Origin of the sequence: uncultured Devosia sp. (assembly GCF_964244875.1) — a bacterium.
Classification (GTDB): domain Bacteria; phylum Pseudomonadota; class Alphaproteobacteria; order Rhizobiales; family Devosiaceae; genus Devosia.
The window spans coordinates 1-57,671 of record NZ_CAXTKA010000001.1 but is presented as its reverse complement, the minus strand read 5'-3'; the positions used below and the strand labels follow the sequence as shown (position 1 = coordinate 57,671).

Below are 57,671 nucleotides of genomic sequence, written 5' to 3'. Positions count from 1 at the left end.
AGAGCTCGTCACCGTCGATCTCGAACCAGCCGGGAAACGGCGACATAGTCCGCGTCCGTTTGGCGGCAACGGCTATTTCACTGCCCGAGCGATCGAACAGGGCTGCCTTCGTGACCGAAGTCCCAATGTCGAGCCCGATGACATATGCCGGCATGCAAATTTGTCCTATTGATAACACAAGTAGTCATGTATGGCTTTGCCGGTCAATATGGGCACGCGTGTTCTAAAGGCAGCTCAAACCGGTCTTCCCGCCGCCCTCATTTCTACCACCGGGTTCCGCAGTTCAGTCGATCCTTAAGGACACCTCATCGGGCGCCGCGTTATTGCCGGCTGCAATCAAAGCTTCGGCAGCGACAGTCTTGGGCGCCAGCCTGGCTTTTCCCAAACGCCGCATGTTGGCATTGGCCGTCTATTCCGGCTCGCCCCAGTGTTCCAGCAGCTCCGCTTTTCTTCGCCGGGGACTACACGACCTGCGAACGCGTCTTGCTGCGTGCAAGGACGGTAGCCAGCGCGCGTACCTGGAGTTGGAGGCAGTCCTCAAGGCGGGCCCGCTCCTCGACCGTCCGCCGGGCGGCGGCGCGCATCGGCGCAAGGCTTTGCCTGGTTTGGAGCGCGTCGCGCAGCGTCTGTGTCAGCGCTTGCGTATCAAAGAACGGCACGAGCAGGCCGTTGCGCCCATGGGTAATGTATTCGGTGACCGGCGCAGTCGCCGATCCCACGATCAGGGCGCCCGACGCCATGGCTTCCAGCATCGACCAGGACAGCACGAACGGATAGGTCAGGTACACATGCGCCGCCGAGACCTGAAACAGGCGGATCAGTTCGGCGTGCGGCAGGGTGCCCAGAAAATGGATGCGGGCGGGGTCCATGCCCGTCTCGTCCATCATCACCTGGCGCCAGGTTCGCCCATCGGCGGGTGAAGGGCCGTAGCTGGTGGCTTCGCCGCCGGCGACCAGGAACACGACATGCGGATTGGTACGCGCCAGTTCGGCGGCGGCGCGCATGAACTGGGGAAAGCCACGATAGGGCTCGAGATTGCGCGCTGCATAGGTCACCACCGGGTCGCCGGCGCGCAGCGTACGCCCGTCCGGCAGAGTAAAGCCGGCGCCCGCATCGGGACGGCAGAAACCGGTATCGATGCCGTCATGAACCACGCCGATGCGGTGGCGCAGCGGCTTGGGAAAGAGGCTTTTTTGCCACTGGGTCGGGCTGATGCCGGCATCCATGTGCATCAAGGTGCTGATCTGCGCGAAATTGCGCGCCTTGAGCTTGCTCACATCGGTCAGGCGGGTCGGCGCTTCCGGATCGAAGCCGACATCGGCCCCCTTGGGCTGGTAGAAGAACTCGCAGTAATTGAGTTGCGGGGTAGCCGGGAACACATCCTTGGCAAACAGCAAGCTGCCCCAGCCGCCGTGACCGACGATCAGGTCGGGCGCGCCCTCCTGGCGGCGCAAGGCGGCCAGGACGTGGGCAACTTCGGTTCCCAGCCGCAAGTGGTAATCGGTCGCGGTGCCGTCGGGCCCTTGCTGGCCGACCTGGCGGTGGCGGATCACCCGGACACCCGGCATGGGCTGGTCGGCGCTTTCGCACAGCAACGTCACCTCTTCGCCCCGCTGAGCCAGATGAGTTGCCAGATGCACGAACTGGCCCGGCCCATGACGATGGACGAACAGAATGCGGGTCAAATAGCAGTTTCCTCTGAATGCATCACAACAAACCGAGACGTCGCAGAACAGCAATTGTTAAATTGCCGCCAATGAAGAAGTAAAATCTAAATAGCTGAAAGCGCATGTGTATAAGGTAGGTAAGTCGATATCAATTGAATAAAATTGAATATTGTTGGCTTGTCGTCGATGAAAAAGGACTGCGCATGGCCCGACTCAAGTCCAATTCGAGCAACGCCGCGCTGATTGCCAGCGGCCGGCGCATGGTGTTTCGCGGCCTCGTCTTTGCCGGTGTACTCAGCGCTTTCATCAACCTGCTGCAATTGCTGGTCCCGCTCTACATGCTGCAAGTGCATGACCGGGTGTTGAACAGCCGCAGCATGGATACGCTCGCCATGCTTACCGTTCTGGCGGTGGGCGGCATCGTGCTCTACGGCGTACTCGAATTCATCCGCAGCACCACGATGCTGACCATGGGTGCGCAGTTCGTGCGCCAGCTCAACCTGCCGCTGATCGAGGCGTCGCTGCGCGTTTCCCTGCAGGATGGTTCGAGCAAGGCCTCGCAGTCTTTGCGAGACGTTTCCGAGATGCGCAGTTTTTTTGCCTCCGGCGCGGCGGGGGCGCCGCTCGAAGCGGCATGGTCGCCGATCTTCATGCTCGCGCTGACGGCGTTGCATCCGCTCTACGGCATCGTGGCGCTGGTTTCGGCCGTGGCGATCGTATCGATGAGCGTGATCGGCGATCTGGTTTCCAAATCGCTGCTGCGCGACTCGAGCGCGGCTCAGGTGGAGGTCCTGGCTTCGGTCGGCAGCAGCCTGCGCCAGGCCGAGGCGATCGACGCCATGGGCATGCTGCCGGCGCTTGGCCGCCATTGGCAGGCCGGACAAAATCACGCCGACCACACCTTCGACATGGGCATGCGGCGCAACAAGATGATTTCGGCCGCCTCAAAATCCATTCGCTACGGCATGCAGGTGGCGGCCCTGGCCATCGGCGCCATCCTTGTGGTGCAAAGCCTGGTCACGCCCGGCACGATGATGGCGGCCTCCATCCTGATGGCGCGCACTTTGCAACCCTTCGATTCCATCATCGAGAACTGGCGGCAATGGCGCGCTGCGGCCAGTTCGTGGTCGCGCATCAAGGGGCTGCTCGATACCGACGGGGTGGAACGGGAATTCAATCCCCTGCCGGCGCCCGAGGGCGACCTGGTCGTGGAAAAGCTGGTCTATGCCGTGCCCGGCAGCGCATCGCCGCTGATCAAGGCGCTCGATTTCACGCTTTCGCCGGGCGAGGTCCTGGGCGTGATCGGCCCGTCGGCCACCGGCAAATCAACATTGACGCGGCTTCTGGTGGGCACGTTGAAGCCGACCTCGGGCGGGGCGTTTCTTGGCGGGCACAATGTGCATACCTGGGAGCGCCGCTCGTTCGGAAAGGCGGTGGGCTACCTGCCCCAAGCGGTCTCGCTGCTCGATGGCAGCATTCGCGAGAACATTTCGCGCCTCAACGACGACGACCCCGCTGCGGTGATTGCCGCAGCGCGGCAAGCCGGCGTGCATGACATGATCGGCCGCTTGCCTTTGGGCTACGATACCCAGACCGGCGATTCCCGGCTGACGCTGTCGGGCGGCCAGAAGCAGCGCATCGGCATCGCCCGTGCCATTTATGGCAAGCCGCGCCTCGTGGTGATGGACGAGCCCAACGCCAATCTCGATACCGAGGGCGAACAGGCGCTGGTGCGCACCATTGCCCGGCTCAAGGCTGACGGTGCCATCGTGGTCATCATCGCGCATCGTTCGGCCCTGCTGCAGACGGCAGACAAGCTGCTGTTGCTCAAACCTGACCATAGCTGGCAGTTCGGATCGGCCGCGGCGGTCAGCGCCATCATGGGGGCAGGCGAAGAGCGGGTGGTTCTTTTGGAGAATCGGGCATGAGCCAGATCGCATCATGGAACGCGCCGCACCGAGCCGAGGTGCCCGAATGGGTCCCCAAACTGCGCGGCAACATTATCGCTGGCGCGGTGGCAATAGCCTTGGGCTTCGGCGGATTTCTTGCCTGGGGTTACACGGTCCATCTTGATAGCGCAGCGGTGGCCAGCGGGTCGGTGGTGGTCGACACCCGCCGCAAGACCGTAAGCCACCTCGAAGGCGGCATCCTGCAAGACTTGCTGGTTCATGAAGGCCAGGTGGTGGCTGCCGGTCAGCCTCTGGCTCGGCTGGAAAACATCCGTGCCGGCAGTCAGTTGCGGCAGTTGCAGTCACAGCGGGTCGGGTTGCTGGCCCGGCTGGCGCGGCTCGATGCCGAACAGGAACAAGCAGCGTCAATCAGCTTTCCAACCGAACTGATCGAGAGCACCGATCCCTTCCTGCAGAAAATCATTCGCAATGAAATCCTGCTGTTCGAGCGTCGTAAGGAAACGCTGGCACGCACGGTCGAGGTGCAGCGCAAGCAGATCGACGTCTATGCGGCCGACGCGGCCGGCGCAGCGGCCCAGATCGTCTCCAATACGCGCCAGCAGGGATTGCTCGGGACCCAGGTGGCATCGATGCAGGCTTTGGTCGACCAGGGCTACGCGACACGGACCCAACTGGTTGAATTGCAGGGCCGGGTCAGCGTGCTGACTGGGCAAGCCGGCGAACTGGCGGGCGCCAAGGCACGGGCGGAGCAGGCAAGGGCGGGTGCTGAGCTCGAAATCTCGCGGACTGAGACCACCTGGCAAAGCGACGTGGCCGATGCCATGCAGGCGGCCCAGATCGAACTCAGTGGCCTTGACGACAACATCTCGGCCGCCGCCGACGTGCTGCGGCGGGTGGAGATCACTGCGCCCGTTGCCGGCGTGGTCACCAATATTGCGGTCACGACGCTTGGGAGCGTCGTGGTGGCGGGGCAACCGATCATGGATGTCGTGCCCGAGAACGATGAGCGCATCGTTGAAGCCCGCATCGATCCGCGCGATATCGATTCGGTGCATGTCGGCGCCAAGGTCCAGGTGCGGCTCTCCGCTTACGGCTCCCGTCAGATCGGCATGCTCGAGGGGGAACTCAGCTATGTGGCGGCCGACAAGCAAGTCGATGAGCGCACATCGCAACCCTACTATCTGGTACGCGCAACGGTGTCGGCGGAAGCGCTGGCCGCGAACCCCGACGTGACTCTCTATCCCGGAACCCCGGCAGACCTGCTGATCCTCAACAAGCCCCGCCTGGCAATCGACTATGTCCTTGCACCATTTTCAGAAAGTCTGCAGAAAGCATTTCGCGAAAATTAACGGAGTTACATGTATAATATTCGCAATTTTATCGATATTATCTAGTTAACGATCGATGAGTAAACGATTTATACTTCAAAACAATTGATTTTATTTGCGTATCTGGCCTCTCGTAGTATTCTTCGCATGTCAGCACGCCTTACCTATCGGTGCTGTCGACACGTCAATCCAAATGTTCACAACAATGGAGAACGGCTATGGCGACTTTAGAAGGCGGTGCCTTCGACGATACGCTACTGGGCAGCCGGTTTAGCGACGTCATTCTTGCACGCGGCGGAAACGACTTCGTATTGGGTGGCTCAGGTCATGACATCATCTTCGGCCAATCGGGCGAGGACATCATCTTCGGCGACAAGGGAAATGATTCCGTTTTCGGCGGCCTTGGTGACGACTATCTGGACGGGGGGCAGGGCAATGACCTGCTTGATGGATCGTTCGGCGATGACTTCCTGTTCGGCGGCAAAGGTCAGGACACCCTGCTCGGCGGCACCGGCAACGACTTCCTGTCCGGCGGTGCCGGGGGGGACATTCTGCTTGGCGGCATCGGCAACGATGTGCTGAGCGGCGGTGCAGGCGGCGACATTCTTTCCGGCGGTGCCGGGCAGGACGTCTATGTCTTTTCCGGCGGTGGCGGCAATGACGTGATCATCGATTTCCAGCCCGGTGACGACATCCTCCAGATCGAGGGTGGCATCAACGGCACGGATATCGAGACTGCGTCAGACGTCGTCTCGCACGCGATTGCGGTTGGAAACAACACGCTGATCAACCTGGGCAATGGCGATACCATCCTGCTCAAGGGCGTGAGCCTCGACGATATTCAGGACAATCCCGACGCCTTCTTCTCGATTACCTGACAAATCCAGGAAGCGCCTCTTGGGGGCGCTTCCAATTAGGGCCGCGTGGTGCTGGCCCCGGGACCTCGAGCCATGCCGATAGACGATCCCCACTTTGTTGTGCTGTGCGACCGTGTCGTTCTGGTCGTCTGGTCCCTGACTGATCCGGTGGACGGACCAAGCACGCTCACCGGCTCGTTCGGCGAGGCTGTGACGCCACTCAGTTGCCTGCGTCTTGCGCTGGAGAACGGCGGCACGCGCATCATCTGGGCCCTGGCCCGTCCCGCCGAGGACACCGCCATCATGATGGTAGCGACCGGTGGCATCGGCTCGACCGCGGTCGAATTTGATACGCGCAAGGCCACAGCCGTTGATCAAACGATCTTTGCCGGCCTCACGGGCCCGGCCCGGCTTTCGCTAGCGGCCGCCATGCTGTCAACATGGGCCAGCCTTTTTCAGCTGCAGCGGGACCCTGGTTTCCTGGGCATGCTGCACAAATTGCTGACCGCTCCTGGCGGGGCCGCGGGGCGGGTCCAGGCGATCATGGGCGTCGACACGGCCGTGGTGGTGGAAACACCGGTGCCTGAAAAATTCGGTGCCTGCAAAAGCGGCTATCTGATCTCCCAATCCCACATAAAGGCGGTTAAGCCGAAGTCGCTGTCGGTACGAGGTCCCGATCGCGAGCGCGGCATGCGGCGCTTCTTTCTCGACCATGCACCGGCATCGGGTGACTACCTCCTGGTGCTGCGTGGCGAAAACGGCCTTGTGGTGCGGGCCTGGTCGACGTCGCAGAAGCCACAATCGCCTGAGACTTGGTGGCGCAAGGGCGGGCATCGCGAACCCGGGCTGCGACAGGAAGTCATCACGCTGTTCAACACCCATTCGGACGGTGCGCTGGCGGCTTCGATCGAGTTCCAGTTGCGCTGCCCTCTCAAGCCTGTTGCGGTCGCCGGCAGCCCAGTGCTGCCCAGCGCCGGCATCGAAGTGGCGCTCGCCGGCCAGAGCGGCCTGCTCATGGGCGGCTGGTATCGCGATCCATCGGGTTTCATCGAGGGCTTCGACCTGCTGGGCGCCGACGACAAGCCGCTGTCGATCGATGACGAGCGGATCGAATTTGCCGGCAAGGTCGCGGGGCCGGAAAAGGAGGCAATACCGGCCACCGGTTTCATCGGATTTTCGACTCAGATCAAAGGGCCACTGTTGCAGCCGCGTTTTCTGATGCGGCTCAAATCAGGTGTGCGCCACCTGCTGACCCCGCCGGTGCAGCCGCTTGACTGGACCGGAGCACGGGCCGCGGCTTTGCGCTCCGTGCCGCCCCAGGCGCTGACCGACCATGTGATCGCCAACTGCCTCGCGCCGATTATCGGCGAGTTCCAGCAGGCCGCCAAGGCCAGCATCGGCACCCCCACGGTGCAGCAGATCGGCACGCCGGTGGACGATCCGCTCGTTTCGATCGTCATCCCGCTCTATAAGGTGCTCGATTTTCTGCCCTTCCAGATCGCCGCCTTCGCCTCGGACCCGCAAATCCTGTTCCGCTGCGAAATTATCTATGTGCTCGATTCACCCGAGCAGGCCGACGCCGTGGCCCATTTGCTGACGGGGCTGAACCTGGTCTATGGCTTGCCGATCACCTTGGCGGTGATGCCGCGCAATGGCGGCTTTGCCATCGCCAACAACCGGGCGGCGAGCCTGGCGCGCGGCAAGGCGCTGACCTTGCTCAACTCGGACGTCATCCCGATCAAGGCAGGCTGGGTGGGCGAACTGACCGAACGGCTCAACGACGAGTCGGTCGGCGCCGTCGGCCCCAAACTGCTGTTCGAAGACGATTCCATCCAGCATGCCGGCCTGTTCTTCGACCGCGACCATCGTGGCCGGTGGCTGAACCACCATTATTACAAAGGCATGCCGCGCCATTATCGCCCCGCCAATAGCGAGCGCTCAGTCCCGGGTGTGACGGGCGCCTGCGTCGTAATGCGTCGCGCGTTGTTCGAGGCGGTCGGCGGCTTCACCGAGGACTACGTGATCGGCGACTATGAGGACAGCGACCTCTGTCTCAAGGTTCGCGCCACCGGCCGCGACATCGTCTATGTGCCCTCGGCCGAGCTCTACCACCTCGAGCGCCGCTCGATGACGCAAAGCAGCGACTATATGCGCGGCGTCGCGTCCCAGTACAATTCCTGGCTGCACCAGCAGCGTTGGGATGCGGCGATGACTGCGCTCATGGCTGTCGACGCCAAGTCAGACGCCCAGACCCGGAGAGTTGCATGAGCGTGCACCAGCTACAGGTTCACCCCGCCAAGCCGGCTTTGCCGATGAGCGACGTACAGCTCGACTGGCTGATGCAGGCGATCCTGGGCAACCGGTTTCTGCCCGAACCGGACCCCAGGAGCGTCTTTGTCGGCGACGGAGACTATCGCGCCATCGGGGTGGAATACCTTTCGCACCTGGTACGGCTGGGTGGCCTGCTGCCACAGCATCGCGTGCTCGATATCGGCAGCGGCATCGGGCGCCTCGCCATGCCGCTCACCCAGTATCTGGCTCCGGGCGCCAGCTATCTCGGCGTCGATCCCGCCCGCGAGGGCGTTGCCTGGTCGCAGCAGCACATCACTGGCACCTATCCCAATTTCCGCTTCCGCCACCTCGACATCGCGCACGAGATCTACAATCCCGAAGGCCTTTTACGTGGCGCCTCCCTGGTGCTGCCGTTGGGCGACCGCAGCGTCGACTTCGCCTTCATGGTCTCGGTGGTGACGCATTTACCGCCCGACGAGGTTGCCGTCTATGCGCGCGAAGTGGCCCGCGTGCTGGCGCCTGGCGGACGTTTTCTCGTCACCAGCTTCATCATGGACGAGACGGGGACGGGCCCCCAGCCCAAGGACCCGCGCTGCAGTTTCGTGCGGACCCAGAACGGTCCGGATTGGTATGTCGATCCGGCCGCCCGCTTCGGTGCGGTGGCCTTCGACGATGGCTGGCTCGATCGATGCCTTGCCGAAGCCGGACTGGTTGTCCAATTGCGCAGTCTCGGGCATTGGCGCGGCACCAAGGCGTCTCACTACCAGGATATCATTGTCGCGACCAAACCAGGCGGGACCCACTGATGCGCATTCTCGTTCTGGCCCACAACCATCCCGATTTGCACCCCGGCGGAACCGAGATTTTCGCGCATGACCTGTTCCAGGCCTATAAGCGCCAGGGCGCCGATGCGCTCTTCGTGGCGGCCACCAATAACCTGCATCGCGAACAACGCCCGGGCACCAGCTTCCAGACCATCGGCCCCTCGGGCGACGAGGTCGTCGTTTGGGCGGGCCATTTCGACCGCTTCTACATGAGCCAGACCGACAGCTACGGCACCATGCAGGATATGGCCCGCCTTTTGGCCGACTATCGGCCGGACGTGCTGCATCTGCATCACCTGCTGCTCCTGGGCGCCGAACTGCCGTTCCTGGCCCGGCGCATCCTGCCAAAGGCGGAGATCGTGCTGACCCTGCACGACTACTACCCGATCTGTCATCGCGACGGGCTGATGCTGCGCAACCGCAGCAACGAGCGGTGCAGCAAGGCCTCGCCCTCAGCTTGCCACTCGTGCTTCCCCGATATCGGGGCCGATCGCTTCCTGCTCCGCGAGCGCAACCTCAAAACGCTCCTGCAGGCGGTGGACCGGTTCATCGCGCCGTCCAAATTCCTGCGTGACCGCTATGTCGAGTGGGGCCTGCCAGCCGACAAGATCACGGTGCTGGCCAATGCCCGGCCGGCGACCCTGGCAGCCCCGACGCTGCTCAACCGGGTTCGAACCACCTTCGGATACTTTGGCAATATTAGCCCTTGGAAAGGGGTGGACGTTCTGCTCGAGGCGGCCAAGAAGCTGCGTGACGGCGGCCATGATTTCGAGCTGCGCCTGCATGGCGGCATGCCGTTTCAGAGCGAGGCTTTCACTGCCAGGATCGACCGGCAGGCGACCGAACTCGAAGGCACCCTGGTGCGTACCGGTCCCTATCGCAGCGAGCGCATCCCCGCGCTGATGTCGGCGGTACATTGGGTGATCGTGCCGTCCATCTGGTGGGAAAATGCGCCGCTGGTGATCCAGGAGGCGTTCCAGCATCGCCGGCCGCTGATCGTCAGCGGCATTGGCGGCATGGCCGAGATGGTCGAGGATGGGGTAACGGGGCTGCATGCCCAACCCAATGATCCGCTCGACCTCGCCCGCGTCATGCAGCGCGCCATCGAAACGCCAGACCTGCACCGCCGCCTGGTCGAGGCCATCCCGGTCCAGCCCGATATCGACCGCTGCGCCAGCCAGCACCTAGCCCTCTTTGCCGCTGCCCAACCCGTCTACGAGGTCGCCTGATGAGCAATTCCGAAGCCGAGCGCAGCGACCAGGCCATATCCGTCGGTCCGCGCATGCAGGGGCGGGTCGATGCCATCGACGGCGGCCACGTGTTCGGCTGGGCCTGGCATGCCGATGCGCCCAGCGAGCGGCTCAACATCGAGGCTTCCTATGATGGCAAGGTCATCGCCAAGGCCATCGCGGACCGGGCGCGCGTCGATCTGCGCCGCAACGGTATCGGCGACGGCTCATACGCCTTTGACCTCCACGTCGACGGCAAGCTGGATGGTCTGCAGGAGCGTCTGACGATCAGGGCGATCACGGCCACGGGCGAAGCCATTGTGCTGCGCATACCGTCCAGCGACGAGCGCGCAGCCGAAGCCGCGGTGGCGGTGCCGCTGTCCAGGGTGCTCGAACGGCTCGATCTTTTGGTCGCGGCGCAACGGCAGTTGCAGCTCGGCCAGCGCGACACCGGCGGCACCATGAAGACGCTGGCCGAGCGAATCGATGCGCTCTGTGCCGAAGGCGGAGCCATCGAAACGGCCGTGGCGCGGGTTTCGGGCGCCCAGAACGAGGTGGCTGAGCGCGTGGGGTCGATTGAAATCTTCCTGTCCCGCTTCGATGGCACTCTGGCAGGCTTCGACAAGCGCCTTGCGGCGCTGCAGAAGGTCGGCAGCAGCGAAGTCAAACCCCTGATCATCATGCTTGCCACGATGCTGGGCTTCGTGGGCGGCGCCGTGCTCGTCCTGTTCATACGATAGCAGCTGTGACCGCCCAGATCGCTCCGCGTGAAGTCGAGGCGGCCAACCAGGTCGTGGTGGGGCTGATCGAGGCCGTGGGCCAATTGGGCGACAACGAGCTGTTTGTCAGCGGTTGGTCGCGCGAGCGACCCGCGCCGGGCGCCGCAGTCCTCGCGGTCGGCAAACGCCAGACCATCGAGGGCCGCATCTGGACCGCCTGGTCCGATCGGCCCGATGTCGGCCCCCATACCGGCTATGCTGGCGTCATCGAACTGGCCCGGCCGATTGATGCCGCCGAGCTTCACAGTGTTCGGCTGGGCGGCGCGCGGGGCTTTGCCCTTTACGAGGGCCGCAACATCCTTGACCGCCCGCAAGCCATTGCTCTCCTGCGCGCCGGCCTGCCGGCCGCACTGGTCGAGGGACAGCGCCAACGGCTCGAACAGGTGGCGACGCGATTTGATGGTACGGATACGATTTCCGGCGCGATCCAGCCGGTGCGCGTCGGGATCGACGATTGCGTGGTGCTGCCGGGCGAGACGCTGCTGGTCAGCGGCTGGTTGTTCGACCCTGAGGCTACGGTCGAGACGGTGTGGGTGGCCCGCGACAGTGCGCGGTTGCGCATCGACGTCGATTGGGTGAGCCAGGCAAGACCCGACGTGGCGGCAAGCTTTGCCGCCGAACCGCGGTTCGCCCTCTACCGGCCGGCGCATGTCGCGCACGGCTTCGCAGCGCTGGCCAGTGGTATCGCGACGATAAAGGACCTGCGTCTCACCGTCGTCACCAGGGATGGCACCGCCTTGCATGTGCCGCTCTCTGCGCGGCAGGGCGCGCCGCTGCCGCTCTTGCGCGGGTTCCTGGCACGGCTCGATCCGAACCTGCCGACCTCGCTCGACATCGCGGACCGCCAGATCGCCCCGGTGCTGGCCGCGCTTGATCCGCCCCGGTTGCAACTGTTGCGCCATACGCTCGGGCCGCCCCACCTCGACGCACCGCTCACCCTGGTCATCGGCTGCTTCGGTGATGGGGCCGATCTCCCCATGCTTCTGGCAATGCTGGCCGCCGATCCTGCGGTCCGTGCCATTCCCCTTGTCGTTGCGGGGGGTACCCGCGAACTGGCCAGCTTGGCCGGGCAGATCGAGCGGGCTGCCCAGGCCTATGGCCTCACCATCGGGCTCGCCCATGGCGACGGCATCGGCGATCATCTCGATGCGCTGACCATCGGCGCCGCCGCGGCGTCTGGCCCGCTGCTGTGTCTCCTTGCCGCCGATCGCCTGCCGCGAGGCCAGGGCTGGCTGACGGCATTGCAATCCGCCAGCCGCGCGACCCCCGATGCGGTGATCCTGCCGGCAATGCTTGATGGCAGCCTCTATGGCCCCCATGGCGGCCAGCGGGCCCGGCTCGCCAGCGATCCTGGTTGCTGCATCATCGATCGCAGCGCGTTTCTCGATGCGGCTGGATCGGCCGCCAACCGGCTCGACCGGGAGGGCAAGAACCAGGCGCTTCTGGACCACCTCGCCACAGCCGGCGTCAGTGCTCGGATAGTCGAAACGGTCGAGGTTTTGACCGTCAGCCAAACGCCGCCGGCCGCAGCGCTGGCGCGCCGTGCCGACGCCCGAGCCACCCAGCTGAAAATCCTTTCTCGGCGGTTGTCCCAATGAATATCGACGCCCGGCCGCTGCGCATCGCCACCCTGGCGCATGGTCATCCATCCCTCTCCACCGGCGGCGCCGAAATTGCGGCTCACAGCCTGCACAAAGTGTTGCGCGGCAGCCCGGGTGTCAGCGCGCTGCATGTGAGTTGCGCGCCGTCAGGTCATATTATGACACTGGCGGGCGGGGCCGACGGCAATGAACACCTGGTGGCCGATACAGCCATAGATAACTTTAGTCTCCTGCGACGCGATCCGGCCGATCCGGCAGCGCTGCTCGGCCTGTTGGAGAGCTTCCAGCCACAGGTCATCCATCTGCACCACGTTCTGGGCTTTGGCGCGGACCTCTTGCTGACCTTGCGTTTGGCGTTTCCAGCGGCCGTGATCGTCCTGACGTTGCACGAGTTTATCGCCATCTGCCATAACCAGGGACAGATGATGCGGACGGGCGGTGCCCTCTGCGAACGCGCCGCCCCGACCGATTGCAATAGCTGTTTTCCCGAAATTGAACCTGGCCGTTTCGTGCGGCGGGAAGCCTCGCTGCGGGCGTTGCTGTCGGTCGTCGACAGCTTCATCGCTCCCAGCGCCTTTCTGGCCAGGCGCTACCTCGATTGGGGATTGCCGGCCGATCGGATGATCGTTATCGAAAACGCGCTGGATTTCCCGCCTGTCAGGCAAGTCGCTGCGACCGCCAAGGCGCGGCGAGGACGATTTGCCTATTTCGGGCAAATGACACCCTTCAAGGGCATCGACATCTTGCTCGAAGCGGTGGCCGCCATTCCCGATGATGAATGGGCGGGATCGAGCCTGGTACTGCATGCAAGCAATCTCGAACGCCAGCCCGAGGCATTCCGGTTGCGCATCGGCGCGCTGATCGCCCGGGCCGGGCCGCGTGTGCGGCTCGTCGGCCCTTACAACAATGCCGACCTGCCGCGGCTTATGGCCGACATCGACTGGGTCGTCGTTCCCTCGATCTGGTGGGAGAATTCGCCGCTGGTGATCCAGGAGGCCTTCAGCAACCGCCGTCCGGTGATCGCCAGTGCAATCGGCGGCATGGCCGAAAAGGTTATCGATGGCCGCAATGGCCTGACCTTCGCAGCGGGCGATGCGGCTTCGTTGGCACGAACGCTGTTGCGCGCCGCCGACCCCAAGCTCTGGTCCAGCCTGCAGGCCGGCGTTACGCCGCCGGTCGCCGCCAATGATGTGGGGGCATGGCACCTTCGCCTCTACCACCATATGCTGGCGCGCCGCGCTCGGGCATGAGACCTGCCAGGTACGCGCCATAGGCGGATTTGCCGAGCCGGTCTATCAGGCGGCCGAGCTGGCGTTCGTCAATATAGCCCAGGTGATAGGCCACTTCTTCAGGACAGGCGATCTTGTAGCCCTGGCGCTTTTCCAGCGTGGCCACGAACTGAGCGGCATCCAGCATGCTGTCGGGCGTACCGGTATCGAGCCACGCATAGCCCCGTCCCATGAGTTCCACCGAAAGGCGCCCTCGCTCGAGATAAACGCGGTTGACGTCGGTAATCTCGAGCTCGCCGCGCGCCGACGGTTGCAGATTGGCTGCAATATCGACCACCTGCTCATCGTAGAAATAAAGGCCGGTAACCGCCCAGTTGGACTTGGGGGTGCGAGGCTTTTCTTCGATGTCCAGCGCCTTCATGCTTTCGTCGAAGTGGACGACCCCATATCGCTCCGGATCGTTGACATGGTAGGCAAAAACGCTCGCGCCGGAGCGACCGTGGGCTTGGCTGCGCAGCAGCGCGGGCAGGCCGTGGCCATAAAAGATATTGTCGCCCAGCACGAGCGCGGATGGCCCGCCGTCAACGAAACGCGCACCGATCCGATAGGCGTCAGCCAGTCCGTCGGGCCGTGGCTGTATGGCGTATTGAAGCTTGATGCCCCATTGCGTGCCGTTGCCGAGCAGGCGCCTGAAGGCCTCAAGATCCTGTGGCGTGGTGATGATCAGGATCTCGCGAATTCCGGCAAGCATAAGCGTGGTGAGCGGGTAGTAGATCATGGGCTTGTCATAGACCGGCATGAGCTGCTTGGAGACCGCGTGGGTCATTGGATAAAGTCGGCTGCCAGTACCGCCAGCCAGCACGATGCCCTTCATAGTACCGCCTCGCTAACGTTTTGATGGAGGATATTGCTGCGCCAGCCCTCGCTGACAGCGACAGATCGAACAGTGCGGCGCAGCGACGTCTGCCAATCCGGCAGGACAATGCCATAGGCCAGTGCAAGCTTGGCAGTGGCGAGAACGGCATTGGCGGGGCGGATCGCGGCAGTCGGATAGTTGGCGCTGGCTAGAGGTTGCACCTCGGCCCAGGGGCCACCAAGGCTGGCTGAATCGGCAAAGGTGCGAACGGCAAGGTCGGCCCAACTGGCCTGGCCCGTTCCGGCCATATGGAAAATGCCGCGCAGGCCGGTATCAGAGTTCGCCAGGAGCCGGCGGGCGATAGCCAGAATTGCTGCTGCGACGTCCTCTGCAGCGGTGGGGCACCCGAACTGATCGCAAACGACGCCGATGCTGGAGCGGGTGCGAGCCAGTCTCAGCATGGTCCGCACGAAATTGTTCCCGGTAGGGGAATGCAGCCAAGCGGTGCGCAAGATCACCGCGTCGTCCGTGGCTTCTGCAATGGCCATTTCGCCGGCAAGCTTGCTAGCGCCATAAACGTTCTGGGGATTGGGTGTATCGGCTTCGACATAGGGGCGTCGGGCGCTGCCGTCGAATACGTAGTCGGTCGAGAGGTGGATAAGCGGAATGCCCAGCGTGCTGGTTGCCGTGGCCAATATGCCGGGTGCTACCGCATTGACGGCATGGGCAAGCGCCGGCTCCGCCTCGGCGCGGTCGACTTCGGTGTAGGCGGCGGCTGAAACAACGATGTCAGGCGCTGCCGCAGCCAGCGCCGGGGCGATGGAGCTCGGATCGCTGAGATTGCATTCGGGCCTTGCCATGCAGACGATGGTGTGGCCCTCGCCTGGCGCAAGCGCCAGCAAGGCACTCGCCACCTGTCCGTTGCGTCCGGTGAGCGCGATGCGCATCAGGTCACCGCTCTCAGGCGTGGGCGCATCGCTTCCCGATCGGCAATAGGCAACCACCAGTGCAGGTTTTCAATGTACCAGTCGACCGTGGCCTGTAAGCCCACGGCAAAGTCTATGGTCGGCTTCCAGCCCATTTCCGAGCTCAGCTTGCCGGCATCAATGGCATAGCGTGCATCGTGGCCGGGGCGGTCGGAAACGAAGCGGATGAGGTCGCCATGCGGTGCCGCTTGAGGCCGGCGCATGTCGATTGCGTCGCAGATGGCGCGGACGATGTCGATGTTGCGCCACTCGTTGCCGCCGCCCACATTATAGCGTTCGCCCACCTGGCCGCACGAGGCAATCAGATCAAGGGCGCGGGCATGATCCTCGACATGCAGCCAGTCGCGCACGTTGGAGCCATTGCCATAGACCGGCAGTTCCTCGCCTTGCAGCGCCTTTAGGATGGTCAGCGGAATGAGCTTTTCGGGGAACTGGTAAGGGCCATAGTTGTTCGAGCAGTTCGAAATGACGATCGGCAGCCCGAAAGTTCGTCCCCAGGCATTGACCAGGTGGTCGGAAGCCGCCTTGGAGGCCGAATAGGGCGAGCTGGGATTATAGGGGGTATCTTCGCGGAACTGCCCCGAGGGGCCTAGCGATCCATAGACCTCATCCGTAGAGACGTGCAGGAAGCGGAAAGCGTCTCGTTCTGACGGGGCCAGCGCGTCAAAATAGCGCCGCGCGACATCCAGCAGGGTGAAGGTACCCACGATATTGGTCATGATGAAGTCGTGGCCGGCGATGATCGAGCGATCGACATGGCTTTCCGCGGCCAGATGCATGACCCGTTCGGGGCGGAAATCTTCAAATGCAGCGTTCATGGCGTCGCGGTCGCAGATGTCCGACTTCAAAAAATGATGTGCAGCGTGACCTTTTACCGGCTGCAAGGATGCAAGACTGCTTGCATAGGTCAGCTTGTCCACGGTGAGGACTTCGTGCCCGCGCTCAAGGACAAGGTGACGAACCACTGCCGACCCGATGAATCCTGCTCCTCCCGTGACAAGGATGCGCATCAGGCTACCCCTGTGCCCAATTGCAAGCCGGCGAACAGGTCGCGCAGGCGCGGTTGCAATTTGTCCTTGGGGGATAGTTGGTGGGCGAGCGCAACGTGTGGCCAGGCAACGCCGAGATCCTGGTCGTTCCAGGCGATACCGCCTTCATCGGCCTTGCTGTAAAAAGCCGTGACCTTGTAGCAGACGGTGGTATTGGGCTCGAGCGTGCAAAAGCCATGGGCGAAGCCGGCAGGTATACACAGCTGGTTGCCTTTTTCCGCACTGAGGGTAACAGCGATCCACTGCCCGAAGGTGCGCGACGCCGGTCGGATATCCACCGCGACATCGAAGATGCTGCCGGTCACGCAGCGCACGAGCTTGCCTTGGGCAGCCGGGGCGGTCTGGAAGTGAAGCCCTCGAACGATGCCCGCGACCAACGATAGCGACTGGTTTTCCTGGACGAAACGCACCGGGGCGACCTCGGCAGCGAACCAGTCCTCGCGGAAGATCTCGCGGAAATAGCCCCGTTCGTCCGGGTGGCCGGGCAGGCTCACCTCGACGACATCGGGCAGTCTCAACCTGTGCGCCTGCATCAATTGGCTCCTGTCAGGTTCAAACCGCGGCCGGCTCGGTCGCCACCCGGGCACGCGGTGTCTGCGATTTGATGCTGATCAATCGGCGCGTCGGCTTTGCGGGCTGGCCCAGTTGCTCGGGGAACCACCCGGCCAGGGTCGCGAGCAGTGGTTCGGTCGATTGCGCCCAGTTGAGCGCGGCGGCGCGGTTGGCGGCACCATCGGACAGTCGAGCCAGCTCGGCGCGGTCGGTGGCTAGGCGGGCGAGGGCGGCGGTGAAGCCATCGATGACGCTGCCGTCATTGTCCTGCGCAACGACAAGGCCGTCGACATTATCCTCGACCAACTCCTCGACGGCGCCGACGGCAGTGGCTAGGGGGACGCAGCCGAGGCGCTGAGCCTCCAAGATGGTCAACGGGGCGCCTTCCCAGCGCGAGGGAAGCACCACGACGTCGGCCCAGGTAAAGGCCTTGGTGAGGTCGCCAGCGGCATAAAGCGGCGGCAGGACCGGGATGCCGATTTCCTTGAAGCTGGCCTGCCAGGAAACGCCGGCATCGGCATCGAGCACGTCGCGGCCGACAATGCGCCAGTCGATCGGCAACTTCTGGCGCAGGGTTTCGCGCGCCACCGCATGCAACCTCTCGATGCCCTTTTGCGAGTCGAACCGCCCGAGGAACAGCACCCGCAACCGCTGTCCGTCCTCGGTCTGGCGACGGGCGGCAAGCGCTTTTTCACGGTCGGCGTCGGCCAGCTCGTAGCTGGGGGCATTGTTGATGTGCATCAGTTTTGCTGTGGGCACGCCCATGGCATGCATCCATTCCACCATCTCGCGCGAGCAGGCGAGGATGGTGTCGTAGACATGCTCGAAGGCGAGCGTGAGATAGGGGTGGCCGGCATGGCGGCCAAGCCCCGTACGATCCAGAACATGAACGTAGTTGAGAACTTTGACGCCCTGGCGGCGAAGGTTCCCCAGCACCGAATTGACTGAAGCCACCTGATTGTTGATGACCACGTCGAGGCCGGCCAGCATGCCCATAAGATCGGGTGCCATGGCGTTGGGATCGCTTTCCATCAACAGCTCGTGGCCGGCATAGGTGTGAGGCCCACCCCAGATGGGATAGTCGGCGGCCAGAAAGTTGATTGAAGCGAACAGGTCGTCATTTTCGCGATGACGCTCGTAGACCGGCTTGCCCAGGATGAACAGGTGCACCTCGCAGCCGCGCGCCTTGAGCACGCGGGCGATGGCGAAAGCGACCTTTTCGACGCCGCCGAAGCTCGCGATGGGCAGCAGCATGCCCACGCGTAGCTTGCGGCCCGGTCCGGGCAGGCGCGGCATGATGGCGGCTGAACTCGTCGCCTGGCGCAAAAGCTGGAAGTAGCGCGAGCGGACCGGCAGATAGGGCTGCCGCCAATTCCACTTCTGCGGCGCACGCTGGCTGCGAAAGCCCGAGTCGCGCAGGGCGCCGAGGGTGGCAAGCAGCGCATTGGTGGGGGAGAGAAGGGCAGCCTGTGTTTCCGCCAGGCTGAAAGGCGCCCGGATCACCAGTTCGACCACACCGGGCGAGGGCAGCGGGTTGCGCAGGGTCCGGGCCCAATCGTCGGTCTTGTCATCGACGCAGGCGGCCATGATGGACTGCGAGGTCATCCAGCCGGCAAGTTTGCTCTTGAGCGGTGCCTCGGCATTGACGGGATGGATGGCCACTTCGAACTTGTTGGGCGAGGTCTCGAACCGGATGGCGACGAAGTTGAATTTCTCGCTCAGCCGCTCGCCCAGCCAGAGCACGTTGTGCACCAGCTTGAGCCGGCTCAGGGCCTGCCGGTGCAGGTCCGACATGAACAGCAGAAACGGCGTGGTCCCATAAGTGTCAGGCTCGTTGCGGGCGGCCCAGAAGCGGCGGACGAATTCGTCGAGCTTGTAGGATTCATGGGGCGCCTCCGGGTCGGTGAACGCCTCCACGAGATAAGTCCCAACCCCGACATGGCCGTAGCGCGGGGCTTCCTCATGCTCGCATTCGAGCAGCGCATCGGTCTTGAACAGCGCTTTGTGTTTGGTGCGGATATAGGTGAGGATGGTGTCGCGGGTGCGGTTGCTGTCGCGCAGCATGGACTCGGCGCGCTGGCGGTATTCGAAGCCGAAATAGGGGTGGTTGGCGCCCTTGAATCCCTTGCCCAGGGCTTGCAGCCAGAAATCCCAGTCCTCGAAACCGGCCTTCATAGTCTCGTCGAACCGCACGCCCGCGTCCAGCAGCCGCCGGGAAACCAGGCTCCCCGCTTCGCAGATATTGTCGAATGTCAGGTGCAGCAGCTTGGAATATTGAGTGGTGTAGTTCCCGTTCCAGGCAATACCGAACTTGTCGATATTGGGATAGACCCAGTCGATTTCGGGCCGCTCCGCGAGAAAGCTCATTAGTGCGGCAAGCGCCGTGGGCGTGATACGGTTGTCGGCATCGAGCAGATAGATAGCTTCGAACCCTGGAAAATGGGTCAGCGCGTATTCGATGCCATGATTGCGGGCCGAACTCAGGCCGCCATTGGTCTTGCGCACATAATGCACGTTCGGATGCGCCAGCGCGTAGGCACGACCGATATCGGCGGTTTCGGGAAACGGGCAACCGTCGTCGACGATGACCGTTGCAATCTCGAACGGCGCTTTTTGGGCCAGCACGGCCTCGACAGCTTCGGCGAGCAATCCAGGATGCTTGAAAACGGGGATGACCACTACGACGCGGGGACCAGTCTTGGCTGCAGGCGCTTGAAGCAGGGTATCGAGCATTTCCGGTCTCACGCTTGCACCATGACGCTGAAGTCCTTGAGGCGGGCCCGCGCGAAGCTGTTATCGCCCGGACGGCTCATGCGGGTCGCCACATAGATGCCCGCAGGGGGAGCGGCGGCATCGCGGAAGGCGGAAAGACGTTTAACCTGGCTGTGCCCCACCTGGTTCCAACCCGAAAAAGCCTCGAACTGTGCGGGCTGGGCGCTGCCCTCGCCGATAGCGCGGGCGCGCGAAGGATCGTCGGTGACGATCAGCGCAAAATCCACGTCGCGCGATTGCTGGTTGTCTATGAAGGCGGAGGCCGAGAGGCGCATGGCGCCGGCCGGCGACACGCCGCCAAGGCGGGCCAGGGTGATCCCGGTGCTGGGTGGGTGGCAAAGCACAACCCCTTCGCCGGGAGGGCCAACCACCGCGGGAAAATCAAAAGTCACCTGATCGGGATTGGCATGCTCGGCCTGGGTCAGGGCGAGCGGCGGCAGTGGCACGTCGATGAAGCCGCCCGCGGCGGTTACTGACTTGGTTGGGGTATGGGCCTTGAACCAGCCCGGCATGCGGGTGCCGGCCAGACCGGTCCAGATCTGTATCGCCAGCGAGTTGCGCAAGGCCGGCTGGCCGCTGGCGATGTCGCGGATTTGGTAGGACGTGATGGGCTGGCCGGTGCCAAGCGAAAGCGGCGGCAGGCGATCTTCGCCGCCGATCTGGCTCAGGCTCAACTCGAGCGTGCGGGCCTGGCCTGAAAGGGTGCGCGCCAAACCCAGCACGTTCCATCCGGGCGTCAGGTCACATGCCGCGACTATCCATTGCTCGAGCGTGCGTTCATCCTCGAGGCTGCGCAATTGTGCCGCGAGCCTGGCATTGCCGGCATCGGCGCCTGGGGCAAAATGGATGCCGATGGCACTGACGCCGTTGCTGCCGGTGGGCAGGATCTGGGCGATGCCGGCTTCCGTCTCAGCCAATGTCACAAACTGGGCCGGATCGGCCACGGGATCGTTGCTGAAGGCCAATTCGAGCGGCATGGTGCCGGTCCGCAGCAGGGCATTCTCGGCCACGGCGAAGCGGTAATGCAGTTCGCCATTGCTGGCGCGCAGGCGGGCAGCCTCCCGCACCGTTTCGGCCTGACGGGCAGCACTGGCGGCAACCAGGCGCACCATCTCGCGATTAACCTGCAGCAATGCCGCAGCCTCATGGCCGCGCCGCCATTCGAGCACGATGGGCACCGAAGGATATCCAACGGCTGCGAGCCAGGCGAGAAAACGCTCTGCTCTTTGGCTGTTCCGGTCGCCCAAAAGGATTGCCGTCAGCAGCAGCGGCGCCTGCGTGAGCAGCACCGGCGGCAGGCCGGGGCCGGCTGACAGGACGGGTTGGGTGCCACGAAAGTCGACCAGCGTCAGCACGTGGATGTCGGGCACGCGCTGCGCATCGCCGATATCGATCGCGATTAGCAGTGGCTGGGACAGTTCGATCGCCGGAGCGGAAGACATAGCGGTTTGGCTGGCCAATTGCGGTCCCTGTTTCATGCTGCGCTCAAGGCGGGTTGCACTGCCGGCTCGGCCGTGGCGTTGCCAGTACGGGTGATCCGCAGATCCTTGATGGTGCCCGAATACAGCAACCCCAGAAGCGGCAGCCGCGCCGCGTCGGCCTGATCGGTATGGGCGACGCTGTCCTTGGGAATATGGCATTCGCTCGCCAGGGACGGCGGTGCCAGCGCAATGGAATAATCCGCGTCTTCGTCCTCGGTTACCAATTGCGCACCGTAGAGAAAGTCGCAGGAAAGCATCGAGGCCAGGAAGCGAAATTGCTTGTTGGCAACGCCCCCCTTCATCATTGCGACCGGCGTCGTCTTGCCATTGCGCGTGATGGCAACCATGCCGGTTGCCTCGTCGCAAGCATAGTTGATCGACAACAGCTTGCCGCCCTCGATGCGGAAGGCGATTTGCTGCTCCGCCAGGTCGAAGGCATCCAGCGAGAAAATGCGGTTGCGGTAGTCGACAAGCGGTTGGCCAGTCATGTCGGCGAGCAGGGCCGCCGTGACCGTACCAGCCGACGCGAAGTTCTTCGCGTCGATGGCCGGAGGCAGCGCTACCTGTCGTGGTCCTTGGGCGATCGCATCGACCAGTCCGTCAAGAACGATCTCGGCAACCATGGCGGTGGCGACAGGGCGGGCATAATGGCCCTGATCCATGTAGAAGCTCGGATTGGTTACCACCTCGCGCCCATAGCGACGCAAGAGAGAAGCGTTCACGTCGATTATTGCGCTGCGATACCAGGACGAAAGATAGTGCATGCCGGCGTCCACCGACGGCACGGCGCCGAGCCAGGTGCCGTTGCGTGCGCCAAGCACCACCGAACACACGATAAGCTGGGGATTGCGCTCCAGCGCGTGGCGGATAATGCCTTCATAGAACCGCGCCCAGTGCCGCACCCGCCGCCGTTCGTCGCCATAGATCCAGCCGTCATTGATCCCGTATTCGACGATCAGCAGGTCACTCTGCTCCACCGCCTCGGTGGTCTTGAGCGCGTAGAGCCCGTAGCCGCAACTGGTTCCGCCCACTGCCAGATTGGCAACCACATCGAGATGAAGGCCACGCTGTGCTGCCATAGGCAGGAGCTGGGTCACATAACCCGGCACCATGAGGGTATTGGAACCCCCGATCAGCGTGACCCGAACGGTTTTCATCAGGCTTGCAGCGCAAGTTCGCGGACGGGGGCGGAAGCGACGGCCTCGATATCGGTATTGAACTCCAGGCCTTTGGACCTCAGCACGCGCTGGAAGTTGGTCGCGCGCTGCCAATAGGTATGCTGGAACTTGGCGATGCTTTCGGGGCTGAGATATTTGTCGATGAAGGCGTCGATCTCCAGCTCATAGGCGATGTCCACCGTAGTATGGGGCACCCCGAAGAACTCGCACATCTCCTTGACCCGCAGGTCCTTGTAGAGAATGGCGGTGGGCAGGCCCGACTGCATGGCCGCGACAGCGCCGTGGAACCGATCGGCAATGCAGATGTCGTGCCAGGAATAGCTCTGGCGCCAGGCTTCCACATCGTCGAAGTGAAAGTAGCGCTTGAACGGCGCTTCATAGCCGATGGCCTCCCGCACCAGCGGCGCGATGACGTCCTGCTTGAGCCGGCCGGTGGCGTCGTTGAGGAAAGGCTGCGACCCCAGTTCGGTCGCAAAGCCCTGCAGTTCGTCCTGAAAGACGTAGCTGGCGTCCTGACCGGCAAAGAACTTGGCCAATTGCAGCCCGCGGCGCGACTTGGCCGACAAATAGCCGGCGGTGACGAACCGCTTGCCCGCCGCGCCGGGCGTCGGCGCCTTGATGCCCATGATATTGCCCGGATAGAGCATCATCGAGGGGCATCCAAGCGCCACGGCATTGTTCAGCCCGACGCTTTTGAGCCACTTCTCGGTATAAAAGCCGCGCACGCCGAAGACCAGCGCACGCTCGTTGACCAGCTTGAGCATGGCGACGGTGCTCGGATCGAGTTCGGACATGTCCGGACCAAGATCATTCTGCATCCCCATGCCGAGCACGACGATCGGGATGGTCACGCGTTCGAGCGCCTTGACCAGGCCGTCATGGTTCATATTGGGGCGGATTTCGTTGGCCATGGGCAGCACCAGGGCGTCGAAATTGTTGTTGATCAGGTCCATGGCCCCGCCGGAGGCCTTGTAGTGGTTATACAGCACATGGACGCTGAGCATGGCGCTGTGGTTCTTGTCGCACTTGAAGATGCGCGACGCGCCCTCGCCGATGAACATGTTGCCCTTGTTCGAGGTGAGGTGGAAATTCCAGCTCATGGCGCTGAAGCTGGCATCGTTGGACCGCGGCATGCCCTCCGAAAAGGGGAGGCCGGGATGATAGCGGTAGCGCGTATCTGCCGGCTGCCGTCCGAAGCAAAGTCTGTTCATCTGATGGTCCTTTCGCACAGTGGCAGTCGTCGTTCAGATTTCAATGGAGCGTTTGCGTAAGATCGAGGGTGAGGCGAGTTGGTTGGCCACACCGCACGAGGCTGAAGGCGGCGTCGCCGTCCCAGTCGTAGTAGAAGGTCGCGCCGATGCGCCCGGCAGTAGCCGGATCGCGAAGGTAATTGCTCAGGGGCGCCAGCATTTGGCGGCGCTCGCGATCGTCGAGGGAACAACCGGCGTCCGGCTCGGCGGTGCCGAATTCGGTGATCCAGCACGACGCGCCGCCATAATCGGCGGTAAAGCACCCGGCCAGCTGGCTTCGGATCATGCCGGCGCGATCGGCGTCCGCCATGGCCAGGCGGAGCGGTTCGTAAAGATGGATGCCCACGGCGTCGATCGCCTCGAAGGCCCCGAGATCGCCCAGTAAAGCGTGGGTGAGCACCGGATCGACGTAAGTGGCGCCGCTGGAGCGGATGAACGGGCTGTTGATGTCGGCAAGCCCACCCATGACCAGGGCTGTCTTGCCCGTCATCCCGGCGTCGTCGAGGGCGGCACGGGCAATGCCGAGCGCGTCGACATAGGCCTGCAGGCCAGCCAGAAACGCCTGCCGGTCAAGGGGCGCCATGTGTGCCAGATTGTCGATCACCGCGCCTTGCGGCGCCAGCGGCAGGTCGCCGTTGTAGCCCGACCAGTTCATTTCGTTGCCGATCTCGATACCGGCGAGCGCAATGCCCTCGTTTGCGGCAAAATCGATCAGCTCCCGCAGCCGCTGCTGCAGCCGGACCGGGTCGATCTGGGAAAGCCCGTGGACGGCGAAGAAGCGGTCCGTGCGGGGGCGCGCCACGGCGCCTTCCCTGGATATCGTGCCATCGATCAGCGGCAGCGTGACCAACACTTCAAGCCCCTGCGCCCTGGCCTCGCGCACGGCAAGTCTTGCAGCGTCGAGCGGCGCTTTCCAGCCGATGCGCACAGCCTCGAAATCGGCGGCGCGTATATCGGCAAGCGTGTCGTCGATGTCCTGCGGTGACTGCCATATGATGTTGGGCACCGCCACCCCAGTCAAACTATCGGCCGTCGAAGCGCCCGCGGTGGCCATCCACACCGCCAGCCCGGCCTGCAATGCCCGATGCCCGAGTGCCGCGCTCACCACGCGGTTCCGATCGTCAGTTTGCGGAAGCGCGCCCAGGCGAAGTTCTGGTTGCCGGGAATGCGCATGCGGGTGGCGACGAAAAGCTTGGCAGGTTTGGCCCCCACCTTGGCAACGGCAGCTGAAAGCTGTCCTGTCCCGGTTGCGGCAACCTCCAGCCAGCCCGAGAAGCCCTGTTGCGGGGTCGGCTCGGCCGTCTTGAGCAGGAGCGCGCGCGCGCTTTCACCGTCTTCGGCCAGCACGATGGCGAATTCGACGGGCTTGGATTTTTCGTTGCCCACTTCAACATCGGCCGAAACCGAAGTCACGCGGTTGTCGGTGGGCAGGGGGAGCACGCCCATGGTCATGCCATAGGCAGGCGGATGGCAAGCGATCGCAACGCGATAGGGGATCCAGGTGACCGGGTCGAAATCGAAGTTGACCTCGTGGGCGGTGACGTGGCTCACCTGCGCCAGCAGGGTCGGCGACAGGGGTTCGCTGCGGATGCCCCGTTGCGCCGGGACGGGACGGTCGGCGATAAAAGCATTGGCGCGCCCGCCATAGGCGGAGTGGGCGTCGCCGCACCAGACCCGCATGGCGAGCCCGGTATCGGCAGCGGGCAGGTTCGATACTGGATTGCGGGCTTGGAACACCTTGAATGTCTGGCTGCGGCCCAGCGACAACCCGACATTGACATCGGCGTCGCATTCCAGGTCGAGCCGCAATTCCAGGGTGCGCGTCGGGCCGACAAGCGCGCGGGTCAGGCAGCACATGATCCAGCCGTCCACCACCCGATCCAGCGGGATGGTCCACCGGTCGATGACGCGATGGTCCTCCAGCGACGCCAGATGCACGTGCAGCATGGCACCCGCACCGCCGCGGATATCGCGCAGATGCAGTTCGATGGCGCTGACACCGCTGCTCGACACCGGCAAGGCCTGGGCCAGTCCATGGCTCGACCAGCCCAGGTTCAGCCCTGCCTTGGATGCAAGCGGCTCATCGGCGAACACTTCGGCCAGATCGCGCGCGCCGGGCGGAAAGCGCCGTTCAAGCGCATAAAAGCAGTTCTGCAATTCCTCATTGGTCCGGCGCAGCCGCGTCAGGCGGCGCAGCGCCGCCACCCGGCCTTGGGCGCTGGCGCGCAGCCTGTTGGTCTGCTCGAGATAGATGCCGGCCAGCGTGGCCAGGTCTGGCTGTTCGGCGCCCGTTGTAACGGAAATTCCGGCTTGATCGAGAACGGCAACGCCAGCCGCCTGCCGAGGCGAAAGCGAGTCGGGCCGGCGCTCGGCAAGCATTTCGTCCAACTGTTGCAGTGACATCAAGTTACCCCGGAAGCCCTGAATGCAAGCCGTAGGTCACACTGGGCAAGTGGCTTTGGAAATCCCTTATGAACTCTTGGACAATTTGAAACATATGCGTTTCAATTTGCGTTCAATTGGCCCAGAACGCCCCGAATGCCTGCCTTCGCCCGTCGCCCGCTGTCTCGAGCATACCTGCGTTGCCACAAACAAATGGCTGCGCCGCGCCAACCTGTCGGGGCCAGCAGCGCGTTCCGCCCTGGCACGATCACAGGTTCGGGCGAGCGATGCCGGTCGCCGGGCTGGCAACACTGGAAAATCTCGACATGGGCGGTTCGAAATGAGTATCGGTTTGCCTCGGGGCGCCGGGCATGGTCCGGTGTCCACCATTGAGTGGTGAGGATTCTTGCAGCATGAACGCGGTCGAGATCGAACAGGCCGTATCCGAGCTGGCCGAGCAGACTTTTGCCGCCGCCGAATTCCCGTTTGCCTTTTTGCGCTCATTCGGCGCCAAGGACACCACGATCAAGCGCCTGCGGTCGGGCGAGTCCAACAAGTCCGACCTGGGCGGGGTGCTGCAGACCAGCAATATCCACATCAAGGTGACCGAGCCGGGCGATGTGCCCACCGCTTTCGAGGCGCTCAAGGCCAGCCCGGCGACGAAGCGGTTCAAGGCGCGTTTCGTGCTCGCCACCGACGGGGTGGAGCTCTACGCCGAAGACCTGACCTCGGATGAGGCGCCGGTGATCTGCGCCTTCACCGATTTCCCCAACCATTTCGGCGCGTTTCTGGCGCTGGCGGGTATTTCCACCGTCAAGCAGGTGCGCGAAAGCACTTTCGACATCCGCGCCACCAGCCGCCTCAACCGCCTCTATGTCGAACTGCTCAAGGACAATCCGGATTGGGGCACGGCGGCGCGGCGGCCGGATATGAACCACTTCATGGCCCGGCTCATCTTCTGCTTTTTTGCCGAGGATACCGACATCTTCAACGGCAAGCGCCTGTTCACCGCCACGGTGGAGCAGTTCACCGAGCGCGATGGCACCAACACCCATGCGGTGATCGGCGCCATCTTCACCGCCATGAACACGCCCACCCAGCACCATGGCGCCCCCGATGGCCGCCACCGCAAGGCGGCCGGCCTGCGGCCCTGGGCCGATGCCTTCCCCTATGTGAATGGCGGATTGTTTTCCGGCAGCACCGATGTCCCGCGCTTTTCGCGCATTGCCCGCTCCTACCTCATCAATATCGGCAGCCTCGACTGGACCCGTATCAATCCCGATATTTTCGGCTCCATGATCCAGGCCGTGGCCGACGACGAGGAGCGCGGTGCGCTGGGCATGCACTACACCTCCGTGCCCAATATCCTCAAGGTGCTCAACCCGCTGTTCCTCGACGACCTGCGCGAAAAGCTGGACGAGGCCGCTGACAATGCCCGCAAGCTGCTCAACCTGCGCAACCGCATGGCGCGCATCCGGGTGTTCGACCCCGCCTGCGGGTCCGGCAATTTCCTGGTCATCGCCTATAAGGAAATGCGTGGCATCGAGGCGGCGATCAACGCGCGCCGCGGCGAGCAGGGCCGCAAGAGCGATATCCCGTTAACCAATTTCCGCGGCATCGAACTGCGCCACTTCCCCGCCGAAATCGCCCGGCTGGCCCTGATCATCGCCGAATACCAGGCCGACGTCGTCTTTCGCGGCCAAAAGGAAGCCCTGGCCGCGTTTTTGCCGCTCGATCAGGAAAACTGGATCGTCCAGGGCAATGCGCTGCGGCTAGATTGGGTGAGCGTCTGCCCTCCGACGGGCACCGGCGTGAAGCATCGGGCAGACGATCTGTTCGAGACGCCGTTGGAACAGGCGCAGATCGATTTCGAGAATGAAGGTGGTGAGACCTACATTTGTGGGAACCCGCCTTATGTCGGCGACAAGAAGCAGACCGAAGAACAGAAGGTCGATATTGAGGCGTTGTTTTCGGGTCTCACCACCCGTTGGCGCTCGTTCGACTACGTCTGCGGGTTTCTGCAAAAAGCTCTCGAATATGGGATAACAAACGACCGGTGGTCTGCGGCGTTCGTCACCACCAACTCGGTTACACAGGGTGTCCAAGTATCTCAGTTCTGGCCATTAACGTCACAACTCGCCGAAATTCGTTTTGCATACACATCGTTCAAGTGGGCCAATCTCGCCTCCAAAAACGCCGGGGTAATTTGCGTAATACTCGGCCTGGGTCCGCTTGGCTCGTCTTTTAGGAAGGTGCTGTACACCGGAGAAACACAGCGGTTGGTGGACGCGATCACACCCTACCTAACCGCGGGGCCAACCGTTCTGGTGCAGGAGCGCTCAACTCCAATGTCTGATCTAACGGAGATGATGTTGGGAAATTTTGCCAAAGATGGTGGCCACCTAATAATTGGGCAAACTCAGTTACGCGCTTTGGATGACATCAGTGCCGAATTTTTGAGGCCCATCTATGGGGCGCAGGAATTCATTAAGGGGGTGCAACGCAGTTGTTTTTGGGTCTCCGACAATCAGGTGGCCCGCGCTCAACAAAGTCCTGAGCTGCGGAGTAGGTTCGGACAAGTTGCGAAATTCCGTAAGGAAAGCGTCAAGGCGGCAACTGCAGCATGGGCGGCTAAACCTCATCGCTTTGTTGAGATTAGGTCTCCTGACTACAGCACCGCGATTTTGGTGCCGAGGGTCAGTTCAGAGGTCCGCGAGTATTTGCCAACAGGACTACTCCCGCCGAGGGCAATCGTAACGGAGGCGTTCGCTCTTTATGATGCGCCGCTTTGGAACATGGCATTGATAGCCTCACGCCTGCATCTGACCTGGATTGCCACGGTCTGTGGAAAGATGAAAACCGATTTCCGCTACTCCAATACCCTGGGCTGGAACACCTTCCCCATCCCCCCTCTCACCGAACGCAACAAGGCCGATCTGACCCGCTGCGCCGAGGATATCCTGCTCGCCCGCGAAGCACATTTCCCCGCCACAATTGCCGATCTCTACGACCCTGAAACCATGCCTGCCGACCTGCGCGCCGCCCATGAGCGAAATGACGAAGTCCTAGAACGCATTTACATCGGCCGCCGCTTCCGCAACGACACCGAGCGGCTGGAAAAACTCTTTGAACTATACACCAAAATGGTCGCCAACGATGCCGCCAAGCCCAAAGCCAAGGGTAAGAAGGCCCGCGCCGATGGCTGACCGCACCTACCAACCCGGTGGCGATGCCAAGGCTATTTCCGCGATCGCCAAAACCCATTTCAGCGGCGACTATACAAAAATGTTCGAACATCACGGCTGGCCCGAGCGCGGCGCCGACATGATGCGCAAGGTGCAAACTCGCGTGGTCGAAACCTATGGCAGCGTACGCGCCTTCGAGGCCCATTTCAGCAAGGACAAGGCATGAGCATCGAGACCAAAGCCGTCCCGTCTGTTTCGGTCTCCTACGCCCGCAATGGCACGTCGACCAAGGCCAATGAGCTGGGCATGCGCCCTATGCAGGAACGGGCTTATGACCATCGCGGCGAGCAATATCTGCTGATCAAATCGCCGCCGGCCTCCGGCAAAAGTCGAGCACTGATGTTCGTGGCGCTCGACAAGCTGCACAACCAGGGACTGAAGCAGGCCATCATCGTCGTGCCGGAGAAATCCATCGGCTCCAGTTTCAACGATGAGCCGTTGAGGCAATATGGGTTCTGGGCCGACTGGGCCGTGGTACCCAAGTGGAACCTCTGCAATGCTCCGGGCGAGGACGGCGGCAAGGTCAATTCGGTTCGCGCCTTCCTCGACAGCGAGGATCGCATCCTGGTGTGCACCCACGCCACCTTCCGCTTCGCCGTCGACCGCTTCGGCATCGAGGCCTTCGACGACCGGCTGATCGCCGTCGATGAATTCCACCACGTCTCGTCCAATCCGGACAACAAGCTGGGCGCCCATCTCGGCGCCTTCATCGCCCGTGGCAAGGTGCACCTGGTGGCCATGACCGGCTCATATTTCCGTGGAGATTCCGAAGCGGTGCTGTCGCCGACAGACGAGGACAAGTTCGAAACGGTGACCTACACCTACTACGAGCAGCTCAATGGCTACCAATATCTCAAGCACCTCGACATCGGCTATTTCTTCTATTCGGGTGCCTATGCCGACGACATCCTCAAGGTGCTTAACTCGAATGAAAAGACCATCATCCACATCCCCAGCGTCAATTCGCGCGAGAGCACCAAGGACAAGATTCGCGAAGTCGAGCATATCATCGAGGCGCTGGGCAGTTGGGAGGGCGTAGACCCCAAAACCGGCTTCCAGCTCGTCCGCACCGCCGAGGGCAAGCTGCTCCGCATTGCCGACCTCGTCACCGACGATCCGGGCAAGCGCGACGTCGTCTCCTCGGCGCTGAAGGACCCGGCCCAGAAAAACAACCGCGACCATGTCGACATCATCATCGCGCTGGGCATGGCCAAGGAGGGGTTCGATTGGATCTGGTGCGAGCACGCCTTGACGATCGGTTACCGATCAAGTCTCACCGAGATTGTCCAAATTATCGGCCGCGCCACCCGGGATGCGCCGGGCAAGACCCGCGCACGCTTCAGCAACCTGATCGCCGAACCCGATGCCACCAGCGAAGCCGTGACCGAGGCGGTCAACGACACGCTCAAGGCCATCGCCGCCAGCCTGCTGATGGAACAGGTGCTGACCCCACGCTTCGAATTCAGGCCGAAGAACCCCACCAACGAAGCTGCGCCGGGCTTCGACTATGGCGAGGGTGGCTACGACCCCGACAAAGCCAATATCGGCTTCAACGAAGAAACCGGCCGCATCCAGATCGAAATCAAGGGCTTGGCCGAGCCCAAAAGCGAAGAGGCCAAGCGCATCTGCCGCGAGGACCTGAACGAGGTCATCGCCACCTTGGTGCAGGACAAGCGCAATCTGGAGCGCGGCCTGTTTGACCACGAAATGCTTCCGGAGGAACTGACGGTTGCGCGCATGGGCAAGATCATCAAGGATCTCTACCCCGAGCGCGACGAGGAGGATCAGGAGGCCATCCGCCAGCACGCCATCGCCGCGCTCAACTTCGTTCAGGGCAGCAAAGCCGCTCTGACAGCCGGTGTGGCCAGTATAGCCGACAGCGTCAACACCGCCTTCATCCAGGGCGTCCGGCGCTTCGCGATGAGCGTGAAGGAACTCGACATCGACCTCATCGACCGGATCAATCCATTCGGTGAAGCCTACCAGATCATGGCCAAGACGATGGACGCCGATCGCTTGAAACAGGTCGAGGCCGCCATTGCGGCCAGGAAATCGACACTCACGCCAGACGAGGCACGCGACTTGGCGCGCCGCGCTTTGCGCTTCAAACAGGAGCGCGGTCGGCTGCCGTCTATCACCGCGCAGGACCCGTGGGAAAGGCGCATGGCCGAAGGCGTTGCCTTCCTCGCCCGCATGAAAGCCGAGGCCGCGCGTGTCTAAATTCACCGACGAAGACGATGCCCTGCTGGGCGAACTCGGCGTCGAGGTCGCGCCCGAGCAGCATGCCAGCCGCTCCCCCAAAGAGGAGCGCATCATCGCCGGCTTCGAGGATATCCAGCGCTTCGTCGACGAGCAGGGCAGGGTCCCTCAGCACGGCGAAGAGCGGGACATCTTCGAGCGCCTGTATGCCGTCCGGCTGGATCGCCTGCGCGACCTGCCGGACTGCCGCGCACTGCTCGGGTCGCTAGATCGGCAAGGGCTGTTGTCGGTCGCCGCCGCCCCACCGGCTCCGGTTGACGATCTGGACGACGATGCCTTGCTCGCAGAACTCGGGGTGGAAGGGGTAGGCGAGGATGACGTCACCAAGCTGCGCTTCGTCCGGTCGGGCGCCGAGAAGCGGGCGGCAGAAGAAATCGCCAATCGCGAGACGTGCGAAGACTTCGAGCGGTTCGCGCCCCTGTTTGACGCGGTCCAGAACGATCTCGACATCGGTGCCCGGGTCACCCGGCCCTTCGTCAAGGACGCCGGGTTCCTCAAGGCTGACATCACCCAGGGCCAGTTTTTCATCCTGGGCGGGCAGGTTGCCTATGTCGCCGAGGTCGGCGAGCCGATCAAAGCGCCCAATGGGGAAACCGATGCCAGGCTCCGCGTCGTCTATTCCAACGGAACCGAGAGCAATCTGCTGCTGCGTTCGCTCCAGCGCGCCCTCTACAAGGACGACGGCGGTCGGCGGATAACCGAGCCCAATGCTGGACCGCTTTTCGCCGACACGCGCGACGACGAGGACCTGGCCAGTGGCACCATCTATGTGCTGCGCAGCAAGTCGGACGAACCCTACGTCGCCCGACACCGCGACCTGCTGCACAAGATCGGGGTGACCGGGGGCGACGTTCAGCAACGCATTGCCAATGCCCGGCTCGACGCCACGTTCCTGCTCGCCGATGTCGAGGTCGTCGCCACCTACCGCCTGTTCAATATCAACCGGACAAAGCTCGAGAACATCATCCACAAGGTTTTTGGACCTGCGCGGTTGGACCTGTCGATTGCCGATCGGTTTGGCAATGCCGTGGTGCCGCGGGAGTGGTTTCTCGTGCCGCTATTCGTCATTGACGAGGCGGTCGAGCGGATCAAGGATGGATCGATTGCAGAGCTGCGATACGATCCCCTGACGGCCAAGCTTGTCGCCTCTTAGGGCCTAATGCGCCCCGTGCCGTCTCGAACCGACCGCCCCTCGCGCAATGCGCAATGCGGCAAGCCCCCGCGTCCAACTATTCTGCGCTGAGCTCGACGCGACGGTTTTGGGCTCGGCCATCGGCGGTGTCGTTGGGCGCGATTGGCTGGGACAGGCCTTGGCCTGATGGCGAGAGGCGGTCGCTGGCAATGCCGTATTGTTCGATCAGTGCCGCGACGACGCTTTGAGCGCGGCGCGTGGACAACGCGAGATTATAGCTGGCGCTGCCCTGGTCGTCGGTATGGCCAATAACCGCCAGCCGCAGCTGCGGCTGGCTGTCCAGCAGTTGCACGATCTGGTCGAGTGTCGGCTGGGAATCAGGTTGCAGCACCGCGCTGTCGGTGTCGAAATGCAGGCCGTAGATGTTGATGGACTGTCCGGCATCAAAGGCGGCGGCCATCTGGGTAGCGTCCTCGACGCTGATCTGGCCGGCCGCATCGGCCGAGCCGCCCGCGGGCTCCACCACCTCGATGAAGGCCGTTGTCAGCGCGCCGTCCTCACCCACGAGAATAGCGACATAGGTCGGCTGGCCCGCAGCGTCAGGGATTGCGGTTGCGGGGCCTGCTGGATCGGGTGTGCCGGGAAGCAGCAGCGGGTTGCCGGTTTCCGAGCCGGGTCCTCCTGTCGTGTCGAAACCCGGTGCCGACAAGCCCGGAGCGCCGGGCATCAACATTCCGGACGTGGCTTCGGAGCCAGGGCCCTCCGGTGTTGCAAAGCCCGGCCCGCCCGCAGCGGTGGCTTCGGAACCCGGTCCGCCAGAAACCGCCGAGCCCGGACCACCCATTGCCTCCGGCATCGCCCCCGCACTCGCGTCGAATATCGGCTCCGGCAAGCCGAAGGGAGCCTCTGTGGCCGGATCAGGCAGAGCACCGTCGCCCTGCATCATCATGCCGCCAGCAGGATCGTGCACGGCCAGCAGGTAATGCAGGTTGGTGGAGTATCGGGCCGTATCGGAATTGTCGGTGTCCACTTGCTGGCCGATCAGGTAGTCATCGGTCAGCATTCCGGTCAGGCAGGCGGCATCGGCGCAGCTATAAATCACACTGAAACCTTTCGCCATGAGCGCGCTCTCGTAGCTGCGCGAGACCTCATAGGAAGAATGCCCGGCGGGAATGTCATAGCGGATGCGCGTGACCTTGCCTTCCAGCGGTAACCATTCGGGGCCGGTCCGATCGGTCAGCGCATTGCGCTCCAGCAGGGCATTGTAGTCGTGGGGCCCCTGCAGCAGGGCCGCACGATCGAGCGCTGCCGCCTTGTAAAAGATGATGCTCGCACCCTCAAACCGCCCCGTCAGCGGATGATCGGCGCTGCCGGCGACATCTTCGGCCAAGGCGCTGCTCACCAGCAGGCATGATGCCAGAAGTCCAAGGGCCAGTGGTCTGCCACCCATCGCATGGTTCCCCGGTTGCGCCTGCCTCGGCAAACAGGTAGCCGAGCCTTCATCGGCCCGCATCCACCATTTGGTGGACGACAAGACCCCCACACTGCTGCTCACCTTCGGCAGCAGGAGGGCTCGATACCATGATGCGCGGTCTGGCCCGGTTGGCTGCATTGGCAATCGTCGCGATAGTCTCGCTGACCTCACTGGCTCAGGGGCAGGGTAGCCGCATTACGCCCTTCCAGATCGGCCGGCCGATCGATCAGGTCAACAGCTTCGAGACGGCCCTCCAGACGGCGCAGAAAGGTACGCCCATCAAAGGAACGCCTTCCGGCACGCCCAATCACGTGACGACCGTCTACAAACCCGCCCCCTATCGCCAGCTTTACACCGTCTGGATCGGCGACAATGGCGCCGTGCGGGTGGTCAACAAGGACAATAACGGCCGCTGGCAGCAGGCTTACGACGTGACTCCGTCGGGCCTGGGCATTCCCGGCTCGCCGGTCACGGCGGTCTGGCAGGCACAGAATGACCAGATGGAAATCTTCTGGGTGGACGGCACCGGAACGGTCAATCTGGTCTGGAGCGACCACAACAGCTGGCATGCCCCGGTGCGGATCAGCCCGTTCGGGTATTTTCCCGCTGGCGCACAATTGTCGGGCGTCTGGCAGCCGGTGGCCCATGAGCTGATGGTCTTTGGCATCGACGACCGTGGCGTGCTCAAGATGATGTGGAAGAAGGACAACGGCTCCTGGCGCCCGTCGGGCGATATGAGCGGCGTTGGCCATGCCAGACCCGGCAGCTCGGTGGCGGCGGTCTATCAGCCGCTCGACCAGCGCACCGAAGTGTTCTCTGTCACGCCCAATGGTACTATCGCTATCGTGTGGAAATCGCGCGACAATGCCTGGGCGCAGCCGGAACTGCTGACGCCGCCGGGGCTGGCGCCCGACTATGCGCCGCTCTCGGCCACCTGGTATGGGCCGAGCAACCAGATCGAGGTCTTCTGGGTCGACCGGCTGGGCGGCCTCAATGTGGTGTGGAGCCACGACAATTCCCGGTGGGCCGTGCAGACCATCGCCGGATCGGGCTTTGCTGCGCCGGGCTCTTCGGTCAGCGCGGTCTATCAGCCGCTGCACGAACATCTTGAAGTCTTTGGCGTTACGGCCAAAGGCGGCGTCACGCTGCTGTGGAAGCAGAACAATGGCGGCTGGTCGAAACCGCAACAGATCGTGCCGGACAATGCGGTGCCGACAGCCACCGTGCTGCGCGCCGCCTATCTGGCCGAAGGCAAGCAGCTCGAGACGTTCTATATCGACGCGGTGGGCCAGCTCTGGGACGTGTGGAAGGCCAATGATGGCGGCTGGTCGACGCCGCCGGTGAAGCTGACCGATATTGGCGGCAGCACGATCATCAAGCCCGGCGAATGCTCGGTGTTCCTGGATCGCTGGAGCAAATTCCGTATCGACGATGACTATATGATCACGCAGTGCGGCCGCATTCTTGGCATCACCGCCTATTGCGACGCCAGGAATGCCTTCGTCGCGGTCGATTATGTCGACAATGGCCGCAAGCGGGTGCTGATCTGTTCCTCCCGCTACATCAAGGACAGCGCCGCCGAGCAGGTCGAGCATATTGCGCGGGGTGTCAAGCAGGGGGTTTCGGACGCCGCCGTGGCGATGATGCCACTGGTTAATTTCACCGTTCAGGGTGCGGGTTGCATTGCCGGCAATATGGCGGCGTGTGCTTCGGCGGGTATCACGCTGGTCCAGGTTTTCGACCAGCTCACGGGCAATTCGGTGCTGCCCAGCGAAGTGCGGGCAGCATTGCCCCTCATCAAGCGCGCCGTCGCCTGTGCCGGCGGCGATTTCATCGGTTGCGCGACGTTCGCCCAGGACCTGGTCAAGAAGACGACGGGCGTCAATATCCCGGCAGCCGATGTCGTGCAGGTCGGACTCGACGCCAGCGACTGCTATGACGGCAATGTCGGCGCCTGTGCGCGGCTTGGCCAAAAGGCGGTGCAGGCTGCGGGGCTGGAAAACGTCGTCATCCCATCCACCATCGTCGCGATCGGCGCCAATGTGCAGGATTGCCTGATAGAATCGGATCTCGATTCTTCGACGTCCAAGCGGGACGTGAGCGGCAGTTGCCTCGCGCTGGGCACCTCTATCGCCACGGCGGCCGGCCTGGATGCCGATATCGCCAGGGCCGGAAATCTCGGCGTCCGATGCGCCAGTGGCGACCAGGATGCCTGCGTGGCCCTGGGCTTTCAGGCCGCACGTGAATTCGTGCCGCCGCCGCTGCTCAATGCGGTGGAAAAGAATGGCGAAGCCTGCATGGGCAACAAACCCAGCGCCTGCTTCGATATCGCGATCGCCGCAGCCGACGCGGTTGGCCTGCCCACCGGCGACCTGGCCTCGTTGCGCAATTGCGCCATCAGCCAGTCGATCGACGCCTGCCGCCCGCTGGCCGAGAAACTGACCGGCGTCCCGCTTGGTTCGGCGCTCGACACGGCCAAGCTGGTCAGCCGCTGTGCCAATGGCGAGGTGGTGGCCTGCGTCGAACTCGGCCGGGCGGCCGTGCGGAAATACAAGCCCGATACCGGCAGCGTCGTGGCCGATCGAGTGCTCAGCATGATCCAGCGCCAAGCGCTCGAGGGTGGCCGTCCAGGCGTGCCGACGCTCGACCAACTCGGACTACCCGCGACGCAGGGTCTCAATGTGCAGGATCAAACCCGGCTGGTCAGCGATCTGCCGACCCTGCCGCTGCCGGGCGTCAATGTTCGCTTCGATGGCCAGTGGGACACCAGGGTTCAGGGTGGTACGCCCTACACCATGACGCTGGCGCAGGAGGCGAGCGGACGGGTGAGCGGCAGCTATACCGCCGGCACCCTCACCGATGGCGTGATCGTCGATCGCGCGCTTTATGCGCACTGGCATCAGGGCGGGCTCAGCGGCATGGTGATGTTCAGGCTTGCCGACGATGGCCAGCGCTTTGAGGGTGTGTGGAGCCAGGCGGACAAGCCCACCAGTCAGGGAACCTGGAGCGGCCAGCGACCGGGCGCGGTCGCCGATGCGAAGGTGACCCCCATTGCGCCACCTCCGCCAGCTTCGAATCCTGCCCCTGCGGCGGCTCCTCCCCCCGTGATTCCGGCAATGCCTGCAACCCCGGCCCCAGCGCCCGCCCCGGTGGTTCCCGCCACGCCCCCCACACCGGCGGTTCCGGCGACCCCGGTACAGCCCCCGCCGCCCCCGCCACCGCCGGCACCCAAGGTGGTGGTGCTGCCCCAGGGTCAATGTCCGGCAGAAACCGCCGTGGTGCGCCAGCAGATCAATATCCGCGATGGCCTGACCCAGGATGGCAAGGGTGGCGACATCATCGGCAAGGCAGAGGGCAACAGCCGGATACAATGCCTGGCCTGCACCGATAGCTGGTGCCTGATCGCGGCCAATAATCCCCATGCCACGGTGTCGCGCGGCTACCTCGATTTCGAGCTGCCGCAACCGGTGGCGCAGCCGCCGGTACCGCAACCCGCTGCCCGGCCAGAGCCGCAACCGCCGGTTCAGCCCGCGCCGGCGGCGGTGCCAGCGGCGGATTTCTCGGGCGACTGGTGGGTGCGCACCAGCACCGGGATTGTCGAGCAGGTGCGCATCAACCAGCAGGGGCCCACCGTCGTCGGCTCCTATGCCGACAATGCCAGCACGGCCGGTCAGTTCACCGGTCAGGTGCAGGGCGATACGCTGGTGCTCAACTGGCAGAACAATCGCGGCTATACCGGGACGGGTACCCTGACCATGCGCGGCGACGGCTCCGGCTTTGCCGGCCAGTTCGCGATGCAGCAGATCCCGCCGGCCGGCCGCATGCCGCTCTACGAGCAGAGCGGCACCTGGGAGAGCTTCACCCCCGAGACCAGCCCCGCCGCAGCCGAGCCCGCACCGCAACCCGAACCCCAACCACAACCCGAACCGGCTGCGCTGGCCAGCTTTGCCGGCGACTGGTGGGTGCGCACCAGCACGGGCCTGGTGCAGCAGTTCCACATCGCCCAGCAGGGGGCGGTTGCAGGGGGGAACTACATCGACACCATGGGCAACGCATCCCAGTTCACCGGGCAAGTGAGCGGGAACACGCTGGTGCTGAACTGGCAGAGCGCCAACGGCTATGCCGGCGTGGGCACCTTCACCATGCGTGCCGATGGCAGCGGCTTTGCCGGCCAGTACGGGGTGCAGATGATCCCGCCGGTGAACCAGATGGCGATCTATGCCTCGGGCGGCACCTGGGAGAGCTTCATCCCCACCACATCCGAGGACCCCGACCCGGTCTATGGCGGATGCTCCGCATGTGGGCCGGATGTCTTCGTGGGGCCAAAGTGATGCTGCGCCTGTCCCAACTGTTCATTGCCTGCTGCCTGCTCACTCTACAGGGAATTACCCAGATCGTGGCGGCCCCGATGCCGGTCGTGGCCTCGCCTGTCGCCGGGGTCGACATATCCGGCCAATGGACCAGCACCGTGCAGGGTGGCACGATTTATCGCCTCAACTTGACGCAGGACGGCGCCGGCACTGTCAGCGGTAGCTACGAGTCCGGCACCATTTCGGCCGGGTTGCTTGTCGGCCGCGATCTCTATGCGCGCTGGACGCAGGGCGGCGCGGGTGGAACGATGCTGCTGCGGTTTTCTGCGGATGGATCGGTGTTTGCCGGAATCTGGGCGCGAGGCGATGGTGCGCCCGAACCCGCCAATGCTGCCGGCACCTGGGACGGCTACCGCGGCGATCGTGCGCGCTCCCCGGCCAATATCGATCTTTCCGGCAATTGGGTGCTGGACCGGGGCAATGGCGCCGTGCCCCTCAACCTCGCGGTACCTTTTGATGCAACAGGCTTTCGCGGCGGCTATCAGCCAGCCACCGGCGGTCAGGGCTCGATCCACCTGGCCCCGCAGGGGTCTCCGGCAATTGCCACGAGCTTCACCGACGGCAATGCATCCGGTCAGGGCGCGCTGCTGCTCGGGGCCGACAATGCTCACCTGACCGGCTACTGGCACGGCGCTGACCGCAGCTTCGGTATCTGGACCCTCATCACCGCCAGCGCGGCTGCCACCGAAGGACGAGCCGCCACGGGCGGTCCGGGCAGCGAAATGCCGGTGCCCGAGCAACCGCAGCGACAGGGCTATCTCGACGAGGACGGTGTCTGGCACGATACCAGCCCCTATCCGATGCCGACGCGGATATGCCCGGCGCCCTATCTGGTGACCGCAATGTCCACATCTCTGGTCGATGCGGCGGTCAAGGAGCAGTTCAAGCGCCTGCCCGCCGGCACTTTGCTGGCCTGCAAGGCCTGCGACGAGAACTATTGCGCCGTGGTCGATGACAATCCGGGCGCTCTGCTTTGGCGCCAATACCTGGCATTCGAATATGCCCCTGGCGCCTCGCGGCCCCAGCCATTGCGCAGCAGCGGCGCGGTTCCGCTCGGTGGTGACTGGCTGGTCGACCTCGGGGACGGCTCGCAACTCGACATGAATATCGAGCAAGCCGGCGACAGCGTGACCGGCACCTATGTGGAGCGTCGTCGCGGGCTGTTCGGCACGGTGACCGGCCAGCTCGACGGCGTCGGCGGGTTGACCTTGCGGATCGTGGAAGACCCGCGCTCACGGGACGAGCCACTGACTGGCACCGCGACCACGCATATGGAGCGCGATGGCAGCTTCGCCGGCGATCTGGTCTGGGCCCCCAATTTCCTGATGCCGACAACGGCCTATCGCAGTACCTTGCGCGCCGTACCGCGCGCACCAGCCCCGCCGGCTCCGGCCGCAGGCCCGCCGGCCGGCTTTGCCGGCCAGTACAGCGTCGTCAGCGACCGCAACAACCATTACCTGTTCGTGCTCACGGCGGTTGGCGACTCCATTAGCGGCACCTTCCTTGATCAAGGCGGCACCCGCGGTTGGCTCTATGGCACCGCGATTGGCAATACCCTGGTCTTTCATTGGACGATTGAGGGCGGCTGGACCGGGGACGGCAATTTGACGCTGTCGGCGGATGGCAATGCGCTTTCCGGCTCCTATCGCGGCGATATCCGTTCGCCCATCACCTGGGACAATTACCAGGGCGCCTGGAGCGGCACGCGCGGCGCCGTCAACCCGCTCGACCAACCCGCGCCGGACGACCGGATCGACTATGGCGGCTGTTCGTCCTGCAACCAGCCCGACCGACCGAGCAATCCGAGGTGAACAGATGAAATACAGAACGGCGGAATCGGCGAGCTTGCTGGCCATGGTGCTGCTGGCGTTCGCAAACATGGTGCCGGCCCACGCCGCCGACAGCGATCTCAAGACGGGCCAGTATGAGGGTACATGGTGCGGCTATTCCGCAGTCTTTGACATTGCTGTCAAGGAGCGCCGTCGCTGGGTGTTCCACGGCAAGATCGTCTTCCCCACCTATGACAACCTGGCCGATGAGCTGTGGATCGAGCAGTACGAGGACCAGAGCCTGCGGATGATCCGCTACCTGTCAGGCACGCAGGAGGGCTGGACGCAAGTGATCCAGACCTTTGCGCCCGAAATGCACGGCAGTGAGGCCGGTTATGCGCCGACCTTCACGGTGGAGCGGGCCAATGGTCCGGACTGCGAAGGCAAGCCGACCCAGTTCACGGCCAGATAGTTCCGGATTTGCCCATGCCCGCGATGCTTCGCCACCTGACCCTGTTGCTGCTGACGCTGGCCGCATTGCTGGCGGCCAGTCCGGCATGGGCCAAGGCGGGCATAACCTCGATCTGGCAGCCCGGATATAACCAGCTCGAAGTGTTCTGGATCGACGGCACCGGAGCGGTCAATGTCGTCTGGAAGGGCGCCGACGGCTACTGGCACCAACCCCAGGCCATCACCACGAGCGGCTGGGGCATTCCCGGGTCGGAACTGAAGGCGCTGTGGTCGGTGCAGAACGACCAGCTCGAAGTGTTCTGGGTCGATGGCGCGGGGGCGCTGTCGGTGGTCTGGAAGGATCACAACGGGGACTGGCACAGCCCGGCTAAATTGACCGGCAGGGGCTTTGCCAAGGCAGGCTCGCCCCTGACGGGGTTCTGGCAGCCTGTCGTGCATCAGCTGCACGTCTTCGGCATTACCGAGGATGGCGCGGTTTCGATGATCTACAAGGTCAACAATGGCAGGTGGAATGCTCCGGCCCGCATGACCCGGCCGGGGGTCGCCGTTCCGGGGAGTCAGCCCGCTGCCGTTTACCAGTCGACCGGCGAGCAGAGCCAACTGTTTTACAGCGCTCCCAATGGCACGATTTGGCTGACCTGGAAGGGTTCCAACGGATCCTGGACCACGCCGGTTGCCATTACCGAGCCCGGCACCGCTGCGACTGGCGCCTGGCTGGACGCCATCTACTATCGTTCGGCAGGTGCCGGAGCACCCAAGTTCGAACAGGCCGAAGTGTTCTTCACCAATCCGCGTGGGGCGGCCATGGTCGCCTGGAAGGTTGGCGGGGATATCTATCATTGGCGAACGGCGACGATCAGTTCTGACGGCTACGCGCCCCCCGGCGCCCCGGTCAGCGCGGCCATTATGCCGCTCGCCAACCACCTGGAGACCTTTGCCATCGGCCCGGATGGCAAGGTCAACGATGTCTACAAGTTCCAGAACGGCAACTGGCATGGGATACTGCCGACGACGGGCGCGGGCGCCGCGCCTGCAGGCAATACGCTGAGCGCCACCTTGCTCCCCAATCCCGCGCAGCTCGAAGTGTTCTATCAGGACGCGCAGGGCGCCATCTGGGTGGCCTGGAAAAAGGGCAACGGGTCCTGGGAGGCGCCCCAGCCGCTGACCGCGGCCAATGGCAAGACCCGGATCAACTACGATTACTGCATGGCCTATCGCAAGGACTGGTATGCGGGCCGCCGCCCCCTGGACGCGAATATGTCGCTCGATTGCCGCGGCTATTCCGCTGCCGTGTGCCGGCAGTGGCATCTGCGCGGCCCGATGGTCTATACCGCCATCGGCGGCGCCAATGCCATCATCCTGGGGGTCAGCCGCAACCGCAACCCGGACGGCAGCGAGTTCATCGACAAGGACGACTACAACCACATCTACGGCAATATCTGGTTCGGCGGCATTGCCGAGAAGCGCTATGCCAATGGCAAGATCCTGGGCGGCAGGTTCAATACCCGCACCGGGCATATCTTCTTCCAGACCCATCCCTGGAAGGACCACAACGGCGACGGTACCTATGGCATCGTCAAGTTCACCGCCGAACTGCTCGAAGTCTATCGCGACGGCCCGAGTGGCGGGCTGGTGGCGTCGATGCAGGGATCCTATTTCGGCGCGCGGGGCGAAGGCGGCGGCATGTGGTACGCCCCGTTCAACCAATATCCGGCACCGCTTTATTGCGAGGATGCCGACGTGCTGATCAAGCCGCCACCGCCGCCGCCGCCCAAGGTGTATATCCAGACCGGCAAGCCAGCCGATGCCATGCCGATCAAGGCCAATCCTGCACCGGGCGCCAGCTTCAACGGGCTGTGGGTGACCAGGGTACAGGGCGGGGTGACATACAATATGCTGTTGAAGCAGGACGCTGCCGGCAATGTCACCGGCGACTACGGCGCCGGCAAGATCAGCAGCGGCATGGTTATCGGCCGCGATCTGTATGCCGTGTGGACCCAGGGCGGGGTGAGCGGCACGGTGATGTTCCACCTGGCGCCGGATGCGAAGGCATTCGCCGGCATGTGGACACAGGGCAACCATGCCGTCAAACCGACCGCAGGCAATGTCAAAGGCAGTTGGGATGGGTATTCCAGCAGCGCTTTCACCAAGCCGGTGCAGAGCGGCACCTTTGACGGCAGTTTTGCCATGAGCCGCGCGGTTGGCGAGGCGACGCCGCTGACGATCAGGCTTCTCCCCGGTGGCAAGGTCACTGGCGCCTACAACAATGGCAGTCTGAGCGGGACTATCATCAGTTCCCCCGGGCGACCGACTGAACTGGCTTTGCAAATCCGCGACGGCTTGAATACCGGCAGCGGCAGCTTTTTCCTTTATCCCGACGGTAGGGGATTTTCGGGCTATTGGCACAATGGCTATGCAGGACTGAATGCCTGGAGCGGAACGTTAAACCCGGCCCCTGCGGCGCCCGCACCCCCGGTTATTCCGGCAACGCCTGCGGCCCCGGCCCCATCGCCCGCCCCGGTGGTTCCCGCCACGCCCCCCACACCGGCGGTTCCGGCGACCCCGGTGCAGCCCCTGCCGCCACCGCCACCGCCAGCACCCAAGGTCGTGATGCTGCCCCAGGGTCAGTGTCCGGCAGAGACCGCGGTGGTGCGCCAGCAGATCAATATCCGCGATGGCCTGACCCAGGATGGCAAGGGCGGCGACATCATCGGCAAGGCAGAGGGCAACAGCCGGATACAATGCCTGGCCTGTACCGATAGCTGGTGCCTGATCGCGGCCAACAATCCCCATGCCACGGTGTCGCGCGGCTACCTCGATTTCGAGCTGCCCCAGCCGGTGGCGCAGCCACCAGTGGTGCAACCGTCCATACCGCAACAACCCGCTGCCCAGCCCGAGCCGGCTGTCCCCCAACAACCAGCGCCACAGCCAGAGCCGCCGCAGCCGGCCCCAGTAGCACCGGCCGAACCCGAACCCCAACCCCAACCCGAACCGGCTGCGCTGGCCAGCTTTGCCGGCGACTGGTGGGTGCGCACCAGCACGGGCCTGGTGCAGCAGTTCCACATCGCCCAGCAGGGGGCGGTTGCAGGGGGGAACTACATCGACACCATGGGCAACGCATCCCAGTTCACCGGGCAAGTGAGCGGGAACACGCTGGTGCTGAACTGGCAGAGCGCCAACGGCTATGCCGGCGTGGGCACCTTCACCATGCGTGCCGATGGCAGCGGCTTTGCCGGCCAGTACGGGGTGCAGATGATCCCGCCGGTGAACCAGATGGCGATCTATGCCTCGGGCGGCACCTGGGAGAGCTTCATCCCCACCACATCCGAGGACCCCGACCCGGTCTATGGCGGATGCTCCGCATGTGGGCCGGATGTCTTCGTGGGGCCGAAGTAATCGAGAGTCATTCACCCCACACTTGACTTCGGTCCTCCGGCATAATTCCCTCGCACCAGGGAATGCCGGGGGGTGCCAATGTCCGACACGACGATCAACGACCTGGTGGGCTGCATCTACGATGCCGTGATCGAGCCCAGCCGATGGCCGGACGCCATCGAGGCGATCCGGGTGCATTATCAGTTCCAGCTAGCCATGCTTGGGATCATGAAACTGCCCACGATCGTGCCGTTGGTGCAGGTCTCGTGCAACGTACCGCAGCAATATGCCGAAAGCCTGCCGCATCTGACGATGCATATTCCCGAACTGTGGGGTGGCCCGGCGGTCTCGGCGCGCCTGCCGCTGGAGGAGCCTCTGCTCCACTCGCGCATGAGGGGCTTCGAGACCAAGGACCACAACCGCTACTACCTCGATTGGGTGCGCCCGCAGAACATCGTCGACCAGGTCGTGATCCTGATGGCCAATGACCGGACCATGAATGCGTCGCTGGGCATGGCCGTTCACGCCGACCGCAAGCCGGTCGACGATACTGAGCTTGACGAGTTGCGTATCCTGGCCCCGCACCTGCGCCGCGCGGTCATGATCAGCGACTTGCTCGACGCCTCGATCGAGGCGAATGCGACGCTGGAGGCGGCCTTTGACGCGATTGGCAGCGGCGTCGTCCTGGTTGATAAGGATCTGGGCATTCTTCACGCCAATACGGTCGCCACCCGGATGTTGGATCGCGAGGAGCCGATACGCTACCAGGCCGGACGCCTCGACATTACCCGCCCTTTGGTGCCCGGCCAGCTCGAGGATACCGTTCGGATCGCGGCATCCAATGAAGCCGGCATCGGCCGGCGCGGCCTCAGCCTCCCAGCACGCCGCGGCGATAATTCTCCAGTTGCGCTTCACGTCATGCCGCTCGAGCAACGCAGTGATCGGGCCGGGCTTCCCAATCGAGCGGCTGCAGCGGTGTTCATCGCCGATCCTGTCGTCGACAGCAATATCGGGGTCGACGCCGTATCGGCGCTCTATGGCCTGACGCCTGCCGAAGCGAAAGTGTTCGGGCATGTCGCCTCCGGACGGACCAGCACCGAAATCACCTTGGACCTGGGGATCGCGCCAAGTACGCTCAAGTCCCACCTGCTGCGCGTGTTCGACAAGACGGGCCGCCGCAACCGGGTTGATCTGGTTCGCCTTGCCGATCAGTTCAGCATTCCTGCCTAGGGTCTTGTACTTGGCGATTTGACTTCGCAACGTCTGGCTGCCTAAGTCGGACTGAATGTTCGGGCGGCGGTGACGGGCCAAGATGGACGCGATGCTCAATGGTTTGATCGGGCTGATTTACGGGGCGGCGGTCGATCCCCAATTGTGGCCGGTCACGCTCACGGCCCTTCGGCAACATTTCCATTGCGACAGCGCATCTCTGACAATCGGTCGGCCTGGCGACGAGCGGATGTTGGTGGCAATATGGCATGATCAAAGAGCCGGCGCAGCAGTCTCGTCAGCCTCTTCGCAAAGCCTGCGGGAAGCATCGGCGAACGAGTCTGAAGGCGGCAGCCAGACGCTCGTGCTCACGTTCGGCAATGCGGGAGCCGGCGCCACCTTGCGCCTCGCCAGCCAGTGCGGCTGGCAATCGATAGGCGAGGCCGAGCGTCATGCGCTTGGCCTGATCCAGCCGCATCTGAGCCGCGCTTTGGAGATCAGCCGGCTCATCGATGCGGCGACGACCACCAATGCGGCTCTGATGAGCGGGCTTGACGCAACGCCGCGAGGCGTGGTGCTGGTCGATGCAGCGCTGCGCATTCTTCATGCCAACCGCGCTGCGACCGACATGCTGCACCGCGGCGACGCGATCAGAAATCTTGGAGGAAGGCTCGATCTGGTGGCCAGCCAACCGTCCAGGCAACTGGCCGAGGCAGTCGCCAGGATCGGCCCCGGGCACCCCCGGGTGAGCCTATCGGCGTCACGCGCCGATGGCTCCGGCTTTGCCGTCCACGTGGTGCCGCTCGATAGTCGTATCGGCAGGGCCGGCGTCGCCTCGACAGGCGTGGCGGCGGTTTTCGTCGGTGATGCCGGCTTCCTGCCGCAGACAGTCAGCCAGGCAGTCGTGGCCATCTATGGCCTCACCCAGGCCGAGGGCCGCATCTACGAACGCGTCGTGGCCGGACGATCCAATCGCGAGATCGCCGGGGACCTTGGAATTGCCACCAGCACCATTCGCACGCACCTGGTTCGTATCTTCGACAAGGTTGGCCGCCACCGCCGCGCCGACCTTGTCCGCCTGGCCATGGAGTTGAAGGTGTAGCCCTCAAGAACCGCTGCCGACTTGGCGCTCGCATTGCCACCCCATCTCCGTCACCGCTGGCTTCGGCCTGCAACAGCGCCTTTCAGGCAATTTGTGGCTGGCCTGAGGGTGGATTTGGGGCCTAGGGCGGCATGAGCGGGACCGGCTCACATCTAGACCTGGGTTGAACAGACCTGTACTTTTCCAGCGCACGGCCTGGGTTGGCTGACCGCAATGGTCCAGCCTTCTGAGCGTCTTGCTGCATCACGCGTCACCGGCGATGCCCAAGGCTGGCATGAACCGCAGCGCCCTGCAATCCGCCGGTAGGCCAGCCAAGATTAGTAGTGCAAACCTGTCTAGGGCCGACGTGGGAAGCGATTACATCGCCTCGCAAATAATAAAGAAATTTCACGACTGTATAGATAATTGGCTGGGGAACCTGGATTCGAACCAAGATTGACGGAGTCAGAGTCCGCTGTTCTACCGTTGAACTATTCCCCAAAGCGCTGGTCTTCTGGCACTTGGGAAGCGGTGCGAAAGTTGGGCTTTCGGGGCGCTCGGTAGGGCGCTCTGTCGCTTCGGAGCGGCTTTTAGCACATTGGCTGTTGGGTTCAAGGGCCGTGGCGGCATTGCCCGATTATTTCCCGCCGCCTCGACAACGCCGAACGGGTAGGGCGCGCGCTGGCATCGTCCATGCAATGCACCAGGCGGGCGGGAGCGGCAAACGCCGGAAAGCCCGCGGCACAATGGAAGCCAGACGGCGCATCGGACGCCGGCAAAGCCAGCGATTGCGCAAAACCGTCCCGTGCTCTACCTTCATTCTCGACACGCAATGAAAATGTGTCGGGCGCGGCCGCTTAATCGGTCGGCGACCGCGCATGCAGGAGACTATCGTGACCGACAGTGATCGGTCCGCTGCCGCAATATCGTCTGCGCACGATGCGGCATTTCCTTCCCGGGATGGCGAACGCCGGCCGGGGCGAGGGGCAGGGGCAATCGAAGCCCTTGGTCCATCGCCGGAACAGCGGACGCCGACAGCGCCCACGCCCCACCGCAAGCATCGCGGCCCCGTTTATGCGGCGCTCGACCTTGGCACCAACAATTGCCGCCTGCTGATCGCGCGCCCCCATGACCATGGCTTTCGCGTGCTCGACGGCTTCACCCGCATCGTGCGGCTCGGCGAGGGCGTGTCCACCAGCGGCCGGCTGGGGGAGGCGGCCATGGAGCGCACCATGGAGGCGCTGCGCCAGTGCCGCAACAAGCTGCGCGAACACCAGCCGGCGCGAATGCGCCTGATCGCTACCGAGGCCTGCCGCGCCGCCCAAAACGGGCCGGCCTTCCTGGCCCGCGTCAAGAACGAGATCGGCCTCGATCTCGAAATCGTCGATCGCCGCACCGAGGCCGAACTGGCCGTCACCGGCTGCGCCGATCTGATCGATGCCAATGCCGCGGGCGCACTGATGTTCGATATCGGGGGCGGCTCGTCGGAGCTGGCCTGGCTCGATTTCCGCGGCGGCCGCCCCAAGTCGCAGGGGCGCATGCCCGCCTCGATCCGCTCCTGGCAGTCGCTGCCCGTGGGCGTGGTCTCGATCGCCGAAAAGTTCGGCGGTATCGATGTGACCCCGGCGGTGTTCGAGGCCATGGTCGCCCATGTGGCCGAACATCTGCGCCAGTTCCGCGGCCGCGAGAAACTGCGCCAGATGATCGCCACCCATCCCGTGCACCTGATCGGCACCTCGGGCACGGTGACCACCCTGGCCGGGCTGCATCTGGGGCTGGAGCGTTATGAGCGCCAGAAGGTCGATGGCCTCTGGATGAAGCGCGCCGAGGTCGACCAGACCATGCGCATCCTGCTGGCCATGCCGTTCGACCGCCGCGTTGCCCATCCCTGCATCGGCCGGGATCGTGCCGACCTGGTCCTGCCCGGCTGCGCCATTTTCGAGGCGATCCGCCGTGAATGGCCCACCGATCGCGTCCGCGTCGCCGATCGGGGCCTGCGCGAGGGCATCCTGATCTCGCTGATGGATGCCGACCGCGTGCAGGGCCGCGCGACGCGTTACCCGTTGCGGAGAAACGCCAATGGCTGAAAAATCGCTCGGCACCGGCGGCCGCAAGTCCGACAAGGATCTCAAGATCCGCGTCAAGTCGGCCAAGGGCCGCAAGGTCTCCTCCACCATGTGGCTGGAGCGCCAGCTCAACGATCCTTACGTTGCCCGCGCCCGCGCCGAAGGCCTGCGCTCTCGCGCGGCCTTCAAGATTCGCGAAATGGATGAAAAGCACCATCTGTTTCGCCGCGGCATGCGCATCGTCGATCTGGGCGCGGCACCTGGCGGCTGGTCGCAGATAGCCGCCAAAGCCATCGGCTCGACCGAAGCCAATCCGCTGATCGTCGCCATCGATTACCTGTTCGTTGATCCGATTCCGGGCGTCATCCTGCTGCAAAAGGATTTCACCGACGACGACGCCCCCCAGACGCTGATCGACGCCATGGGCGGCAAGAAGGTCGATCTGGTGATGTCCGACATGGCCTGGCCCACCACCGGCCATCGCCCGACTGACCATTTGCGCATCGTGCACCTGATCGAGATCGCCGCCGAATTCGCCATCGACGTGCTTGCCGAAAACGGCATGTTCGTCGCCAAGGTGTTCCAGGGCGGCACCGAGCATGAATTGCTGCACATGCTCAAGCGCCACTTCCGCACCACCGTCCATGCCAAGCCCAAATCCAGCCGCCAGGACTCCGCCGAAGCCTATCTCATCGCCAAGGGTTTCAGGAGCAATGTGGGCCGGGATGCAACAGACGCGAACGAACGCTGAGGCTTGTGGGCAGTGGATGCGGACGTCCGCCTAGCGCCGGGCGCGTATCCGGCTCAACGATTCGGGCGTGATCCCCAGATAGGACGCGATCACATATTGTGCCACCGCGTTGGCCACTTCGGGGCGCGCGGCGACGAACTGGCGATAGCGCTGTTCGGGACTGGTCATGAGCAAGGCCGCGCTGCGCCGTTGCGCTCCGGCCATGGCCTGCTCGACAACGCGCCGTCCGAACCGTTCCAGGGCGTGGTCCTCGTCATAGGCGCGCAGCAGGGCGGCGCGCGGGATCACCAGGATCGTGCTGCCGGCCAAGGCATCGATATTCTGCTGGGACGAAACCCCGCCCGTCAATGAAGCCACATCGGCGACCAGCATGCCGGTGCTGAAAAACTGGCCGGTATGCTCCAGCCCCTCCGCCAGATAATAATAGCGCACAATGCCCGAGCGCACGAAGAATAGGGCGTCGGCGACCTCGCCGGCGCGCGCCAGATGCTGGCCCTTGTCCAGGGTCCGAACCTGCACGGCCCCGGTCAATCGTTGCAGAGCCAACACGTCGGGCACGAGTGGCGCGGCGTGTTGGCGGATGACCGCAACCAGGTCCTGGGCCTGCTCGGGGGTCACTTTTGCTCCGGTCGGGGCGACGTTTGCGGACCAGTCAGGGTACGGGCAAGGGCTGCTTGCAGCGGCGTTGCATGATTGCCGAAGGCGGCAACATATTTGCTGTGGTCCACCAGGAATGGTTCCTCGAACTCATAGAGCATTTCGATACTCTCACGCACCGGTGGTACGAACAAGCCGATCACCTGGAGCTCCAGCCGGCCCATCCGCCGCACGCCGGCCGATGGCCGCCCGGCCGCCTGGAACGCCAGCTCGAAGAATTGCCTGGTGCTGACGGCCGGCGCATTGGGCACGTGCCAGACCTGTCCGAGCGCGCTGTCATTGGTCCCCAGCACCGCCATCGCCATGCCGAAATCGGCGATGAAGGTATAGGCGTGTGGCATGTCCGTGTTGCCCATGACTTCGGCAGGCTTGCCGGCGGTCACTGCTTTCATCGCCCGCGCGCCCACGGCCGAGCCTTCGACATGCGGACCGAAGAAATCGGCGGCTCGGGCCACCGCAACCGGCAGATTGCCCTTGTCGTGTTCGGCCATCAGCGTGCGGTGCATCTGGGCGCGGACGCGCCCCTTGGCGGTATTGGGGGCAAGCGGCATGTCTTCCCGAAACGGGGCTTTGCTTGGCCCGTAGCCATAAAGATTTTCCGCCACGATCAGCCGGGCACCGGCTCGTCGCGTCGCCGCGATCACGGCGTCCTGTAATGGGGCGAACTTCTCCACCCATTGGTGATAGGGCGGCTGGGCGCAAAAGTGCACGACCGATGCGCCGGTGAGCGCCGAGTGCGCGGCTGCAGGATCGAGCAGGTTCGCAGCGATCACGGTGGCACCTGCCGGCTCCTCGGTCATGCGACCCGATGTATTGATCAGCCGTACCGCCATCCCGCGCGCCAGCAGCGCTTCGGCAGTAGCCCGGGCGAGGGGCCCGGTGCCCAGAACGGCGTGTAAAGGTTTGGCAAGAGTGCTCATTTGCAAGCTTCCTTCGGTTTGTGCGGGTGAGCGATCAGGCAGCGTGCTGGCGACGCGATGCCCAGATGGCCATGGCGAGCAGGCTGAACTGCCAGACGATATTGCTCGCGGTCAGGGCCGGGCCCATGTCGATGCCGTATCCGCCCGGAATGGTCAGGAACAAGGCGGCCCCGGCAACGATCGCGAACCAGCCGATGACATTGCTGAACTTTTCGCGCGTCGCCAACACGGCGCTGCCGGCGACGATGGTCCATAGCCCGCCGAGCAGGCCCACGCCGACGATTTCGCCGATCCCCCCGGCCCAGGCATTGAGCATGTCGAAGACGACGCTGATCTGACCCTGGTCGGCGCCCGGCGTCATGAAGGCTTCCGCCAGCACCGGCATGGCGAACAGCCAACGGGTGATGCCGATGGTCTTGGCAATCGCGCTCAGAACCGCCAGGCCGATCAGTAGCGTCGCAGCGGCCCGCGACAGCTTCAGCCGGACGACCAGCGCCGCGCTGGCCGGAACCAGCAGCAGCGCCGCCAGCAGATACGCGCTATAGCCCAGCTGTATGGCGCCCAGATTGTCGAGGACCCGCGGCAGGGCGATGCTGGCCGGATCATCTAGGCTTGCCGGCCAGCCAACGGCGCTCGAGAGAATGAAGAACGTGGCCCACAACAAGGTAAATTGCCCGGCAAGCAGGCCTGCACTTAAGGTGTGCGAACCGGGTACGGACGGAGTACGGGCCGCAATGGCGGCCGAAGCGAGGGAAGTGGACACGGCGGGTCTCCTTTGATCGAAAAGGTCCGATAGTGGACCCTGCAATCATCGGTCGTGCCGCGCCTCGGCGCATTGACTTGGGGTAAGTTCGCGCGCGTCCGCCGGTTAATGGGCGTGCGGACGCGATGTCAGCTGATGCCCGGCATTGGCTGGCAACCGCAAAAACATCACCGTCGAAATCAGGCAGATCGCCGCCAGGATGAAAAAGGCGATGTGGAAGTCGGCCAGCACCAGCGCTCCGCCGCGCAAGGCCGTACTGGCCTCCAGGATACCGCCGCCCAGCGCCACGCCGAGCGCGATCGACAATTGCGTGGAGACCTGGGCGATCACATTGGCCTGTCCGGCGTCCTTGTCCTCGATATCGGCGAACACGAAGGCATTGCTGCCGGTCCAGAAGATCGATTGCCAGAACCCGACGAAAATCAGGATGCCGATGATCGCCAACACCGCCGTCTGCGGCGTATAGAGCCCCATAGCCAGAAGGCCGAATGCCGAAACTCCCGTTGCCAGCGTCAGTGACAGGCGGAACCCCATGCGCACGAACAGCCCGTTGGCCACGAACTTGGCGATGATCGCCCCGATGGCGCTGGCAAAGGTGATCATGCCTGATTCAAACGGGGTATAGCCGAAGCTGAGCTGCAGCATCAGCGGAAACAGAAACGGCGTTGCCCCTTGCCCCAGCCGGAAAAAGGTGCCCGCCACCACCGCGCTGCGAAACAATGGAAACCGCAGCAGCCGTACATCGAACAGCGGATATTCCGTTGCCAGCGCATGGCGGGTGTACCAAAAGCCGAGCACGAGGCCGATCACGGTCGCCACCACGCCGACCACCGGGGGCAGGGCCGGCAGGCTAATCACCGACGTGCCGAAGGCAAACAGTGCGAAGGCCGGCCCCGCCAGCGCAAATCCCTTGAAATCGATGCGCCGGGGCGCATTGCGGATCGTTTCGGGCAGGAACTTGCTGACCAGCGCAATCCCCAGGATGCCGATCGGCACATTGATCAGGAAAATCCAGTGCCAGCTGAGATAAGTGGTGAGAAATCCCCCGAAGGGTGGCCCCACGATCGGCCCCACCAGTCCGGGAATCGTCAGCCACGCCATGGCATTGACCAGGTCGTGCCGCGGCGTCGAGCGCACCAGCACCAGCCGCGCCACCGGCGTCATCAGCGCACCGCCCATGCCTTGCAAGAACCGCGCGCCCACGAAGGCGAACAGCGAGTTGGAAAACGCACAGGCGATCGAGCCCAGCACGAACACCGCCATCGCTACGCGGAACACATTGCGGGCCCCGAACCGGTCGGCCATCCACGAGCTGATGGGGATGAAGATGGCCAGCGCCACCAGATACGCCGTCAGCGCCAGCTTGAGCGAAATCGGATCGGTGTGGATGTCCTGGGCGATCGCGTTGAGCGAGGTGGCGATCACCGTGGAATCCATGTTTTCCATGAACAGCGCCGTGGCCAGGATGAGCGGCGTGATCCGCGATGCGCGGCTCGAAACCGGCGCCACCGCCTCGGTATTTTCGGTGATGGGCCGGTCCGGCAGGGAAATCGACATGATCGTCAGGCCTTCACGAGGCTGGGAACATTGTGCCCCGAAACATTGCTGCCCGCGTCGGCCGGCAAGAACAGATAGATGGAGCCGGCCAGGGCGCTGAGCCCGCCGACCACGAAAAACGCCACCTGGAAGTCGATCAGTCCTAGATCGCCGCCATGGAACAACCCGCTCAGCTCCAGGATCGCCCCGGCGATCGCCACACCCAGCGCGATGCTGATCTGCTGCGCCACCGCGACGATCGCGGTCGCCTGGCTGGCCTCTTCATTGTCGATATCGGCATAGCCCAGCGCATTGGAGCCGGTAAAGAACACCGAGCGCAAGACCCCGCCCACCAGCAGCACGCTCATCATGATCGGCACTGCCGTTTGCGCCGTGAACAGACCCTGTGCCGCGATCAGCAGCCCGCCCATGATCGCGGCAAAGCCCAGCACCCGCGGAAACCCGAACCGCGCGTAGACCCGCTCGGCAATGAATTTCGACGCAATGGCGCCGATCGCGGACACGAAGGTAATGCCGCCCGATTGCAGCGGGCTGAGCCCGAATCCCAGTTGCAGCATCAGCGGCAGCAGAAACGGCACCGCGCCCACCCCGATGCGAAACAGCGAGCCACCGGTAATTCCGCTGCGAAACAGCCGATGCCGCAGCAGCGTCGGGTCGAGCAGCGGAAAAGCCGTGCGCCGGGCATGCAGCAGGTAAAGGATCGCGGCGGTCACCCCGATCGCCAGCGTCAGATAGCCGTAGATGATCGGCAGGGCCGGAAGGCTCACCACCGACAGCCCGAACACCACGCCCGAAAACGCGAAACTTGCCAGGATAAACCCCACCACGTCGATCGGCCGCGGATTGCGCGCGTCCGGCACCTTGAGGAAAATCCCCGCGAGGATTATGCCCGCAATGCCGATCGGAATATTGATCCAGAAAATCCAATGCCAACTCAGATACGTGGTCAGAAAGCCGCCAAGCAGCGGCCCCGTCACCGGCCCGAGCAGCGCCGGCACTGTCAGCCATGCCACGGCCGATACCAGCTCGTTGCGCGGCGTCGACCGCACCAGCAGCAGCCGCCCCACCGGCGTCATCATTGAGGCGCCGATGCCCTGGAAAAACCGCGATACCACAAAGGTTTCCAGCGAAAACGAGAACGAGCACGCCAGCGATCCCATCATGAACACCAGGATCGCCAGCCGGAAAATGTTCTTGGCCCCGAACCGGTCCGCCATCCACCCGCTGATCGGAATGAAAATGGCCAGCGACACGAAATACGAGGTCAGCGCCAGCTTCAGCGAAATCGGCTCCGTGCCGATATCAGTGGCGATCGCCGGCAATGAGGTGGCGATTACGGTGGAGTCCATCTGTTCCATGAACAGAGCGACCGCCAGGATGAGAGGTGTAACGCGGATCACGAAGACAGACCGGGTGGGGAGAATCGAGGCGGTGACGCCAGCAGCGCCCGAAAACAACTATGAACCTAACCATCGCCCCTGCAAAGACCAAAAGCCTGCTTGTATGGTAGATTCCGCGGCGAGTTTAATCCAAATCCGCGAGCCCTCTGCCGCTGCAACCCAGCCACGCGGCACCCAGCGCCCCACCCACTATGCAAAGACTTGCCCCGGTGCTAATGACCCTCGCCAACCTGAGCCCGGCGACGAGTCTCCCGCCCGGTTCATGCATCCAACATTTCTGACCAGTTCAGAAGGCACGGAAGGGTCTGGCCTTGGCGAAGATCATCACCACAGTCACCGGCGATTACGCGCTGACCTTCGATGACGTGCTGCTTCAGCCCGCGCGCTCCGATGTCCTGCCCGGCGAAACCGATATCTCGACCTACGTCACCAAGGATATCGCTCTTAATCTACCCATCCTGAGTTCGGCGATGGACACCGTCACTGAGAGCGCCATGGCCATCGCCATGGCCCAGGCGGGCGGCATGGGCGTCATCCACAAGAACCTCACCGCCGAGCAGCAGGCCGAACAGGTCCGCCAGGTCAAGTCCTTCGAAAGCGGCATGGTGGTCAATCCGATCACCATCGGTCCCGACGCCACTCTGGCCGATGCGCTTTCTCTGATGCAGGTCAACCGCATCTCGGGCATTCCCGTCGTTGAAAATGGCGGCACCGGCGGCCGCGCCATCGGCAAGCTCGTCGGCATCCTCACCAATCGTGACGTCCGCTTCGCCTCCAGCCCCGGCCAGCGCATCGCCGAGCTGATGACGCACGAAAACCTCGTCACCGTCCGCGACGGCGTCTCCAAGGACGAAGCCAAGATGCTGCTGCACAAGCACCGCATCGAAAAGCTCCTCGTCATCGACAATGACTATCGCTGCGTCGGCCTGATCACGGTCAAGGACATCGAAAAAGCCCAGCTCAATCCTGACGCCGTCAAGGATGCCCATGGGCGCCTGCGCGTTGCTGCTGCCTCCACCGTCGGCGATCAGGGCTTTGAGCGTTCGCTGGCTTTGATCGACGCCGGCGTCGACCTCCTCGTCATCGACACCGCCCACGGCCATTCGGTGCGCGTCGCCGAGGCGGTCGAGCGCGTCAAGCGCGAAAGCAATTCCACGCGCATCGTCGCCGGCAACGTCGCCACCGCCGAAGCCACCAAGGCCCTCATTGACGCAGGCGCGGACTCCATCAAGGTCGGCATCGGCCCTGGCTCGATCTGTACAACCCGCATCGTCGCCGGCGTCGGCGTACCCCAGCTTGCCGCCGTCATGGCCTGCGCCGAGGAAGGCGCCAGGCAGGGCATTCCCGTCATCGCCGATGGCGGTATCAAGTTCTCCGGCGACATGGCCAAGGCCCTGGCCGGCGGCGCATCCTGCGTCATGGTCGGCTCGCTCCTGGCCGGCACCGACGAAAGCCCCGGCGAGGTCTATCTCTACCAAGGCCGCTCCTACAAATCCTACCGCGGCATGGGCTCGGTCGGCGCCATGGGCTCCGGCTCCGCCGACCGCTATTTCCAGCAGGACGTCCGCGACCAGATGAAGCTGGTCCCCGAAGGCATCGAAGGTCAGGTTCCCTACAAGGGCAATGCGGGCGCCGTGCTGCATCAATTGGCCGGGGGCCTGCGCGCCTCCATGGGCTATACCGGCGCCCACACGCTGCAGGACTTCCGCGACAACTCCGTTTTCGTCAAGATTTCCGGCGCCGCCCTCAGCGAAAGCCACGTCCACGACGTGACCATCACCCGCGAGGCACCCAACTACCGCAGCGGCCGCTAGGCTCTGTCTGCTCCTCCCCCTGCCAGGGGGACTGCAGAGCGTCCCGCAGGGCAAATCGCTCCGGTGGAGCGATTTGAGCGATAAAGGCCATGAGAGCTATGCTCGAATGGCAAGGGTGGGGGTTCGATGCTTCACGCTACTTCTGCGGATCGTGCCCCCAGTTCATCAGCGAGTAGCGCCAGGGCGTTTCGCTCACGTCGCCCTTGGGCCGCTGCGCCAGGTGCCGGTGCACATAGCCAACGACCTTGCGCATATGCTCATAGTCCTCGCTGGTCAGGTCGGCCTTCTTCTTGTGCTTGATCTCGATGATGCGGCGCCCCGAATGGTGCCCCACCGATTCCGTCCTATCGCGATCCTTGGGCCATCCCACCTTCTGGCTCTCGTCCGACTTGAGCCACGTCTCGATTTCCCCCGGCGCCATGTTCACCGCCTCGGCAAAATCCTTGCCGATCACCTCTTTCTCGCTCTCGTCCATCATCCCACTCCTGCTCACCGCTCTCTCCTAACGGCGCTGGCAAAAACTCGATCCACCGGGCCTTTGCCTTGCATCACGCCCCTCGCCACCCCCAACCTTCCCTTGCCTGTCACAACACTACCCGCCCCGGTCATACCGGCGCCGGCCGTACCCATCCCGAGATGCCGCCCCAGCAAGGTGGTCCAGTCAAGATTTTGCTTCCTTCACCTCGCCCCTCCGGGGAGAGGTCGGATCGCCACGCGATCCGGGTGAGGGGTACGATGCCGTGGCTCCATCACCACGCCTACCCCGCACTCTGTGTCATCCCGGCGCCGGCCGGTCCCCATCCCGAGATGCACCCCCAGCCGGAAGGTGTCCGTAACAACCCGACATCGTGGCTCCCTGCACCCCCACCCAACCTCCCCCTGGCAGGGGGGGGGGGAGCCGCCCGGTGGGTGGAACTGGGATCGAGACCCTGACCAAGTGATTGAACTGGATCGTGTCCCGCGAGTGGCGGGACCTCCTCCCCCTGCCAGGGGGAGGCCGGGTGGGGGTCCTCGTTCAGCCCCGATCCATCCCCTCTATCCCCCTTACCCCCACCCCCGATGCCCTGCGCTATTCTCCCCCTCACATCTCCCACACCAGGCGGGGCCGCGACGAACGGTCCGTGGGGAGCAGATGG

At 63.8% G+C, this 57,671-nt stretch carries 41 protein-coding genes and 1 tRNA gene (1 of these 42 running past the window's edge); 22 read left to right on the top strand and 20 right to left on the bottom strand.

From position 1 onward, the window contains the following. A protein-coding gene (locus ACFE8X_RS00210) for an FGGY-family carbohydrate kinase (RefSeq protein ID WP_375449420.1) crosses the window boundary here: on the bottom strand, positions 1–154 show its 5' portion. It extends 1,358 nt beyond the left edge of the window; only the first 154 of its 1,512 coding nucleotides appear in the window; it begins with the start codon at positions 152–154; the stop codon falls past the left edge of the window. A 307-nt stretch (positions 155–461) separates the two neighbouring features. Then, on the bottom strand, positions 462–1,685 hold the full coding sequence (locus tag ACFE8X_RS00205) for a glycosyltransferase family 4 protein (protein WP_375449419.1): 1,224 nt from the start codon (positions 1,683–1,685) through the stop codon (positions 462–464). 185 nt (positions 1,686–1,870) lie between these two features. Here ACFE8X_RS00205 and ACFE8X_RS00200 point away from each other — a divergent pair, with 185 nt between their 5' ends. The 9 genes from ACFE8X_RS00200 (at position 1,871) to ACFE8X_RS00160 (ending at position 13,737) form a co-directional block, all read left to right on the top strand. After that, on the top strand, positions 1,871–3,595 hold the full coding sequence (locus ACFE8X_RS00200) for a type I secretion system permease/ATPase (protein ID WP_375449418.1): 1,725 nt from the start codon (positions 1,871–1,873) through the stop codon (positions 3,593–3,595). Then, complete coding sequence (locus tag ACFE8X_RS00195; protein ID WP_375449417.1) at positions 3,592–4,926, top strand: HlyD family type I secretion periplasmic adaptor subunit; 1,335 nt, start codon at positions 3,592–3,594, stop codon at positions 4,924–4,926. Before ACFE8X_RS00200 ends, ACFE8X_RS00195 begins: the two co-directional genes overlap by 4 nt. Positions 4,927–5,123: 197 nt before the next feature. Continuing rightward, positions 5,124–5,783, top strand: coding sequence for a calcium-binding protein (locus ACFE8X_RS00190; protein ID WP_375449416.1), 660 nt, complete (start codon positions 5,124–5,126; stop codon positions 5,781–5,783). 72 nt (positions 5,784–5,855) lie between these two features. Next, positions 5,856–8,030, top strand: a complete 2,175-nt coding sequence (locus ACFE8X_RS00185) for a glycosyltransferase family 2 protein (protein ID WP_375449415.1) — start codon at positions 5,856–5,858, stop codon at positions 8,028–8,030. Then, positions 8,027–8,860, top strand: coding sequence for a class I SAM-dependent methyltransferase (locus ACFE8X_RS00180; RefSeq protein WP_375449414.1), 834 nt, complete (start codon positions 8,027–8,029; stop codon positions 8,858–8,860). Before ACFE8X_RS00185 ends, ACFE8X_RS00180 begins: the two co-directional genes overlap by 4 nt. Beyond that, positions 8,860–10,107 (top strand): glycosyltransferase family 4 protein, encoded by a 1,248-nt coding sequence (locus ACFE8X_RS00175; RefSeq protein WP_375449413.1) that lies wholly within the window; start codon positions 8,860–8,862, stop codon positions 10,105–10,107. Before ACFE8X_RS00180 ends, ACFE8X_RS00175 begins: the two co-directional genes overlap by 1 nt. Then, positions 10,107–10,847: a hypothetical protein gene (locus tag ACFE8X_RS00170; RefSeq protein WP_375449412.1), complete on the top strand. Its 741-nt coding sequence runs from the start codon at positions 10,107–10,109 to the stop codon at positions 10,845–10,847. Before ACFE8X_RS00175 ends, ACFE8X_RS00170 begins: the two co-directional genes overlap by 1 nt. A 5-nt stretch (positions 10,848–10,852) precedes the next feature. After that, positions 10,853–12,484: a hypothetical protein gene (locus ACFE8X_RS00165; protein ID WP_375449411.1), complete on the top strand. Its 1,632-nt coding sequence runs from the start codon at positions 10,853–10,855 to the stop codon at positions 12,482–12,484. Continuing rightward, positions 12,481–13,737, top strand: coding sequence for a glycosyltransferase family 4 protein (locus ACFE8X_RS00160; RefSeq protein WP_375449410.1), 1,257 nt, complete (start codon positions 12,481–12,483; stop codon positions 13,735–13,737). The genes ACFE8X_RS00165 and ACFE8X_RS00160 overlap by 4 nt, the downstream gene beginning before the upstream one ends. Here the strand turns inward: ACFE8X_RS00160 and rfbA are convergent. The 10 genes from rfbA to ACFE8X_RS00110 are packed head-to-tail and all read right to left on the bottom strand — an operon-like array spanning position 13,652 to position 26,243. After that, a complete protein-coding gene (rfbA, locus tag ACFE8X_RS00155) occupies positions 13,652–14,590 on the bottom strand; it encodes a glucose-1-phosphate thymidylyltransferase RfbA (protein WP_375449409.1) in 939 nt (312 codons plus the stop codon). The two genes, ACFE8X_RS00160 and rfbA, sit on opposite strands and share 86 nt — an antisense overlap. Further along, a complete protein-coding gene (gene rfbD, locus ACFE8X_RS00150) occupies positions 14,587–15,519 on the bottom strand; it encodes a dTDP-4-dehydrorhamnose reductase (protein ID WP_375449408.1) in 933 nt (310 codons plus the stop codon). The genes rfbA and rfbD overlap by 4 nt, the downstream gene beginning before the upstream one ends. After that, a complete protein-coding gene (gene rfbB, locus ACFE8X_RS00145) occupies positions 15,519–16,568 on the bottom strand; it encodes a dTDP-glucose 4,6-dehydratase (protein WP_375449407.1) in 1,050 nt (349 codons plus the stop codon). The genes rfbD and rfbB overlap by 1 nt, the downstream gene beginning before the upstream one ends. After that, positions 16,568–17,140, bottom strand: coding sequence for a dTDP-4-dehydrorhamnose 3,5-epimerase (rfbC, locus tag ACFE8X_RS00140; protein ID WP_375449847.1), 573 nt, complete (start codon positions 17,138–17,140; stop codon positions 16,568–16,570). Before rfbC ends, rfbB begins: the two co-directional genes overlap by 1 nt. A 19-nt stretch (positions 17,141–17,159) precedes the next feature. Next, positions 17,160–19,892 carry a glycosyltransferase gene (locus ACFE8X_RS00135; RefSeq protein WP_375449406.1) on the bottom strand — a complete coding sequence of 911 codons (2,733 nt, stop codon included), beginning with the start codon at positions 19,890–19,892 and terminating at the stop codon, positions 17,160–17,162. Positions 19,893–19,900: 8 nt separating this feature from the next. Further along, positions 19,901–21,409, bottom strand: a complete 1,509-nt coding sequence (locus tag ACFE8X_RS00130; RefSeq protein ID WP_375449405.1) for a DUF6212 domain-containing protein — start codon at positions 21,407–21,409, stop codon at positions 19,901–19,903. Continuing rightward, entirely contained in the window at positions 21,406–22,569 is a 1,164-nt protein-coding gene (locus ACFE8X_RS00125) for an SGNH/GDSL hydrolase family protein (RefSeq protein WP_375449404.1), read from the bottom strand. The genes ACFE8X_RS00130 and ACFE8X_RS00125 overlap by 4 nt, the downstream gene beginning before the upstream one ends. Continuing rightward, positions 22,569–23,801 carry a polysaccharide pyruvyl transferase family protein gene (locus tag ACFE8X_RS00120; RefSeq protein ID WP_375449403.1) on the bottom strand — a complete coding sequence of 411 codons (1,233 nt, stop codon included), beginning with the start codon at positions 23,799–23,801 and terminating at the stop codon, positions 22,569–22,571. The genes ACFE8X_RS00125 and ACFE8X_RS00120 overlap by 1 nt, the downstream gene beginning before the upstream one ends. 40 nt (positions 23,802–23,841) lie before the next feature. Then, positions 23,842–24,945, bottom strand: a complete 1,104-nt coding sequence (locus ACFE8X_RS00115) for a hypothetical protein (RefSeq protein WP_375449402.1) — start codon at positions 24,943–24,945, stop codon at positions 23,842–23,844. Continuing rightward, a complete protein-coding gene (locus ACFE8X_RS00110; protein ID WP_375449401.1) occupies positions 24,942–26,243 on the bottom strand; it encodes a DUF6212 domain-containing protein in 1,302 nt (433 codons plus the stop codon). Before ACFE8X_RS00110 ends, ACFE8X_RS00115 begins: the two co-directional genes overlap by 4 nt. Before the next feature lie 392 nt (positions 26,244–26,635). Here ACFE8X_RS00110 and ACFE8X_RS00105 point away from each other — a divergent pair, with 392 nt between their 5' ends. From ACFE8X_RS00105 to ACFE8X_RS00090, 4 genes are read left to right on the top strand one after another with little or no spacing between them, the layout of a single operon-like run. Then, complete coding sequence (locus ACFE8X_RS00105; RefSeq protein ID WP_375449400.1) at positions 26,636–29,428, top strand: class I SAM-dependent DNA methyltransferase; 2,793 nt, start codon at positions 26,636–26,638, stop codon at positions 29,426–29,428. After that, positions 29,421–29,633 carry a hypothetical protein gene (locus ACFE8X_RS00100; protein WP_375449399.1) on the top strand — a complete coding sequence of 71 codons (213 nt, stop codon included), beginning with the start codon at positions 29,421–29,423 and terminating at the stop codon, positions 29,631–29,633. The genes ACFE8X_RS00105 and ACFE8X_RS00100 overlap by 8 nt, the downstream gene beginning before the upstream one ends. Next, positions 29,630–31,687 carry a pseudomurein-binding repeat-containing protein gene (locus tag ACFE8X_RS00095; RefSeq protein WP_375449398.1) on the top strand — a complete coding sequence of 686 codons (2,058 nt, stop codon included), beginning with the start codon at positions 29,630–29,632 and terminating at the stop codon, positions 31,685–31,687. The genes ACFE8X_RS00100 and ACFE8X_RS00095 overlap by 4 nt, the downstream gene beginning before the upstream one ends. Next, positions 31,680–32,879 (top strand): GIY-YIG nuclease family protein, encoded by a 1,200-nt coding sequence (locus ACFE8X_RS00090; RefSeq protein WP_375449397.1) that lies wholly within the window; start codon positions 31,680–31,682, stop codon positions 32,877–32,879. Before ACFE8X_RS00095 ends, ACFE8X_RS00090 begins: the two co-directional genes overlap by 8 nt. Positions 32,880–32,955: 76 nt before the next feature. Here the strand turns inward: ACFE8X_RS00090 and ACFE8X_RS00085 are convergent, their stop codons facing one another. Beyond that, entirely contained in the window at positions 32,956–34,308 is a 1,353-nt protein-coding gene (locus tag ACFE8X_RS00085; RefSeq protein WP_375449396.1) for an OmpA family protein, read from the bottom strand. A gap of 131 nt (positions 34,309–34,439) precedes the next feature. On the opposite strand from ACFE8X_RS00085, the gene ACFE8X_RS00080 reads away from it, so the two are divergent. The 6 genes from ACFE8X_RS00080 to ACFE8X_RS00055 all read left to right on the top strand — a co-directional run bounded on the left by ACFE8X_RS00080 (position 34,440) and on the right by ACFE8X_RS00055 (position 46,628). Further along, positions 34,440–38,663, top strand: coding sequence for a hypothetical protein (locus ACFE8X_RS00080; protein ID WP_375449395.1), 4,224 nt, complete (start codon positions 34,440–34,442; stop codon positions 38,661–38,663). Beyond that, complete coding sequence (locus ACFE8X_RS00075; protein WP_375449394.1) at positions 38,663–40,513, top strand: hypothetical protein; 1,851 nt, start codon at positions 38,663–38,665, stop codon at positions 40,511–40,513. Before ACFE8X_RS00080 ends, ACFE8X_RS00075 begins: the two co-directional genes overlap by 1 nt. Positions 40,514–40,517: 4 nt before the next feature. Next, positions 40,518–40,943 carry a hypothetical protein gene (locus tag ACFE8X_RS00070; RefSeq protein ID WP_375449393.1) on the top strand — a complete coding sequence of 142 codons (426 nt, stop codon included), beginning with the start codon at positions 40,518–40,520 and terminating at the stop codon, positions 40,941–40,943. Between the two features lie 14 nt (positions 40,944–40,957). Beyond that, positions 40,958–44,338, top strand: coding sequence for a hypothetical protein (locus tag ACFE8X_RS00065; protein ID WP_375449392.1), 3,381 nt, complete (start codon positions 40,958–40,960; stop codon positions 44,336–44,338). Between the two features lie 78 nt (positions 44,339–44,416). Next, on the top strand, positions 44,417–45,547 hold the full coding sequence (locus ACFE8X_RS00060; protein ID WP_375449391.1) for a helix-turn-helix transcriptional regulator: 1,131 nt from the start codon (positions 44,417–44,419) through the stop codon (positions 45,545–45,547). A gap of 343 nt (positions 45,548–45,890) precedes the next feature. Then, positions 45,891–46,628, top strand: coding sequence for a LuxR C-terminal-related transcriptional regulator (locus ACFE8X_RS00055; RefSeq protein ID WP_375449390.1), 738 nt, complete (start codon positions 45,891–45,893; stop codon positions 46,626–46,628). 406 nt (positions 46,629–47,034) lie between these two features. Here the strand turns inward: ACFE8X_RS00055 and ACFE8X_RS00050 are convergent. Next, positions 47,035–47,108: transfer RNA gene (locus ACFE8X_RS00050), tRNA-Gln, on the bottom strand. A gap of 392 nt (positions 47,109–47,500) precedes the next feature. Here ACFE8X_RS00050 and ACFE8X_RS00045 point away from each other — a divergent pair. Beyond that, positions 47,501–48,694 carry a Ppx/GppA phosphatase family protein gene (locus ACFE8X_RS00045; RefSeq protein WP_375449389.1) on the top strand — a complete coding sequence of 398 codons (1,194 nt, stop codon included), beginning with the start codon at positions 47,501–47,503 and terminating at the stop codon, positions 48,692–48,694. Further along, positions 48,687–49,424 (top strand): RlmE family RNA methyltransferase, encoded by a 738-nt coding sequence (locus ACFE8X_RS00040; protein WP_375449388.1) that lies wholly within the window; start codon positions 48,687–48,689, stop codon positions 49,422–49,424. The genes ACFE8X_RS00045 and ACFE8X_RS00040 overlap by 8 nt, the downstream gene beginning before the upstream one ends. A 30-nt stretch (positions 49,425–49,454) precedes the next feature. Here the strand turns inward: ACFE8X_RS00040 and ACFE8X_RS00035 are convergent, their stop codons facing one another. From ACFE8X_RS00035 to ACFE8X_RS00015, 5 genes are all read right to left on the bottom strand, one after another. Next, a complete protein-coding gene (locus tag ACFE8X_RS00035; RefSeq protein ID WP_375449387.1) occupies positions 49,455–50,042 on the bottom strand; it encodes a Crp/Fnr family transcriptional regulator in 588 nt (195 codons plus the stop codon). After that, the gene (locus ACFE8X_RS00030) at positions 50,039–51,001 is read right to left on the bottom strand and encodes an NAD-dependent epimerase/dehydratase family protein (RefSeq protein ID WP_375449386.1); all 963 of its coding nucleotides are present in this window, start codon (positions 50,999–51,001) and stop codon (positions 50,039–50,041) included. The genes ACFE8X_RS00035 and ACFE8X_RS00030 overlap by 4 nt, the downstream gene beginning before the upstream one ends. A gap of 34 nt (positions 51,002–51,035) precedes the next feature. Then, positions 51,036–51,764 (bottom strand): hypothetical protein, encoded by a 729-nt coding sequence (locus ACFE8X_RS00025; RefSeq protein WP_375449385.1) that lies wholly within the window; start codon positions 51,762–51,764, stop codon positions 51,036–51,038. Between the two features lie 105 nt (positions 51,765–51,869). After that, on the bottom strand, positions 51,870–53,321 hold the full coding sequence (locus tag ACFE8X_RS00020; protein WP_375449384.1) for an MDR family MFS transporter: 1,452 nt from the start codon (positions 53,319–53,321) through the stop codon (positions 51,870–51,872). Positions 53,322–53,326: 5 nt separating this feature from the next. Next, complete coding sequence (locus ACFE8X_RS00015; RefSeq protein WP_375449383.1) at positions 53,327–54,721, bottom strand: MFS transporter; 1,395 nt, start codon at positions 54,719–54,721, stop codon at positions 53,327–53,329. Between the two features lie 311 nt (positions 54,722–55,032). Between ACFE8X_RS00015 and guaB the strand changes: the two genes are divergently transcribed. Next, entirely contained in the window at positions 55,033–56,535 is a 1,503-nt protein-coding gene (guaB, locus tag ACFE8X_RS00010; RefSeq protein ID WP_375449382.1) for an IMP dehydrogenase, read from the top strand. Between the two features lie 136 nt (positions 56,536–56,671). Here guaB and ACFE8X_RS00005 read toward each other — a convergent pair whose 3' ends face one another. Next, on the bottom strand, positions 56,672–57,013 hold the full coding sequence (locus ACFE8X_RS00005; RefSeq protein ID WP_375449846.1) for a DUF3140 domain-containing protein: 342 nt from the start codon (positions 57,011–57,013) through the stop codon (positions 56,672–56,674). Between the last annotated feature and the right edge of the window lie 658 nt (positions 57,014–57,671).

What these genes read in the sequence shown, in the direction of transcription:
- ACFE8X_RS00200 (WP_375449418.1), top strand. Translation starts at nt 1,871, where the DNA reads ATGGCCCGACTCAAGTCCAATTCGAGCAACGCCGCGCTGATTGCCAGC.
- ACFE8X_RS00195 (WP_375449417.1), top strand. Translation starts at nt 3,592, where the DNA reads ATGAGCCAGATCGCATCATGGAACGCGCCGCACCGAGCCGAGGTGCCC.
- ACFE8X_RS00190 (WP_375449416.1), top strand. Translation starts at nt 5,124, where the DNA reads ATGGCGACTTTAGAAGGCGGTGCCTTCGACGATACGCTACTGGGCAGC.
- ACFE8X_RS00185 (WP_375449415.1), top strand. Translation starts at nt 5,856, where the DNA reads ATGCCGATAGACGATCCCCACTTTGTTGTGCTGTGCGACCGTGTCGTT.
- ACFE8X_RS00180 (WP_375449414.1), top strand. Translation starts at nt 8,027, where the DNA reads ATGAGCGTGCACCAGCTACAGGTTCACCCCGCCAAGCCGGCTTTGCCG.
- ACFE8X_RS00175 (WP_375449413.1), top strand. Translation starts at nt 8,860, where the DNA reads ATGCGCATTCTCGTTCTGGCCCACAACCATCCCGATTTGCACCCCGGC.
- ACFE8X_RS00170 (WP_375449412.1), top strand. Translation starts at nt 10,107, where the DNA reads ATGAGCAATTCCGAAGCCGAGCGCAGCGACCAGGCCATATCCGTCGGT.
- ACFE8X_RS00160 (WP_375449410.1), top strand. Translation starts at nt 12,481, where the DNA reads ATGAATATCGACGCCCGGCCGCTGCGCATCGCCACCCTGGCGCATGGT.
- rfbA (WP_375449409.1), bottom strand. Translation starts at nt 14,590, where the DNA reads ATGAAGGGCATCGTGCTGGCTGGCGGTACTGGCAGCCGACTTTATCCA.
- rfbD (WP_375449408.1), bottom strand. Translation starts at nt 15,519, where the DNA reads ATGCGCATCGCGCTCACCGGACGCAACGGACAGGTGGCGAGTGCCTTG.
- rfbB (WP_375449407.1), bottom strand. Translation starts at nt 16,568, where the DNA reads ATGCGCATCCTTGTCACGGGAGGAGCAGGATTCATCGGGTCGGCAGTG.
- rfbC (WP_375449847.1), bottom strand. Translation starts at nt 17,140, where the DNA reads ATGCAGGCGCACAGGTTGAGACTGCCCGATGTCGTCGAGGTGAGCCTG.
- ACFE8X_RS00135 (WP_375449406.1), bottom strand. Translation starts at nt 19,892, where the DNA reads ATGCTCGATACCCTGCTTCAAGCGCCTGCAGCCAAGACTGGTCCCCGC.
- ACFE8X_RS00130 (WP_375449405.1), bottom strand. Translation starts at nt 21,409, where the DNA reads ATGAAACAGGGACCGCAATTGGCCAGCCAAACCGCTATGTCTTCCGCT.
- ACFE8X_RS00125 (WP_375449404.1), bottom strand. Translation starts at nt 22,569, where the DNA reads ATGAAAACCGTTCGGGTCACGCTGATCGGGGGTTCCAATACCCTCATG.
- ACFE8X_RS00120 (WP_375449403.1), bottom strand. Translation starts at nt 23,801, where the DNA reads ATGAACAGACTTTGCTTCGGACGGCAGCCGGCAGATACGCGCTACCGC.
- ACFE8X_RS00110 (WP_375449401.1), bottom strand. Translation starts at nt 26,243, where the DNA reads ATGTCACTGCAACAGTTGGACGAAATGCTTGCCGAGCGCCGGCCCGAC.
- ACFE8X_RS00105 (WP_375449400.1), top strand. Translation starts at nt 26,636, where the DNA reads ATGAACGCGGTCGAGATCGAACAGGCCGTATCCGAGCTGGCCGAGCAG.
- ACFE8X_RS00100 (WP_375449399.1), top strand. Translation starts at nt 29,421, where the DNA reads ATGGCTGACCGCACCTACCAACCCGGTGGCGATGCCAAGGCTATTTCC.
- ACFE8X_RS00095 (WP_375449398.1), top strand. Translation starts at nt 29,630, where the DNA reads ATGAGCATCGAGACCAAAGCCGTCCCGTCTGTTTCGGTCTCCTACGCC.
- ACFE8X_RS00085 (WP_375449396.1), bottom strand. Translation starts at nt 34,308, where the DNA reads ATGGGTGGCAGACCACTGGCCCTTGGACTTCTGGCATCATGCCTGCTG.
- ACFE8X_RS00080 (WP_375449395.1), top strand. Translation starts at nt 34,440, where the DNA reads ATGATGCGCGGTCTGGCCCGGTTGGCTGCATTGGCAATCGTCGCGATA.
- ACFE8X_RS00075 (WP_375449394.1), top strand. Translation starts at nt 38,663, where the DNA reads ATGCTGCGCCTGTCCCAACTGTTCATTGCCTGCTGCCTGCTCACTCTA.
- ACFE8X_RS00070 (WP_375449393.1), top strand. Translation starts at nt 40,518, where the DNA reads ATGAAATACAGAACGGCGGAATCGGCGAGCTTGCTGGCCATGGTGCTG.
- ACFE8X_RS00065 (WP_375449392.1), top strand. Translation starts at nt 40,958, where the DNA reads ATGCCCGCGATGCTTCGCCACCTGACCCTGTTGCTGCTGACGCTGGCC.
- ACFE8X_RS00060 (WP_375449391.1), top strand. Translation starts at nt 44,417, where the DNA reads ATGTCCGACACGACGATCAACGACCTGGTGGGCTGCATCTACGATGCC.
- ACFE8X_RS00040 (WP_375449388.1), top strand. Translation starts at nt 48,687, where the DNA reads ATGGCTGAAAAATCGCTCGGCACCGGCGGCCGCAAGTCCGACAAGGAT.
- ACFE8X_RS00030 (WP_375449386.1), bottom strand. Translation starts at nt 51,001, where the DNA reads ATGAGCACTCTTGCCAAACCTTTACACGCCGTTCTGGGCACCGGGCCC.
- ACFE8X_RS00020 (WP_375449384.1), bottom strand. Translation starts at nt 53,321, where the DNA reads ATGTCGATTTCCCTGCCGGACCGGCCCATCACCGAAAATACCGAGGCG.
- ACFE8X_RS00005 (WP_375449846.1), bottom strand. Translation starts at nt 57,013, where the DNA reads ATGATGGACGAGAGCGAGAAAGAGGTGATCGGCAAGGATTTTGCCGAG.